Consider the following 55,029-nt stretch of genomic DNA (forward strand, 5'->3'; position numbering starts at 1 on the left):
GCCGAAGGCCTGCTGCATGAGGGCATCGAGCTTGCCTTTTCCGGCCGTCGTCATCGCATCGACATGAAGGCCTCGACCGGCAAGGCGGTCATGATCTACGGCCAGACCGAGGTCACGCTCGACCTGATGAACGCGCGCAAGGCGGCGGGCCTGCCCACGGTCTATGAGGCCAAGGATGTACAGCCGCATGATTTCGACGGCAGTCACCCGCGCGTAACTTACTTCAAAGATGGCGTCACCCACACGCTCGATTGCGACTTCATCGCCGGCTGCGACGGTTTTCATGGCGTCAGCCGCGCCAGCGTCCCGGCGTCGGCGATCGAGGAGTTCGAGCGGGTCTATCCGTTCGGCTGGCTCGGCATTCTGTCCGATACGCCCCCGGTCAGCCACGAGCTGATCTACTCCAACCACGCCCGCGGATTTGCACTCTGCACCATGCGCTCGGCGAAGCGCAGCCGCCACTACGTGCAATGCGCGCTCGACGACCATGTGGACCAGTGGCCGGATGATCGCTTCTGGGACGAATTGAAGCGCCGGCTCGACCAGGAGGCGGCCGACAGCCTCGTCACCGGGCCGTCGATCGAGAAGAGCATCGCACCCTTGCGCAGTTTCGTCGCCGAGCCGATGCGCTTCGGCAAGATGTTCCTGTGCGGCGATGCCGCCCACATCGTACCGCCGACCGGCGCCAAGGGGCTGAACCTGGCCGCAAGCGATGCGCATTATCTCGCAAGCGCTTTTCGCGAATTCTACGACGAGAAATCGAACGCCGGCATCGAAGCCTATTCGGCGAAGGCGCTGGCGCGGGTCTGGAAGGCGGTGCGCTTCTCCTGGTGGATGACCTCGATGCTGCACAAATTCCCCGACACCGGCACCATCGGCGCGCGCATCCAGCTCGCCGAGCTCGACTACGTCACGCAGTCCCAGGCCGCGATGACGTCGCTGTCGGAGAATTATGTCGGGTTGCCGTTTTAGGACCGTGCCGTAGGATGGGCAAAGCGAAGCGTGCCCACCACTTTTGGCTTCGCAGCGAATTGGTGGGCACGGCGCGATGCGCCTTTGCCCACCCTACGGATTCTGCGCTCGCAGCGCCGAGCATCATTTCAAACACCCGCGCAAATTCCGTTTTAAACTTTGTAGGCGGTGAAACTGTCATCCACATCGCGTTCAATGATCTCAGCCAACGACGCGAGACAGCCATGACTAGCACGGACATCCCCGCCGGCTTCGAGCCGCATTTCCGGAAATCACCGCTCACAGATCCCTGGGAGCCGCTCTATTCCAGGAAGACCGAAAAGGGCGTCACTGTGGGATTGCGGCTGGCGACGCCCCACACCAACTCGCGCGGCCTGATCCATGGTGGATTAATCGCGGCGCTGGCCGATGCCGCCATGGGCTATAGCTGCGCGCAGGCGACGGGGTGGACGACGTCGTTCGTCACGATCTCGCTGTCGGTCGACTATATCGGCGCGGGCGAAATCGGCCAATGGCTTGCGGTCGAAGGTGAGGCGATCAAGACCGGCAGCACGATTTGTTTCGCGCAGAGCCTGATCAAGGCCGACGGCACCGTGATTGCGCGCGCCAGCGGTACGTTTCGCGTCGTGCCGAAGAAGGGGTGACGCTCGTCACCCAAACTTCCACTCCGCAGTCTCCACCACGAGATCGATGAACGCACGCACCTTGGCCGAGAGCAGGCGCGAGGTCGGGTAGACGATGTGGATCGGCAGCACCGGCTGCTCGTATTTTGCCAGCACGATTTTCAGCCGCCCGCGCTTCAAGCCCTCGGCGGCCTGATAGGCCAGCACGCGCGTCACACCGCCGCCAGCTTCGGCATATTGCAGGGCGGCGTCGGCGCTGTTGCTGATGAAGCGGGGAGACGGCGTCACCTCGAAGTCGTGGCCGTCGCGCAGGAAGCGCCACGCGATCGAGGGGCCGAACAGGATGGTCTGGTGCTCCAGCAATGCCTACGGAGTCTTCGGCTCGCCATGGCGCTTCAGGTAGCCGGGCGCGGCGACGACGATCCGCCGCATCTCGCCGACCTGGCGCGCGACCAGCGAGGAATCGGCGAGATGGCCGATCCGCACCGCGGCGTCGACGGCATCTTCCACGAGATTGACGAGGTTGTCCGAGAGCCGCAATTCGCAGGCGACCTCGGGATAACGCTTGAGATAGGCCGTCATCAACGGTCCGACATGCAATCGGCCGAAGCCGACCGGGGCCGACACCACCAGGCGCCCGCTCGGCCGGTTGCGCTCCTCCCGCGCGGAGCCGTCGGCCTCTTCGACATCGGCGAGGATCTGCCGGGCGCGCTCGAGATAGCGCGTACCGACGTCGGTCAGCGTCACCTGCCGCGTGGTCCGCTGCAACAGCCGTGCGCCGAGATGTTCTTCCAGCGCCGCGATCAGCCGGGTCACCGCCGAGGGCGACAGCCGCAGCTTGCGCGCCGCCGGCGCAAAGCCGCGTAGGTCGGCGACGGTGACGAAGACATGCATGGCTTCGAGGCGGTCCATAGCATTATTGCATATATTGCAATGATGAAGTGTCAAGCGGGCTGATTGTTTTAGCGGTCGAAAGGTCCATTTTAGCCAGCGAAAGACGCAGAGATGCGCCGGAATTTTCAGGAGATGTCCGATGACAGCAGCAGCGCGTATTTATGCCAGCGATGTGGCCTTTACGCCGGCCGTAAAGTCGATCCAGACCCGCAAAGGCTCGCGCGAGGCCTATGCCCGTGCCGAGCAGCACGGCTGGCGCACCGAGGTCGACGAGAAACTGGCTGGGTTCCTGGCAGATGCGAACAGCTTCTATTTCGCTACCGCCTCGGCGGACGGGCAGCCCTACATCCAGCATCGCGGCGGCCCGAAGGGCTTTCTCAAGGTGCTGGACAAGCAGACGCTCGCCTTTGCCGACTACGCCGGCAACCAGCAATTTCTCTCCCAAGGGAATCTCACGGAGAATCCCAAGGCCTACATTTTCATCATGGACTACGCCCATCGCCGCCGGGTGAAGATCTGGGGCGAGGCGCGCGTGATCGAGGACGACGACGCTCTGACGGAGTCCCTGATGCCGAAAGGTTACCGGGCGCGGCCCGAGCAGGTGATCGTGTTCAAGATCGCCGCCTGGGACACCAACTGCCCACAGCACATTCCGCAAAAGTTCGACGCCGCGGATGTCGCGGCCGCGCTGGCGGCACGGGATCAGCGCATCGCGGAGCTGGAAGCGCAGGTTGCGGCGCTGAAGGGGCAGGCGACGGGAGAAGAGAGCTAGTCGTCGACATCGTCCTGCGTGCGACCAAACAGGTGCACGATGCCTGGCGTTGCGATCGTCACGAACACGAAGCGCGAGAGGTGGTGGGCGCCGACGAAGATCGGGTCGATGTGCAGCGTCAGTGCCAGCGCCAGCATGGCGTCCATCGCGCCCGGCGCAAAGGCAACGACGACGTCGGAGAATTTCACCTGTGTGGTGAGCGCCACGATGCCGACGAAGACGGCGGAGACGGCGATGGCCACGACGAATGAGCCCAGCGCCGCGTTGATGTGGCCGGCGAGCGTCTTGATCCGCATCCGGGCGAAGCGGCTGCCGATCAAGGCGCCGATACCGACCAGCGCCACGCCGCGCACCCAGTTCGGCAGGCCGCCCTCGACCCAGCCCGCGCCGTGCAGCACGCTGGAGCCGATCATCGCGCCGAACATCCAGCTCGCCGGAAATTTGATCAGCCGCAAGAGCAGCGATGCCGCCAGCGAGGCGGCGACCAGCTCCAGAAGATCGAGCGGCGAGGCGATCGCCGTCGTCAGCGACGGCGCGACGGACGGCGCCACCCCCGCGACCGCCAGCACCATCGGCAGCGCCGCGGTGAGGATGATCACACGCATGGTCTGCACCACCGCGATGCCCGGCAGGTCGGCGCCGCGCTCGACCGCCAGAATCGTGATCTGCGACAGCGCGCCGGGGCTGCCGGCGAGGAAGGCCGAAGTGCGGTCCCAGCCATGGACGCGCTGGAGGTAGTAGCTTGAGCCGAAGGTCGAGCAGAATGTCGCCAGAGCCAATAGGCCGATGGTCAGCGGATAGGCGCTGACCTGCTGGATCAGATGGCGCGAAACGACGGAGCCCAGCGAAATGCCGAGCAGCACCAGCACGGTCTGGGTCAGGAGCGGCGGCACCGAGAGTTGGCGCCCGGCGATCGCAGCTATGCCGACCGCGATCATCGATCCCGAGATCAAGCCGCCCGGGAGGCCGGCGGCCAGAAACGCCAGGCCGCCGGCTGCGCCGATGACAAGCGTCTCCGCCGTGCTCAAGAGCTTGGCGCGGCTTGGCCATTCGAACGACAAGGAGGCGGTGATTTGCTTCACACCACCTTATTGCAAATCGGCGAGAGGCGCACAATTGCGGCTGCGTCATGCCGCAATGCGCACGCCTCCCGCCGAAAGGCCGGGGAGATTTGTGACGGATTTACTTCTTGTCGGCAGCCGCGGGCGCAGCCGTGCCGGCCTTGGCGGTCTTGATGCAGTCGGAGCGGAATTTCTTGCGCTCCTTGCCGTGCAAGCCCTTGGCGTCGGCCTGCTTGGAGCATTCGAGCGATTCGGCCGAGTGCTCCTTCGGCGCCTTCTTGTCGGTGGTCGCGGCAGCATCGGTCTTGGCGGCCGGCGCGGCGGTCTGCGCGAAGGCGGTGCCGGTGGCGAACAGGGAGGCAATCGCGACGACGGCGAGGCGGGAGGCGAGGGTCATGATGTTGCTCTTCTTGCGAGAATTGCGGAGGGGCGAGAACCTCGGCCCGCGTTGCTGAACGCGACATGAATAAAGCTGAACGGCACGATCACTATATTTTTGGCCCGAACGCCATCACTTCCTTGTCGGAAGCCCCCGGCACGCTAGGATAGCAGTCCTCGTTTTGCTTCCCTGAGGGAGACCAAGGATGACGATACAAACGAAATTATTGTGTGCGGTTGCGGCGTCGGGCTTTGCGGCGCTGGTGGTGGCCGCGCCGGCGCAAGCCCTGACCTCGCAGGAGTGCAGCGCGAAATATCAAGCGGCCAAGAAGGACGGCTCGCTCGGCACCACGAAGTGGAATGACTTCCGCAAGGCTCAGTGCGGTGCCGACGCAACGCCGGCCGCGGCACCGACGGCGGCGGCCCCGGCTGCACCCCCGCCTCCTGCCGAGCCGAAGACGGCTGCGAAGAAGGAAGCGGCTCCCGCAGCCGCCCCGGCGCCGACGATGCCGATGGGCAACGCGGTCTTCCCGAACGCGGTTGATGCGAAATACGCCAAGGAGAGCGCTGGCAAGGCTCGCCTGCACACCTGTGTCGACCAGTACAATGCCAACAAGACCACCAACGGCAATGCCGGCCTGAAGTGGATCGAAAAGGGCGGCGGCTACTACAGCGAATGCAACAAGAAGCTGAAGGGCGCCGCCTGAGGCTTCGACGTGTTGCGGTGGCCGGAGCAAGGCTCCGGCCATTTCGCCCAGAGCATGATCCGGAAAAGTGCGCAGCGGTTTTCCGAAAAGATCATGCTCAAACAATGATCTAAAGCGCGTTGGCGATTAATTCTAATCGCATAGCGCTTTAGTCTAATAACTTCTCGGCCGATTTCGCCACGAGCTGTGACCGCTTGCGCGGGCCGCGCTCGACGAACAAGAGGCTCTGGCCGAAGATGAAGCAGTAGAACAGGAAGGCCTGCGCCTCGGCCTCCTCCGCTGCCAGCCCGGTCGCCCGATAAAGTTCGGCGACGTGCTTGAGCCGCGCCGCATCCACACTCGTCACGGCTGCCGCGGCCCTCTCGTCGGAACGCGCCCATTGCCGGATCGCGAGCTCGATCGCCATGCCCTCCGGATTGAGCCGCTCCGAATAGAGCTGGATCATGGCCTTTAGCCGCTCGCGAGGCTCCTGCCCGTCGAGGCTGGTCTGCTGCGCGATGGCCGCCGTGCGACCCTCGCTCCAGCGCGCCAGCATGACGTCAAGCAGCGCAGAGCGGTCGGCGAAACGGCGGTAGAAACCACCCTTGGTGACGCCCAGGTTCTTGGCGAGCACCTCGACCCGCACCCCCTCGACGCCTGCGCGAGCCAGTTCGGTAAACCCGGCCTCGACCCAGACATCGCCCTTGCCGTCGCTCATGAAGGAAGCCTCACCAGTTCTTGATACGGTGCCGTATTGCTAACGCGCCCCGGCGTTGATACGCTACCGTATCAAAATATAAAGGGGGAATTGCGATGGCTGCGTTCGAGCCGAAAAACCCTGGCTACCGCGCGGCGGCCGTCGCGATGTTCGACGGTCAGCCGGCGATGCGCACGCTCGGCATCGTGATCGTCCGCCTTGGACCGGGCGAGGTCGAGCTGGCAATGCTGCATTCGCAGGCTTTCACGCAACAGAACGGTTTTGTCCATGCCGGCATCATCACCGCAGGGCTCGACAATGCCTGCGGCGTTGCTGCCTTCACCCTGATGCCGCACGAGGCCGACATCCTCACCGTCGAGTTCAAGACCACGCTATTGGCGCCCGCCCGCGGCGAGCGTTTTGTGTTCAAGGCCGACGTGATCAAGCCTGGCCGCACGCTGACCTTCTGCGAGGCCAAGGCGTTTGCCGAGCACGACGGCAAGACCACGCTGATCGCCACCATGACCGGCACGCTGATGGCGATGTTGCCTCGCGTTGCGGCTCCAACGGCCGCGACGGCAGTCCACGCATAGCGCGGCAATTGACAAGCCTGCCGGTGCATCCCTTGATGCGTCATGCTTGCGAGTCTCGGTCTCATCCTGCTCTGCCAATTGATCGGCGAGGCCGTGGTTCGCGGCCTCGGCCTGCCGTTGCCGGGACCCGTGCTCGGCTTGCTCCTGCTTATGATCCTGCTGCTCGCCCGCGACCGTTTTGTGCTGCTCGCGCGCGGGCCGCTGCGAAACGACGGCGTGGAGAGCACGAGCAAGGGGCTGCTGGCCCATCTGTCGCTGCTGTTCGTGCCGGCCGGTGTCGGTGTGGTGCAGAAGCTCGATCTGCTCGCATCCCACGGCGTCGCGATCATCCTGGTGCTCGCGCTCTCGGTGGTCGTCACGCTGCTTGCAACCGTCCTGACTTTTCGTCTGGTCAGCCGTCTGCTGCGGCAGCAGGACGTGCGATGACGGACAATCCGTTCTCGCTCTGGGTCTATCTCTCGCAATCGCCGCTGCTGTGGCTGACGGTGACGCTGTTGGTCTATGCGACCACGGACGCGGTGTCGCTGGCGACGCGGCGCCACCCGCTCGCCAACCCGGTGCTGCATGCGATGTGGATCATCGGCGCGTTCCTGCTCGCGACCGGCACGTCCTACACCACCTATTTCGCCGGCGCGCAGTTCGTTCATTTCCTGCTCGGGCCTGCCACCGTCGCGCTCGCCGTGCCGCTCTATGAGAACCGCAAGCGCGTCGTCGCCTCCATCGTGCCGATGCTGGTGGCGCTGGTCGCGGGCTCGGTTACTGCGGTGGTGTCAGTCGTGCTGCTGGCCGAGTTCGCCGGTCTGCCGCGCGACGTGGTGCTGTCGCTGGCGCCGAAATCGGTCACGGCCGGCGTCGCCATGGGCATCGCCGAATCCCTGCATGCCGATCCCTCGCTGGCCGCGGTCGCGGTCATTCTTACCGGCATCATGGGCGCGATCATCGTGACGCCGCTGATGAACCGCACCGGCGTTACCGATTTCCGGGCTCGCGGTTTTGCCGCCGGCCTTGCCGCCCACGGCATCGGTACGGCCCGCGCTTTCCAGGTCGACGAAATCGCCGGCGTATTCTCCGGCATCGCCATGAGCCTGAACGCCTTGGTCACCTCGTTCCTGGTGCCGATTGCGGTGACGCTGCTGGTGCGATGACATCGCGGCCACGACCCTCTATATGATCGGTAACAATTCCCGGTCCCGAGCCGTATTTGTGGCGATGGGACCGAAACGGGACGAGATATGACTGGATTCAGGAACAAGGGTTTGGGGCCGACCCGGCGTGCGGCACTGACGCTGATCGGGGCCGGCGCGTTGGCTGCCGGTGGAGCCACTTTCGCGCGCGCTGCTGCCGACGATGACGAGGTGCTGACCGAAGCCAAGGTGCTGCGCGATCCCGACGTGCCCGTCGCCGGCAATCCCGACGGCAACATCAGCATTATCGAATGGTCCGATTACAACTGCCCCTATTGCCGCAAGCTCGAGCCCGAGCTGCGCCAGGTCATTCAGGATGACGGCAAGGTGCGGTTGGTGATGAAGGACTGGCCGATCCTCGGTCCGGTCTCGGTCACGGCCGCACGGATCGCGCTCGCGGCCAAATATCAAGACAAGTACCATCAGGCCCACGACGCCATGATGGGCGTCAGCTCGCGCCTGACCGAGCCGCGCATCAACGAGCTGCTCGCGGCCGCCGGTGTCGATATGGATCGTCTGAAGCATGATCTCACTGACCGCGCCAAGGACATCGATGCCGTCCTCAAGCGCAACAACGACCAGGCCGAGGCCTTCGGCTTCCGCGGCACCCCATCCTTCATCGTCGGCAAATATCGCGTGCCCGGCGTGCTCACCATGGCCGAATTCGAGCAGGTCATCGCCGACGCCCGCAAGGCCAAGATGAACTGACGCAGGCGAAGCGCTGATCGCAGCCAGCACAAAGGCGCCGCCGCGGATCGCGACGGCGCCTTGTTCATTGCCGGGCAGATTACTTCGACGAAATCCGGACCCAGTCCTTGTGCGCGCGATCTTGCAGCGCGTTCCAGTCGGCCTTGGCGACATCCCAGTTCACGATGGTGCGATTGGCGGTCGCGACCTCGCCATTGGCGACCGACGACGTTTGCATGGAGTCATAGACATACACGCCGCAGCCGAGCAGCAGCGCGCCTAAAATCATTCCGAAAAAAGTCTGCATGGCGAACCTCCGGTGACGGGCGGATAACGTCGGCCCGGAGTGATGGTTCCGCGACAGTGCGGCGCGGTTAAGGACGGGTTGTTCACGCTCTATTCAGCCATTGCACCAGCTCCGCGTTGATCTCGCGCGGATAGGTGTGGCTGAGGTCGTCGATCTCGCGATAGGTAACGTCGGCGCCGGCGGCCGAAAGCGCTGCTTGCGTCTGGCGCGCCGTCTGCACCGGAAACATCCAGTCGAGCTTGCCGTGGGTCATGAAGATCGGCAGGCCCTGTAACCGCGCAGCATCTGCCATTTCCGCCATCAGCGGATGGAAGGTCGCCGACACCGGCGCAAGATGGGTGAAGGGCGAAGCGCCGTCGAGCCCGCTGACGTAGCTGAAGGTTCCGCCGTCGCTCATGCCGGTCAGCAGCATGCGCGAAGCATCGATGGTCCAGCGGCTGCGCACGGCTTCGAGGATGCGCATGAGATTGGGCGTGTCGGTGTCGTCGCCCATCAGTGCCCAGGTCTGGCCGGTCGCGGTCGGTGCCACCAGGATCGCGCCAGAACTGCGGGCGTCGCGCAGCCAGCTCCACAGAAAGCCGCGGCCGTTGCCGCTGCCACCATGTAGTGCCATCACCAGCGGCATGGCGCGATCGGGCGTATAATATTCGGGCACATAGACCGAGAAGCCGCCACGGCTGCCGGGTTCGTTGTGATCGTGGAAGATGCCGGTGTGCTCGTTCGCGCCCTTCGCCAGCTGCGCCAGCAAGATCGCATCGTCGCGCGTCGCGGTGTTGAGAAAGAAGTTGCTCACCGGCGGAAACTGGGTCGACAGCGGATACAGTGCTTCCTGCGCGCGGGGCACATGGCGTAGCGCACGGAAGACCGCGACCAGATCGCCGTTGCCGCGTTCGACCTCGCGCAGGCCGGCGAAGGCGGCGAGTGTTTCGTTGCAGGCGCTATCGAGCCGGTTGCGCAAACCGGCAAATTGCTCCGGCCACTCGCCGATCGCGCCGCGCGCCGCTTGCAGCGCCTCGTCCGGCGCGGCGATCGCGTTCATCACGGAAGCGAAGGCCGGTGGATGCAGATGCCGTCCAAAGAAGCCGAGCGCTTCCAGCGCGTTGAGCAACGGCGGCAACACGGCCACGATGTCGTCGACGACAGCCTCGGTCATCGCCGCTTCCTCTGCTTGGAGTCAGTGCAGCTTCGGCGCCTTCAACAGCTTGAAGCGATCGGTCGACGTCACCGTGACATCGAAGGTGACGCCCTCGTGATGCACGGTGAGCGGCACATCGACGCCGGCGGCGCCGAGCCCCCACATTTTCTGGTAGAAGGCCGTCTGGCTCGTGATCTTCTCGCCGTCCACAGCGAGAATGACGTCGCCGGTCTTCAGCTCGGCGCGGGCGGCGGGGCCGTTGGCGGAGATTCCGATCACCACGACGCGGTTGTCGATTTCGGTCGAATAGAGCCCGAGCCAGGGCCGTGCCGGCTTGTTGACGCGACCGAACTTGCGCATATCGTCGAGGATCGGCTTCAACAGGTCGATCGGCACGATCATGTTGACGTGCTCGGCCTTGCCATCGCGCTCACGCTCGAGCTGGAGCGAGCCGATGCCGATCAGCTCGCCGCGCGCATTGATCAGTCCGGTGCCGCCCCAATTCGGATGGGCGGGATGGGTGAACAAGGCCTCGTCGAGCAGATACTCCCAGTAGCCGGCGAACTCCTGCTTGGCCACGATCTGGCTCGCGACCGATCGCGTCCGCCCGCCCGCGCCGCCGACCACGACGCGGTCGCCGAGCCGGGTCTCCGCCGACGAGCCAAGCGGCAAGGGCTCGATGTCGAGCCGGCCGAGCGCCTGCACCAGGCCGAAGCCGGTGACGGCGTCGAAGCCGAGCACATGTCCTTCCACCACGCGCCCGTCGCCGAGATGCAGCCATACCGACTCTGCTTCGGTGATGAGATAGCCGATGGTCAGCACCAGCCCGTCGTCGATCACGACGCCGTTGCCGGCGCGCTCGGTGCCCAGCGTCTCGGCGCTGAAGGCGTCCGGTGGAATGATGGCATGCAGGCCGACGACGGAAGCAAGCGCACGGTCGAGGTCGAAGCCGTAGTCGCTCGCGCGCGGCTGATTGGCCGGCGGCACTCTCCATTCGGTCAGAGCGGGCATGGAGGTCTCCTGGTCTGCGAACGCGGTCCCTTCGCCGCGAAAAGTGGACGCGCGAAGCACGGGTAATTTAGGCCGAGGGCCGCCGTCTTGAAAGACTTGACCTCCAACTATTCCAGACGCTGTCGGCCCAATTCACCGATAGTGACAGGAACTGCCGATGCTCGGCGGCCGCTCGCTGGTCCGGGCTTGGTCGCGCCGGCCGCATGGCTGATGTCCGGCGAGCCGCTGGTCGTTCGCGGGTGAAGCTGCTAACCATTGCCGCTTCGTTTGACCAAGGGATCACGGATCGAAGCATGGACAATCGCAGCGACATCTGGCGTGGCATCGACACCATCAAGGGACGTTTCATCGACCTCAGCGACAAGGTCTGGGGCATGCCCGAAGTGTGCTACACCGAGGCGCGGTCCGCCGCCGAGCATCTCACTGAGCTGCGCCACCAGGGTTTCCGCATCACCGAGAACGTCGCCGGCATTCCGACCGCGGTGATGGGCGAGTGGGGCGAGGGCGGACCGGTCATCGCCTTCATGGGCGAATATGACGCGCTGCCGGGCCTCAGCCAGGAGGCCGGCGTCGCCGAGCACCGTCCGGTCGAGACCGGCGGCCACGGCCATGGCTGCGGTCACAATCTGCTCGGCTCCGCGGCGCTGCTTGCCGCGACCGCGGTGAAGGACTGGCTCGCCGAGAACAAGGTGCCGGGCCGCGTGCGCTATTACGGCTGTCCCGCGGAAGAGGGTGGCGCGGCCAAGGCGTTCATGGTGCGCTCCGGTGCGTTCGAGGACGCTGACATCGCCATCACCTGGCATCCGCACAGTTTTTGGGAAGTTGCGGTGACGCCGTCGCTCGCCAACACTCGTGCTGACTTCATCTTCACCGGCCGTACCTCGCATGCGGCGGCTTCGCCCCATCTCGGCCGCTCCGCGCTCGACGCGGTGGAGCTGATGAATGTCGGCGTGAACTATATGCGCGAGCACATGCCGAGCGACGCGCGCGTGCATTACGCGGTGCTCGATACCGGCGGCATCGCCCCCAACGTGGTGCAGGCCCATGCGCGGGTGCGCTACTCCATCCGCGCCCGTGATCTGCCCGGCATGAACGAGCTGGTGGGGCGCGTGAACAAGATTGCGCAGGGCGCCGCCCTGATGACCGAGACCAAGATGGAGATGAAGATCATCTCCGCGGTCTCGAACATCCTGCCGAATACGCCGCTCGAGCAGGCGCTGCATCGGGTCATGGAAGAGCTCGGACCGCCGCATTTCGACGACGCCGACAAGAGCTTCGCGAGCCAGATCCGCGCGACGCTGACCGACAAGGACATTGCGTCCATCTATTACGCCATCGGCATGGAGCCGACCGATCGGCCGCTGGCCGACTTCCTGGTGCCGTTGGATGCCAAGCGCAACCCGCTGGTCGGCTCCACGGATGTGGGCGATGTGAGCTGGGTGGTGCCGACCGTTCAGGTCCATGCACCGACGGTTGCAATCGGCACGCCTTTCCATACCTGGCAGGTAGTGGCGCAGGGCAAGAGCCCGCATGCTCACAAGGCCATGGTGCAGGCGGCCAAGGCCATGGCCGGCCTCGGCATCAAGGCGTTGACGGAACCGAAGCTGATCGAGGCCGCGAAAGCGGACCTGACGAAGCGGACGACCAAGACGCCCTATGTCTGCCCGCTGCCGGACCATGTCGCGCCGCCGCTCGATATGTCCGTGGTGTAGAATTCCGTCTCGATACTTCGTCTGATCTGGCGAACAAATTTTGCGCAGTGCAACGCGGATTCCGGCGCGTTTTGACGCCGGAATGCCGAACGCTTGGGCTGCGGTACGCAATTTTGCCCAACGGACAGCCAGAAGACCGTTTGCATACACACGGTCGCAGTTGACGTCTGCCCTATTCAGTGTGCCATCTACCGCCAGCCAAAACCCGGCGGCCGCCGCGCGGCCGCCTGCATCCATACGAAACCAGGACGGGGACAACCATGCTGGATAAAGAACTGCGTTCGATGATCGGCGACGTGAAGGACGGGCGGATGGATCGCCGAGCCTTCATCCAGCGCCTGGCTGCCGTCGGCCTCACCGCTCCCCTTGCGAACCAGATCCTCGCCATCGGCGGGGTGGCGATGGCGCAAAGCCCCAACGTCTACAAACCGACCAAGCGTGGCGGCGGCGGCCCGCTGAAGCTGTTGTGGTGGCAGGGCCCCACGTTGCTCAATCCGCATTTCGCCACCGGCACCAAGGACCAGGACGGCTCGCGCATCTTCTACGAACCCCTCGCGAGCTGGGACGAGGAAGGCCATCTCAACCCGATCCTCGCCGCCGAAATCCCCTCGCTCAAGAACGGCGGCCTCGCCGCCGACGCGAAATCGGTCGTATGGAAGCTCAAGCCCGGCGTCAAATGGCATGACGGCAAGCCGGTGACTGCCGACGACCTCGTCTTCAACTGGGAATATGCCACCGATCCCGCGACCGCGGCTGTGAGCGTCGGCTCTTACGCCGACATCACGGTGGAAAAGGTCGATGACCTCACCATCCGTATCCTGTTCAAGAATCCGACTCCGTTCTGGGCCAATGCATTCGTCGGCGCCTATGGCTGCATCATCCCGAAACATCTGTTTGCGGAGTACAAGGGCGGCAAGTCGCGCGAGGCGCCGAACAATCTCAAGCCGGTCGGCACCGGTCCCTACAAATTCGTCGAGTTCAAGCCGGGCGACCTGATCCGCGGCGAGATCAACCCCGATTATCACATGGCCAACCGGCCCTATTTCGATTCGATCGAGCTCAAGGGCGGCGGTGATGCCGTCTCGGCGGCCCGCGCCATCATCCAGACCGGCGAATATGACTATGCCTGGAATATGCAGGTCGAGGACGAAGTGCTGCTGCGTCTCGAGAAGGGCGGCAAGGGCAAGACCATCTATGCGATCGGTGGCGATATCGAGTTCATTGCCGTCAACTTCACCGATCCCAACACCGAGGTCGACGGCGAGCGCTCGTCGCTGAAGACCAAGCATCCGATCCTGTCGGAGCCGAAGGTGCGCCAGGCGCTCGCGATGCTGGTTGACCGTGATTCCGTCAAGAAGGCGATCTACGGTCGCGCGGGCCGCACCACCGCGAACTACCTCAACGGCCCCGAGGAGTTCGTGTCCAAGAACACCAAATGGGAGTTCAGCGTCGAGAAGGCGGGCGCGCTGCTGGACGAGGTGGGCTGGAAAGTCGGCGCTGACGGCATCCGCGAGAAGGATGGCAAGAAGCTGAAGCTCTTGTTCCAGACCTCGATCAACGGGCCGCGGCAGAAGACCCAGGCGATCGTCAAGCAGGCCTGCCAGAAGGCCGGCATCGACATGGAGCTGAAATCGGTCGTCGCCTCCGTGTTCTTCTCCTCCGATGTCGCCAACCCCGACACTTACGCCCACTTTTATGCCGACATCGAGATGTTCCAGATCCCGATGGCGCAGCCCGATCCGGCCTTGGCCATGCGCCGCTATCACTCGCGCTATGTCGCCACCAAGGAGAACAAGTGGCAGGGCCAGAATTTTCCGCGCTGGATGAACAAGGATTATGATGCCGCGATCGATGCCGCCGAGAACGAGATCGATCCGCTCAAGCGCGCCGACCTCTACATCAAATGCAACGATTGGATGTGGCAGGACAACGTGATGATTCCAGTGATGCATCGCATCAAGGTGGGCGCCGCGTCCAACACGCTGCATCCGGTGGTCAGCGGCTGGGCCAACGACCTGGATAATCTCCAGGACTGGTACCGGGAGGCCTGAGGACGGTCGTTCAAGCGGATTGTTCTCATGAGTCAATACATCCTGCGCCGTCTGATGATCGCGATTCCGAGCCTGCTCGGGATTTCGCTCGTCCTGTTCGTCGTCCTGGCGCTCGCGCCTGGCGACCCGTTCAGCGAGCTCGCGACCAATCCGAACGTGCCGCCCGAAGTGCAACAGGCGCTTCGGGCCAAGTTCGGTCTCGACGATCCGATCTACCTTCGCTACCTGAGCTGGCTCTCCGCCATGGCGCGTGGCGATTGGGGCTTTTCCTTCGTCAGCCGGATGAACGTCGACACGCTGATCCTCCAGCGCCTGCCGGCCACGCTCTATGTGGTTGGCTCGTCGCAGTTGCTGGCCCTGTTGATCGCCATCCCGGTCGGTGTCTATGCAGCCACGAGGCCCTATTCGATCTTCGACCAGGTCGCCAACACCTTCGCCTTCATCGGCTTCTCGCTGCCGACCTTCTTCACCGGCATCCTGTTCATCCTGATCTTCTCGGTGAAGCTGGACTGGCTGCCCTTCGTCTACACCACCGACATCAAGGCGACCGGCATTCATTGGGTAATCGAGCAGGTGCGCCAGGCCATCATGCCGGTGATGGTGCTCGGCCTGTTCCAGGCGGCCTCGATGACCCGCTTCGTGCGCTCGGCGATGCTCGACGTGATCCGCCTCGACTATGTCACCACGGCGCGCGCCAAGGGGCTTGGCCAGCGTATCGTCATCATCAAGCACGTGATGCGCAATGCCATGATCCCGGTGGTGACGCTCGTCGCGCTGCAGATGCCGGCGGTGTTCGGCGGCGCCATCGTCACCGAGCAGATCTTCCGCATTCCCGGCATCGGATCGCTGCTGATTTCCTCAATCCTCGCCAACGACACGCCGGTCATCATGTCCGTGACCTTCGTGTTCGCGTGTCTCGTGGTGTTGTTCAACCTGATCGCAGATGTCCTTTATGGCTGGCTTGACCCTCGCATCTCCTTCCGCTGAGCGGCGGACCTACTCGCCTTGGCGGGAGACCTGGCGGCGCTACCGCCGGCATCGGCCGGCCGTGGTCAGCGCGTTCCTGCTGCTGATCCTTATTGCTGCCGTGTTGCTCGGTCCCTTCGTCTGGCGTGTTTCCATCAACGACATTGACGTCGTGGCGGGCATGCAGGGTCCCTCGCTCGCCCACCCGTTCGGCACCGACGATCTCGGTCAGGATATCCTTGCCCGCATGATCTATGGCGGCCGCATCTCGCTCGCCGTCGGCTTGGCGGCGATGCTGGTCTCGGTGCTGGTCGGCACGCTGATCGGCGCGGTCGCGGGCATGTCGCGTGGCGCACTTGGCCACGTCCTGATGTGGGTGACCGACCTGTTCCTGTCGCTGCCGCAGCTGCCGCTGCTGTTGCTGCTGATCTATCTCTTCCGTGACGGTCTCAAGGCCGCGTTCGGTCCCGAAGGCGGCATCTTCATCCTGATCGTGCTCGTGATCGGCGGGTTGCGCTGGATGCCGGTGGCGCGGCTGGTGCGCGCGCAGTTCCTGTCGATCCGCGAAAAGGAGTTCGTCGAAGCCGCGCGTGCGCTCGGCGCGAGCCAGGTGCGGCAGGTGGTGCGGCATATCCTGCCGAATGCGGTCGGTCCCGTGATCATCGCGGGCACCATCGACGTCGCCGCCGCCATCATTGCGGAGTCGACGCTGTCGTTTCTCGGCCTCGGCTTTCCGCCGGATACCCCGACCTGGGGGCGCATCCTTTATGACGCCAAGGATTTCCTCGACATCGGCCCGCACTGGGCGCTGTTCCCCGGCGCCGCCATCTTCATCGCGGTGGTCGCGATCAATTTCATCGGCGACGGCCTGCGCGACGCGCTCGATGCGCGAAAGGTGATCTGATGGTGCCCTTGCTCCAGATCAAGGGCCTGAAAACCCACTTCTCCACCGACGACGGCATTTTGCAGGCCGTCGACGGCGTCGACATCTCCATTAACCGGGGTGAGACGCTCTGCGTGGTCGGCGAATCCGGCTGCGGCAAGACCGTCACCGCGATGTCGATCCTGAAGCTGATCGCGATGCCGCCGGGCCGCATCGCGGCCGGCGAGATCATCTTCGAGGGCCGCGACCTGGTGCCACTGACGAGCAACCAGCTCGACGAGATCAGGGCCAAGGAAATCGGCTTCATCTTCCAGGAGCCGATGACCTCGCTCAATCCGGTGCTCACGATCGGCGAGCAGATCGCCGAGAGCCTGCGCCGCCATGAGAACGTCACCAGAAAGCAGGCGCTCGATCGCACCATCGAGATGCTGAAGCTGGTGCAGATCCCCAATGCCGAAGGTCGCGTGCACAACTATCCGCACCAATTCTCCGGCGGCATGCGCCAGCGCGTGATGATCGCGATGGCGCTCGCCTGCAAACCTAAGCTGATCATCGCCGACGAGCCCACCACCGCGCTCGACGTCACCATCCAGGCCCAGATCCTCGACCTGCTCCAGGACATGAAGGAGCGTTTCGGCATGGCGGTGATGCTGATCACCCATGCCATGGGTGTCGTGGCCGAAACCGCGCAGCGCGTCGTCGTCATGTATGCCGGCAAGGTGGTGGAGGAGGCTGATGTCGACGATCTCTTCGCCTCGCCCGGTCATCCCTATACTCAGGGCCTGATCCGCTCGATCCCGCGCATCGATCTCGACAGCGAGCACAAGACGCGGCTCGAGACGATCGGCGGTTCGGTGCCGATCCTGATCAATCCGCCGGTCGGTTGCCGCTTTGCGGCGCGCTGCCGCCACGCCATGAACATCTGCATCGAGAAGGAGCCGCTGTTGCGCGAGATCGCGCCCGGTCACCGCATGGCCTGTCATCTCGGAGACGTGCATGTGGGAGCCGCGTCATGAGCGAACCCTTGCTGCGCGTCTCCAACCTGAAGAAACATTTCCCGGTGCTCGGCGGATTGCTGTCGCGCCAGGTCGGCACCGTCTATGCGGTCGATGGCGTGTCGTTCTCGGTCAATCGCGGCGAGACGCTTGGCCTTGTCGGCGAATCCGGCTGCGGCAAGTCGACGACGGGACGTTGTGTGCTCCGTCTGATCGAGCCGACCGACGGCGAAGTCGAATTCGACGGCCAGGATGTGCGCCAGCTCAGCGGCAACGATCTGCGCGCGATGCGGCGGAACATGCAGCTCGTGTTCCAGGACCCCTTCGCCTCGCTCAATCCGCGCATGACGGTCGGGGCGATCCTCGGGGAAGCGCTCGTCATCCACAAGCTTGGCGCGTCGGCCAAAGAGCGTGAGGAACGGGTCGCGAGCTTGCTGGTCAAGGTCGGCCTCAAGGCCGAGCACATGCGCCGCTATCCGCATGAATTCTCCGGCGGCCAGCGCCAGCGCATCGTGATCGCGCGCGCTCTCGCGGTCGAGCCGAAACTGATCGTCTGCGACGAGCCGGTGTCCGCGCTCGACGTCTCGATCCAGGCGCAGGTCATCAACCTGCTGGAAGATCTCCAGGCCGAGCTGAATCTCACCTATCTCTTCGTCGCGCACGACCTCTCGGTGGTCGAGCATATCTCCGACCGCGTCGCGGTGATGTATCTGGGCCGGATCGTCGAGCTTGCGAAGGCGAACGATCTCTATCGCAATCCGCAGCATCCCTACACCAAGGCGCTGCTCTCCGCTGTGCCGGTGCCAGATCCCAAACTCAAGCGCAACCGCGTTCGTCTCAAAGGCGACGTGCCGAGCCCGATGAAGCCGCCATCAGGCTGCCACTTCCACACCCGCTGCCCGATCGCTCAGCCGCGCTGCGCGGAAGTCGCACCGGAGCTGAGGGAGGGGGCGGGCGGACACTTTGTCGCGTGTCATCTGGCCTGAGGCCGAACGCACTTTTATCCGTCGGAGAGCAGGCCGTGCTCCGAAAGAGCCTGTCTGAAAGCCTGCACTGACGTGTGGTGATGCGCGAACAGGCCCGCCTGCCGCGCGCCGGCGACATTTTCCGGAAGGTCGTCGACGAACAGGACCGTCTGCGGCGCAGTCCGTAGTTCCGACAGGCAAAGGCGATAGCAGCGCGGGTCCGGTTTCGCCGCCTTGAACTGCGCCGACGTATAAATTCGGGAGCCGAACAACGGACGCAATTCCGGCAGCAGCGCGTCGATATGATCGGCGACCAGCGTGGTGTTGTTGGTCAGGACGGCAACATCGACGGTTTCGCGCAGATGCCCGGCAATCTCCAGCATGGCGCGATCGGCCTTCATTGAACGGCGCCGCGCCTCCACCCATTCATCGAGCGACAGCGGATAGCTGATGCGTTCGCCAAAGCCCCGCAAATAGTCCGAGGCATCGAGCGCGCCGGAATCACCGAGAAACTCGAACCCGGCCTCCCAGATCGCCTTGTGGACGGCATCGCTGGTGGTCCCTGCAAGCTCCGCCAGGCATGCGACACGCTTTTCCCTGTCGTAGTCGCAGAGGACGTTGTCCATGTCGAAAAGCACAAGCTTGATCTGGTCGGTCACGGCAACACCTTGGCCCGGCCGAGACATCCGGCCACAACCCGGTTTCATATCCTGCCGCAACGCGGGCGACAAACCTGGGCAGGGCCGGTGGCTGCCATGCCTGGGTGATCGGCCTCACCCTTCCAGCGTGAAGCCGACGCGGAGCGTCACCTGGTAGTGGCGCACGGTGCCGTTGTCGATGTGGCCGCGCGTCTGCACCACCTCGAACCATTTCATCTCGCGAACGGACTTGGCGGCGCGGCTGACCGCATTCTTGATCGCATCCTCGATCGAATTCTCGGACGATCCGACCAGTTCCAGGATCTTGTAGACATGATCCTTCTCGGCTGTGGGCATGGTGGGCTCCATCGGTTGCGCTGCGGCGCACGCCGCCGCGTGGCCTCCCAACTGAACGAGCGCCAGCCTTTCCGGTTCCGTCATCTGCCGTGGCCCGCCTGCGCCAGCCACGTAATCACTCCAGCGCAGGTGCCGGACGCGCGCGAACTTACGCGGGCTCGCCGTGCAGGCGGACCGCCGCAGGCTTGGCGTCGCGCAGCAGGAGCCATAACAGCATCGCGAGCACGGCCATGAGCGCAAATCCGCCGACGGCCGGCATCGCATAGCGCTCCAGGCCGCTGGCGTCGGCGTTCTCCGCAGCCAGCCGCGCCGATTGCAGCAGCCCGTAGGCGTTGGCCAGCAGGATGAGCCCATAGATCGCGCCGCGTTCGCGCGGGCTCGCCAGGGTGGCAAGGTCGGGAAGCAGCAGCGCGAGGCCGATCCCCACGATCGGCAGGTCATAGTCATAGGCGTAGGGGCTGATCATCACGGAGGCGACCGCGACGACGCCGAGCGCGAAGCGGGGCGACGGTCCGCGCGCGACGGCGAGTGCGACAGCGACCAACGCGAGACCTGCCATTGCCATCTGCCCCCAGAACGCCCCGGCCGCGGGGACGCCGGCGTTGTACAGTGCTGCATATGCCGAGATCATCCGAAACAGCTGATACCGGCCCTCTTCCAGATAGCCTGCGGCTTCCCGGATGCTGCCGAGCCACGCGATCCAGATCTGCGGGCCAAAGACGAGCGTGCAGACAAGCGAGCTCCCGACCACCACTGCCGCGGCCGTCAGGACCGCCGGCCAGCGACGCGTCAACAGCATGTAGATGCCCGCCGCAATGGCCAAATGAGGTTTGATGACCATCATACCGAGCGCGATGCCGGCAAGCGCTGGACGCCGTTCCGCGTTGATGCAGACCAGCCCAATCAGCGCGCCCGTCAGCAAGCCGTTCTGGCCGCCGGCTATCGTGATCGCGATGGCCGGGAAGAAGACGACGAGCACTTGCGCAAAATTGTTTCCCGCAATAGTGCGAAGCGTCGCCAGATAGGCCGCGAGCGTGACCGTCGTGAAGAGAAAATAGGCGGCCCAGCCGGGTAGGAATGCGAAGGGCGCGAGAAGCAGGCCGAATTGCGGTGGGTAGGTCCAGGGCATGACACCGGTCGGGCCGCCGGCCGCCGCGATCTGCATCTTCAGGAACAACGAGAACTGGTAGGTCAGGTCGAGATCGCCAAGCCAGATCCGTTGCGCGACAATATGGAAGGCAGCAAAATCGGCGGTCTGGCTGCCGTACCAAAGTCCCCCTTCGAAGAACCGGAAGGCCTTGAAGACGAGCATGGCCACCAGCAGGGTGAGAATGACGCAGACATAGATCGTTCGCTTCCGCGGCGAGGTTTGAATCTGCTCCAGCGTTGCGGTGAGCATGAGAATGAAACGACCTGGCCTAACTTGACAGAGGATCGAAGAACGGAAAGCGCCGTCGCGCCTGGGGCCGAGCTTGCCCGCCTGAGGCTTAACGGACGGTAACGGGGCCTTCATGCATCCTGGAAACGTGGTGCCCCGGACCAGTGAGCCTAAGTGTTCATCTTAGGGCTTATCGTCGTTAACGAAATGCTGACGCAAATGATCGGGTATGCCTTGGCGGAAATCCGCGATTAAACTCTTGATTGTATCGGGTGAGGTGGACGAGGGCCGGCAGTCATGGGTTCGGCTCTGAGTCCCGGGAGAGTTCCGTGACGGTTGCCGTGAATCATTGCGATCGCCTGAACCAGACAGGCGGGTTGTCGTCCGCGGGCTCCGGCGTTCGCGTGTGGACCCGTCCCTCGACGGTAGCCGTGCTGCTCTGGTTGGTGCTGTTTGCGGCGGCGTTCGTCGCGATCCTGGCGCAGTGCGACTTCAGGCTGATCTTCACGCTGGACGATGCGTATATCCATCTCGCGGTTGCCGACCAAATTCTCGCCGGCGGATATGGTGTCAACGCTGGCGAATATTCATCGCCAAGCTCCTCGATCATCTGGCCGTATTTTCTCGCGCTGACCGAAGCGCTGCATCTTGGCGCATTCGGCCCGTTGCTGATCAACGGCACTGCTGCATGTGCGACGGTATTTGCTCTCCTGCGGGCCCTGGAAGAGACCGGGCTGTTCGATGACGCAAGCGACCGTCCGTTCGGCTATCTGATCGCACTGATCCTCATATTCAACGTCAGCGCCGTGGCGCTGCCCATGACCGGCATGGAACACAGCGTTCACGTGTGGGCGTCCATCGTAACCTTTGTCGGCCTCGTCGCGGCAGCTCGCGGACGCACGCCAACGCCGGTGCACTTTATCGCTCTGGTGCTGCTTCCCCTGATCCGGTTCGAAGGGGCCGCATTTGCCTGTGCGGCGATTGCGGGCTTCGCGCTGCTCGGCCAGCGGCGGTTTGCCGCCAGCGCCGCGCTCGTCATCATCATTGGCCTGTCTCGCTATTTTGCGCTGATGGCGTCGCGCGGCCTTCCGCTGCTGCCGAGTTCTGTGCTGCTGAAAGGCTATCTCGCGAATCTCGATGAGTCCGCGAGCAATTTGCCCGCAATTGTCCAAAACATGATGCGGAGCATAACGAGTTCCTATGGCCTGCGGCTCATTCTGCTCGGCCTTGCGCTTGCCGGCTGCGCCTCGTGGTTGCGCGCCGACCGCAAGGCGCTGGTCGTCTGTCTGACCGTTCTCGCAGCCATCGGCGCGCATCTGGTGTTCGGTCAATATGGCTGGTTCAACCGGTACGAGGTCTACATCATGGCGCTCGCGGCGGCCGCGTTGCTTTGGGGCGTCGCGCAGGTCAGACCGCGCCTGTCTGCGTTGCAATGGTCCCTCACGAAAGTCGCACTGGTCCTTGGGCTCGGCGTTGCTGCAATGCCTTACGCGACGACCGCGCTGGTCACGCCGATCGGTGCGAGCGATATCTACGAGCAGCAATACCAGATGGCTCGTTTCGCCCAATCGTTCTACAGGCGCGCGGTCGCGGTCAACGATCTCGGGCTGGTCGCCTATGGCAATAACAATTACGCACTGGATCTCTGGGGTCTTGGTTCGGAGCAGGTGCGGAAGGCAAGGACCGCGGGGCGGTATGGACCGGCGGAAATGGCAGCTCTTGCCAGCGATCACGGCGTCGGCCTGGCGATGATCTACGACGTCTGGTTTCCGAAAGGTGTGCCGTCAAGCTGGACCAAGGTCGCCGTGCTGCGAACGACGACCGTGACCCTGTCGCAACGAGACGTAGCCTTCTATCGCACGCCATTGGCCGACGCGGCGGAGGTGACTTCAGCGCTCGAGGCATTCAAGGCGACTATTCCGCCGCGGGACAGGCTGGACATCATCGTGCCGTAACCGCGTCGCATCGCTCTTGCCCGGTCGAAGAGGGGCGAGTTATCCTCGCCTCGTTTCCTGGCATGTACGATGTGCGGCGATGATCGACCGTTGGACGAGGAGCGCTTTGGTCGCGATCGGGTTGCTCGTAGCGACGGCGCCGGGCGTCGCGCAGGACGATCTCCAAGACAATCTCGATGCCGCGCCTGCCAGTATTTCCCTGCAAGTGACCACCGATCCGTCCACGATCGAATGCCGCAGGCTCGAGACGGTCAATCCCGCCTCGCTGATCTTCCTGCCGCTGCGCCGGACTTTTAACGAGGATTTCGACGAGCATCCGCTGGCGAGCGGACGCTGGGTGCCGCATTACGCGGGCGGTGCCGCATGGCCGGAAGCGCGCTATTGGGGCGGTGATGGCTCGGACTTCAAGCGCAAGACCGGTTCCAATGGTGAGCAGCAGATCTATGTCGATCCGCGTTATGCCGGCCGCGCCACGACGCCGCTCGGGCTCGATCCGTTCAGGGTAAAGGACGGCGTGCTGTCGATCGTCGCGAGCCGCACGCCGCCGGACCTGAAGCCCGTGCTGTTCAACAACGAATACATCTCGGGCATCCTGACCACGCAGGGCACTTTTTCGCAAAAGCACGGTTATTTCGAGATCCGCGCCAAGATCCCGGTCGGCCATGCGGTGTGGCCTGCGTTCTGGATGCTGGCGGATGACGGTGGCTGGCCGCCGGAGGTCGACGTGCTGGAAGGCCGCGGCGAGCGGCCGGGTGACATGGTGATGACGACGCATTGGCGGATTCCATCGACCCAGAAGATCCAGTCGTGCGGCTTCGATTTTGCGGTCAACGATGCGTCGGGCACATTCCACAATTACGGTGTGCTGTGGGAGGCGGATCGCCTGGTCTATTTCATCGACCGCAGGCCGGTCTCCGACATCAAGGTGCCGATCGGCTTCGACGATCCCATGTACATGATCGTCAATCTTGCGATCGGCTCGAAATTCTTTCTTGGCGTCGGTCCCGTCGATGCGGAGTCGCCGCCGACCGTCGCGTTCGAGATCGACCGGATTTCCGCCTATCAGATCGATATGGAACAAGCGCAGAGGTGACGATGTTGGCTTCCTTCTCGCGCCGCTCCCTTGCGAAGCTCGCAGGCCTTGCGGCGCTCGGCCTGACGACGCGCGTCGGCGCCGCCGGGACCGAGACGCCTGCGGCCGCGCCCTTCCCGAAGGATTTTCTGTGGGGCACGGCGACGTCGTCCTACCAGATCGAGGGTGCCGTCGATGAGGACGGTCGCGGCAAGTCGATCTGGGACACTTTCAGCCACACGCCAGGCAAGATCGAGGACGGCACCAATGGCGACCGCGCCAACGAGCATTACCATCGCTACAAGGACGACGTCCGGCTCATCAAGGATCTCGGCGTCAAGGCCTACCGCTTCTCGATCGCATGGCCGCGGGTGTTTCCGGAAGGCACAGGGCAGCCCAATCCGAAGGGGCTCGATTTCTACAACCGTCTCGTCGACGAGTTGCTCGCGAACGGAATCGAGCCTTATGCCACGCTCTATCATTGGGACCTGCCGCAGGTACTCCAGGATCGCGTCGGCGGCTGGCAATCGAGCGACACCTCAAAAGCCTTTGCCGATTACGCCGGCTATGTTGCCCAACGCCTGACCGATCGCGTCAAAAATGTCTTCACCGTGAACGAGGTCGGGCGGTTCCTGAATTTCGGCTATGGCTGGGGCATCGACGCGCCCGGCCTCAAGCTGCCGACGGCGCAGCTGAACCAGGCCCGTCATCACGTTGCGCTCGCGCACGGCCTCGCCGTGCAGGCGATCCGCGCCTCCGGCCGCGCCGGCACGCGGGTCGGCGCGGCCGAGAACATCGCGGCCTGCGTGCCGGCGATTGCGACGCCGGAGAACATCCGCGCCGCCGAGATCGCGACGCGCGAGCTCAATGCCGGCTTCCTCGGCGTCGTGCTGGAGGGCAAATACACCGACGGCTTCCTCGCTTATGCCGGCGCGGACGCCCCGAAGTTCACCGCGGAGGAGCTGAAGATCATCGGCGCGCCAAACGACTTCGTCGGGCTGAACATCTACGCGCCGCAATTCTACGTCACCGCCTCCGATCGAGCGCCGGGCTTCAACGTGCTGCCGTTCCCGACCTCGTTCCCGCACATGAATTCGGAATGGCTGCGGGTCGGCCCCGAGGTGATCTACTGGGCGCCGCGCATCGCCGCAAAAATCTGGAACATCGAGAACATCTATATCAGCGAGAACGGCACCTCGTCGGAAGACAAGCTCGCCGCCGACGGCCAGGTCTACGACCTCGACCGCATCATGTTCCTGCGCAACTACCTGACCCAGATGCAGCGCGCGATCGCCGATGGCGTGCCGATCCGCGGCTATTTCCTGTGGAGCCTGATGGATAATTTCGAATGGATTTTTGGTTATGGGAAACGTTTCGGGCTTTACCGGGTCGACTTCGAGACGCAGGCGAGGGTGCCGAAACTCAGCGCGGCGTTCTATCGTGACGTGATCGCGAGGAATGCGATTGGGGTGTGAGCGAGCGCTAAGTCCGGATCCTACGGATCCAGCTCCGTATCCCAATAGAGATAGTCCAGCCAGCTGTCGTGCAGATAGTTCGGCGGGAACAGGCGGCCGTTGCGGTGGAGCTGGTGCACGGTCGGCGCGAAGGCGTGCTGGCGCGGAAACATCTTGGCCTGCACCGGCGTCAGATTGCCTTTGCGCAAGTTACAGGGCGAGCACGCCGCGACCACGTTCTCCCAGGTGGTCTGGCCGCCTTTGCTGCGCGGGATGATGTGATCGAAGGTGAGGTCTTCGGGCGAGCCGCAATATTGGCAATTGAAACGATCGCGCAGGAAGACGTTGAATCGGGTGAAGGCGGGATGGGTGGTCGGCTTGACGAAGGATTTGAGCGAGACCACGCTCGGCAGCTGCATCTCCAGCGTGGGACTTCGCACCGCCTGATCGTAATGCGCGACGATGTTGACGCGATCGAGGAACACCGCCTTGATCGCGTCCTGCCACGACCAGAGAGACAGCGGGTAGTAACTCAGCGGCCGGAAGTCCGCATTCAGCACCAACACCGGCCAACTGCCTTGCGAGACATGTGCGTTCAAGTAACGCTCCCGGCCTCCATGTACGCTGCGAAGCAGCATGTATTGACATACTACATGCAGCGTGACGGGATTGTGAAGCCCGTTGAGCGACTTATTCAGGCGCAGGCAATGCGGCGGCGGGGTGGCAGAGCGCTCAAAAACGCCGCGATCTGGGGGATCCATGCGAGGTTGGCTCGCCGTGCTGCTCGTGGCCGTGCTCGCGGCGGCGTTTGTTGGCCCTGCTGCCGCCGACGATTATCCCACCCGCCCGATCACCATGATCGTGCCGTTCCCGGCGGGTGGCGCGACCGACACGCTGGCGCGGTTCCTCGGCGAACGCCTGAATGCGGCGCTGAAGCAGCCCGTCGTGATCGAGAATGTGGGCGGTGCCGCTGGCTCGCTCGGCGTCGGCCGCGCGGTGCGCGCGGCAGCCGATGGCTACACGCTGTCGATCGGAACATCGACCACGCACATGCTGACCGGTGGACTCTATGCGTTGCCGTTCGATCTGTTGCACGATCTTGACCCGGTGATCCTGATCGGCAGCGAGCCGCTTTTGATTGTCGGTCGCAAGGATCTGCCGGCCGATGATCTCAGACAATTGATCGCGTGGTTGAAGGCCAATCCGGACAAGGCATCAGTCGGCATCGCCGGCGTCGGCGCCACCGGCCATCTCGCCGGCGTCGCGCTTCAGAAGGAGACCGGCACGCAATTCCAGTTCGTGCCCTATCGCGGCAATGGGCCGGCGATGCAGGACCTCGTGGCCGGCCAGATCGACGCGATGATCGAGCCCGCCTCGAACTTCAGGGCGTTGGTCGGGGCCGGGAGCATCAAGACTTTCGCGGTGACGAGCAAGGCACGGTCGCCATCCTGGCCGAACGTTCCGACGGCCGACGAGGCAGGGCTGCCGGGCTACTCGGCATCGCTGTGGTACGGCCTCTGGGTGCCAAAGGGGACCTCGAAGGACATCATCGCACAGCTCAATGCCGCGATGGTGCAGATCCTGGCCAGCCCGCAGGTGAAGCAGCGTTTTGCCGAGCTCGGCATCCAGGTCTCGCCGCTTCATCAGCAATCGCCGGAAGCGCTGCGCGCGTACCAGAAGGAGGAAACGGAGCGCTGGTGGCCGATCATCAAGGCATCGGGGATCAAGGTCGAGTGACAGAAGCGACTACTCCCGCACCCGCTCCAGCTTCTGCAAGCACCGCGTGGCGCGCACCACGGCCGGCATCTCCTCGTCCCCGAAGCTGGCCTTCCAGTTGGTGACGCCGACCTCGCCGACATAGATGTCGCCCTTCGAATCCAGTGCGACGCCGTGCGGCGCCAGGAATTTGCCGCTCGCAACGCCCGGTCCGTCTTCGCCGCCGAGCCGCGCGATGCGCTTGCCTTGCGCATCAACGATCGACAGCCGCGGGCCGAGATTGGGCACCTTGCGGTTGATGTCGAGGCCGGGACCAAGCTCGCCGATGACGAAGGTCGGGCTCTTGCCGCCGCCACAGCAGCACAGCGCGCAGGGGCGGTGCAGGTTGTTCCACTGCGTCTCGTATTTGCCGTTACCGTCAAACACCTGCACGCGATGGTTCTCGCGGTCGGCGACGTAGACGAAGCCGTCGGCATCGGTGGCGATATTGTGCACGATGTTGAACTGGCCTGGATCGGTGCCGGGCTCGCCCCAGCTCTGCATCAGCTTGCCGCCCGGCGTGAACTTGTGCACGCGCGCATTGCCATAGCCGTCGGAGACGTAGATCTCGCCCTTCGGCGACAGCGCGGTATGGGTGCAGCGATGAAAGGGATCGCCGCTCATGAAAGGTGTGGGCTTCTCGGGGATGCCGATCGTCAGCAGCACCTTGCCGTCGATGGTGCATTTGCGCACGGTGTGGTCGCCGTCATCGGTGCAATAGAGATTGTCATCGGCATCGATGTGCAGCCCGTGCGCGCGGCTGAAGAGACCCTCGCCCCAGCTGCGCAAAAAATTGCCCTCGCGGTCCAGCACCACCATCGGATGGGCGCCGCGGTTGAAGACGTAGACACGGTCCTTGCTGTCGACGGCGACGGAGGCAACGTCGGTGAGCTGCCAGCCGTCTGGCAGCTTTGCGAAGTTTTCGACGACGCGATAGCGGTGCTCGCCGGTGCCGAGAATGGCTGGCATTGGTTCTTTCCTCTCGTTATTTCGGGGCGCGCTCCAAAATCCCTTCCTCGATCGCCTTGATCTGGAGCGCAAGATATTTCGAGTTGATCCGGCACTGCGCGAGGCTGCCGGCGATGAACCAGAGGCCCGGCTGCCCGGTACGCGCATACATGTTGCGCAGCTCAAGGCCGTCGCCAAAGCCCCAGACCGGACCGACGCGGTCGGCGATGCCGTCGCCAAACAGCTTTCGCACCAGATATTCCTGCGGCTTGTAGCCGGTCGAGAGCACGATGAGGTCGGCGGCGATGGTCGCGCCGTCCTTCATCCGCGCGCCGTCGGCGACGAAGCTTTCGATGTCGGAAAATTGCTTCAGCTTGATTGCGCCCTCGACGATGAGGTTGGAGCAGCCGACGTTGAAATAATAGCCGCCGCCGCGGGTGAGGTATTTGAACTGCCAGCCGGTGCCGGCCTCGCCGAAGTCGAGCTTGAAGCCGACGCGGCGCAGACCTTCGAGTAGCTCCTTGTCGAGCTCCTTCGACTGCTCGGTCAGCATCACATGCGTCTTCTTCGCGAGCGGCGTCGGCATCGAGGTCGCAATCAGATCGTTGTCCTCGAGCGTGCCTTCATTATAGGTCGCATAGGCCAGTTGCGCCGACGGCTCGATATTGGTGACCAGCGTCGGTGAGCGCTGCACCAGCGTCACCTCGGCGCCGCTGGAACAGAGATCCTGCGCGATGTCGTGGCCGCTATTGCCGGTGCCGATGACGATGGCGCGCTTGCCTTGCCAATTCTCGCCGTCCTCGTAGCGGCTCGAATGCAGCAGCGTGCCCTTGAACTTGTCGAGGGTCGGAATATCAGGCACGTTCGCGATGCCGCTGACGCCGGTCGCCATCACCACATGGCGCGGATGCATGGTGCGCTTGCTGCCGTCGGCGCGTCGCAGCGTGACAGTCCAGCGGCCCTTCGCGTCGTCGTAGACGCCGTCCTCGAACTCGGTGCCGGTCCAGAAATTCAGCTCCATCGCATCGACATAGGCCTCGAACCAGTTGGCGAGCTTGTCCTTGGGAATATAGGTCGGCCAGTTCGGCGGGAACGGCATGTAGGGCAAATGATTGACCTGCACCTGGTTATGTAGGGTCAGCGCATGATAGCGCTTGCGCCAATTGTCGCCGATCCGCGTCTCGCGATCGACGATCAGCGTATCGACCTTCAACTGCTTCAGCCGCGCCGCGATGGCGAGGCCCGCCTGACCGCCGCCGACCACCAGCACCGTGGGGTCGTGATCGGAATAGTCGCGCGATGCGTTGCGCAGGTCGAGCCAGTTCGGCCCGCGAAAGTCGCGCGAATAAGCCTGGCCGCGTGGTCGCGACGTGCCGAGCTGCTCCTCAAAGCCCTTCAACTCGTCGAGCGCGGTGAGCAGCGTCCACGCCTTCAGCCGATCGCCATCGGCGGTATCGGGTACGAGCCGCAGGATGCCGCTGCCGCGGCCGAGTGCGGTCTCGAAAGTGAAGATCGCCTCGATATTGTTGGTGCCGGCGCGGGTCACCCAGCGCGGCGGTGCGCGGTTCGGTGCGATCTTGAAATTAGCCGGCGCAGCCTTGGGTACGAGCGCGATGAGATCCCGCGCGACTGCATCGCGGCCGGCGATCGTTTGCAGGTTCCAGCTTAGTGCCAGCACATCGCGCCAGAAGCTATCGGCGAGGAACAACCCATTCAGCGCATCGCGATCGGGCCCGCCCAGAGCGCGCTCGAACGCGTCGAGCCAGTTTTGCGCGGATAGGGAAATATCCGTGGTCTTGTCGAGCATGCGCGACCTCATGGCCGTCTTCGCGGCGTTTCCTCTGAGGTCAAACGCTATACCGGTTCGTCGCGCGCCAAAAGCGCTTTACCCGAGCAGCGAGAGCATGTGGCCCTGCTCAGGCGGAATGCGCCCCTTCAGTGTGTCGAGATAGACCTGCCGCACCGCCTCCGGTCCGCGGCTCTCGACCACGGTGAGGCATCGCTCCAGCCGCGGTGCAAAGCCCGACCATGCCGCGCCAAAGCGCTGCTCGATGCCGCCCGGGCCCCATTCCTTGGCGCGCTTGCGGATCTGGTCCGGGGCGAAGAACCAGCGCGGTTTGGCGCCGGGCAATTCGCCTTCGTCGGCATCGGTGGCGCGATGTGTCAATCCGACGCGCACCGAGCATTTCATCTGGTCGCCAAAATGCCGGTGCAGATCGGCGCGCAGTGCGCTGTTGCCGGCCATATCGACAAACGCAACCGCCGCATCTGGCGGCAGCGACCGCGCGCGGTCATACGTGACGACCTCGTCATAGCAGCCAAGCGAGGTGACGAAGCCGGTATTACCTGCCGATGTCAGCCCGATCACCTTGCGCCCGCGCGCATGCAGGAGATGGGCGAGCCCGAACGCGGTCTTGCTCGACGCGCTCGATAGCAGCACGGTGCGCGCGCCAAAATCGTCGTTCTCGGCCAGGAAATCATCGACCAGGAACGACAGCATGAACAGCGGCCGCAGCAGCGCCTGATAGTCGCCCTGCCGTCCGGCATAGGCCGGATCGCCGCTGACACGTGCATAGGCGTTGTAGACCGGCGCCACGCCTTGCCGATGCGCAGCACCGTCGCGCAAGCCGCGCTTGCTGACGTCGGTCGCCTCGATCACGAGATGCGTCGCCATTGGGAAATAGCCGAACAGCCGTTCGCCCACGGCCACGTTCGGATGTTTTGAGGCGATCACCTCGCCAAAGCCCCATACCGGAATATTGCCAAACCCGTGTGGCGCTGGAAACAGCTGCCAGTATTTCAGCTCGTCGCCGAGCACGGCATAGGTGATGTTATTGGCGGTCAGCGCGAAGCGGTCGACCTTCACCAGCAGCGCATCCTGCGGCAGCGCGTCGCTATCAGGAAGCGTGGTCGCGATCGTCTTGCAGGTTTCGAAATCGTCTCGCGCGACGATGAAGTCGGTGGCTGTCATGGTTCGATCCCGGCTCCTGCCCGCGCCGGCATCTCATCCGTCACGCGCGCGTCGTTTGCAACAGCAACATAGTTTTAAACGTTGTTCGCCAGCTCTCACGTCGTGAGAACACCCTCGCGCTTCTTCACCGCGCGGTAATAGCTCCACCACAGATGCGCGGCCGCACCGCGCAGCGGCCGCCACGGCTCGGCGAGCGGCGCCATCTGCTTTTCCGTCGGTCGCGCCTGAAGGCCCAGGCCAATCTTGATGCCCTCCTGCACGGCGAGGTCGCCGGCCGGCCATGCGTCGCCATGACCGAGGCAGAACAGCAAATAGACGTCGGCCGTCCACGGCCCGATGCCGGGCAGCGCGATCAACGTGTGGTGGGCGGCATCGGCATCTTCCTCCGCCAGCACGTCGAGGTTTACGCGCTCCGCGATGATTTCGCGCGCGAGATGTTTCAACGTCTTGATCTTGGCCGCGGAAAGCCCGAGCCGCCCCAGCCGGTCGGTGCGGGCGCGCCGCACCGCCTCATGATCGAACGGATCGAAGGCGGTGGACAGCCGTCCCCAGATCGCGGCGGCGCTCGCGGTCGAAAGCTGTTGCCCGCAGACGATATGGGCGAGCCCCGTAAAGCCCGGCTCGCGCCGTCGCAACGCCGGCATGCCCGCGGTCTCGAGCACGGGTTTGAGCCGCGGATCGCGCTTGATCAGCGTGTGGACGGCCTCTTCGAGGTCGGACTGGGTCTCGAGGTGGATGGTCATTGCAATTCGGCAAACTCGTTCGGGCGTTATGGCCGAGCTTGTCCCGGCCATCCAACTGCGCGGGATGTTTAGCATGGGTGACAGTGTTCGTATCTGTCCACGGCCTTGACACGGTCGGCGTGTGACACTGAAGAACGTGGATGGCCGGGACATAGGCGAGCGGAAGCGACGCCGTCCCTTCGGACGGCTATGCCCGGCCATAACGAGATCTTGTCATATGCCGCCACCCGTTTTCCGATTTGCCCCGAGCCCGAACGGCTACTTGCATCTCGGCCACGCCTATTCCGCGCTGCTCAACTTTGACCGCGCGCGCGAAACCGGCGGCCGGCTATTGCTGCGCATTGAGGACATCGACGCCACGCGCTGCCGGCCGGAGTTCGAGGCCGCGATCTATGAGGATCTCGGCTGGCTCGGGATTGCCTGGGAGACGCCGGTGCGGCGGCAGTCGGAGCATCTCGCCGACTATCGCGCTGCGCTCGAAAAACTCTCCGCGCTGGGTCTCGTCTATCCCGCTTTCGAGAGCCGCGCCGAGATTGCAAAGCTTGTGGCTGTGCGCGAGGCCGATGGCCTTTGGCCGCGCGATCCCGATGGTGCGCCGCTCTATCCCGGGATTGCGAAATCGCTGTCCGCTGACGAGCGCGCGCGGCTGATCGAGTCCGGCGTGCCTTACGCGCTCCGGTTCGACATGGCGGCCGCCTGCCAGCGTGTTTCTCGCCTGACCTGGAACGAGCTCGGCGAGGGTCCCGAGGGCGAGCGCGGCCTTGTTCAGGCGCGGCCTGAGGCATGGGGCGACGTGATCCTGGCCCGGAAGGAGACGCCAACGAGCTACCATCTCTCCGTGGTGGTCGACGACGCGCTCCAGGAGGTCAGCGAGGTGGTGCGGGGTCAGGACCTGTTTCATGCCACTTCGGTCCACCGCCTGCTGCAAGTCCTGCTCGGTCTGCCCGCGCCTGCCTATCGCCACCACGCCCTGATTCGCGACGGCGAGGGGCGGAAGCTGTCGAAATCAACCGGCTCGACAGGCCTGCGGGAGTTGCGCGCGGCCGGCGCCTCGCCCGCCGGTATCCGTGGGTTGGTGGGATTAGGTTAAGTTTCTCTGGGGGTTAGCCAAACACCGCCGTGACTCCAGGTGTTCCTCCGTGCCATGCTTGCCTGACGGCCCGGGGTTCGAAGGGAAGACTTCGAAGGGGATTTATGGCGGCGAAAGCGCGCACTACGCGGACGTCCAGGCGACCGCCTCGGAAGCGGTCCGGGGCGGCCGGCAAGGTGCGCAAGCGCAGCACCAAGGCGGTCGCGCCGGACGTGGTCCAGGCGGCGCTCGCCGCCTTTGCCCATGAGGTTCGCACCCCCCTGACTGGAATTCTCGCGATCAGCGACCTGCTCTCGACCTCCGATCTCGGTGAGCGGGAACGGCGCTGGGCTGACACCATCAAAGCTGGCGCCGAACATCTGGCGAACCTTGCCACCCTGTTCGTCGACGCCGCCAAAACCGGCAGGGGTGCCGGGAAGGGCGGAAGCTCGCTGCGGCAAGATCTGTTCGACTTGCGGGCGCTCGCCCGCAGCACCGGCGATTCCCTCGCCGGGCGCGCCGCGGCCAAGGGCCTCCAGGCCGAGGTCGAGATCTCCGAAAAGCTCGCCGGCCTCGTGGTCGGCGATCCCGTCCGCCTGCGCGCTGCGCTCGAGAACCTGATCGACAATGCCGTGAAATTCACCGACCAGGGCGGCGTGGCGATCTCGGCCGCGCCCTGGCACCCCGCCAAAGGCAAGGGAAGCGGCAAGGCCAAGGCCACAGTAAAGGACAAGGCGAAGGACAAGCGCAAAGTCGGCGTTGCCTTCGCGATATCCGACAGCGGCATCGGCCTGACCATGGCCGAGATCAAGCGGCTGTTCCGTCCCTTCACCCAGGCCAATGTCACCATTGCCTCGCGTTTCGGCGGCGCCGGCTTGGGGCTGTCCTCGGTGAAGCAACTCGCGCGCGCGATGGGTGGCGACATCTCGGTCGCGCCGCGGCGGGGCGGCGGCGCCACGTTCACGCTGACGGTCTCTCTCGATGCCGCGGGACCGGCGAAGTCCCGCAAATCGGGCGGCAGCGAGACGGATGCGCTGGCGGCGCTACGCGTGCTCAGCGTCGAGGACAATCCGTTCGGTCGCGTCGTGCTCAACACCATTTTGACCGAGCTCGGCCATCATGCCGAATTCATCGGGCGCGGCGAGGACGCGGTGAACCGGCTCGCGAAAGGCGCGTTCGACGCGGTGCTGATGGACATGGTCTTGCCGGGCATCGACGGCGTCGAGGCGATCAGGCAAATCCGCAATATGCAGACGCCGCTCGCTCAAATCCCCATCATCGGGGTGTCTGGCCGCGGAGAGGACGAAGCGGCGTCGCGCGAAGCCGGTGCCGACGCCTTCCTGGTCAAGCCTGTGTCTCCGCGGGCTTTAGCGACTGCGCTGCTTGAAGCGAGACGCCGTGAGGAAGCCGCGACTTGATGATCGCGGCGTTGAGCTCGCCCCCGTAAACGAAGATCGCGGCGATGAAATACAAAAATACCAGCGCGATGATCACCGAGGCCAGTCCCGCATACATCGTCACGTAATTGTTGGCGAAGCGCGCCAGGTACTGGCCAAATACGATGCCGGAGATCAGCGACGCTACGATGGTGAAGACGATGCCGGGCAGGATCTGGAGGAAACCGCGGCGTCCCGCCGGCAGCCAAGTGTGCAGGATGATCAGCGCCACCACCAGCGCGCCGATGGTGATGCCGTAGCGCAGCCAGGTGAGGATGCTTTCGTTGGACTCGACGACCAGCGGAATATGACGGCGTGTCGCCGCGATGATCAGAGGTCCTAGCACGATCAGGAACGCCATGGCGAGCGCGGTGAAGGCGGCGACCAGGGTGTAGCCGATCGATTCCAGCCGCAGCCAGTACCAGCGCCGCATCTCCACCACCGCATAGGCGCGGTTGAGCGCCACCCGCAGCGCCTCGACGCCATTGGAGGCGAAGTAGACTGACAGCACCGCGCCGATGGTCAGCACGCCGGTGCGGGTGGTGGTGAGCACGTCGTGGATTTCGCCGGAGAGCGAATCGGCGACCTGTCTCGGCCAAACCTCGAGCATGAGGCTTGCCGCCTGATCGGCGAGCTCCTTGGAACCGAAGAAGCCGGCGAGCGAGGTCAGCACGATCAGGAACGGGAACAGCGCCATCAGCGTCGACAATGCGATATGGCTCGCGATCGCCCAGCCGTCGTCGGCCAGGAACGTGTAGAAGGCGTCCATCACGACGATGTAGATGGTGCGGATTACTTTCACAGCGCGACCTAGACCGCTGCTCATGCTCCCTCTCCCCGCCTGCGGGGAGAGGCGAAGAAGGCCGGCAACTGATGCAAATCAGAAATCATCAAGCTAGCTTCTGATATTATTGGCCTGAAAGCCAGATCGCGAACGCGATGGCGGACCGGCGCACACGGTGTTATCTACCGCCCATGGCATCCCTTTTGAGTACCTTCATCCTGCCGGTGGCAGCCGGCGCCGTGGCGATCGTGCTGGTGCTCGGTCTCGTCAACATGATGCGCGGCGGTTCGCCCAACACATCGCAGAAGCTGATGCGCTGGCGTGTGCTGCTTCAGTTCGTGGCGATCGTGATCGCGATGCTCGCGGTCTGGGCGATGGGGCGTTAGGGCATGATCCGGAAAAGTGCGAAGCGGTTTTCCGATAAGATCATGCCCAAAGATTAACGAGGCGAATATGGTCGTGCTCAACCGCATCTATACGAAAACCGGTGACGATGGCACGACGGCGCTCGGCTCCGGCGAACGCCGTCCGAAATATGATCTGCGCATCGAGGCCTATGGCACGGTCGACGAGACCAATGCCGCGATCGGCGTGGTGCGCCTCCACACCAAGGAGGCGCCAGAGCTCGATGCGATGCTCGGCCGCATCCAGAACGATTTGTTCGATCTCGGCGCCGATCTCGCGGTGCCCGAGCGTGAGGGCAAAGCGGAACGGCTGCGGGTGGTCGCAAGCCAGGTCGAGCGGCTCGAGCGCGACATCGACGCGCTCAACGACGAGCTCGCGCCGCTAACCTCCTTCGTGCTGCCGGGCGGTACGTCGGCGGCGGCCCACCTCCATGTCGCGCGTACAATTTGCCGCAGGGCGGAACGGGTGATGGTGGAACTGGCGGCCCAGCCCGGCGAGCCCGTCGGCGCGGCTGGTATCCAGTATATGAACCGCCTGTCAGACTTCCTGTTCGTGGCAAGCCGCGCGGCTAACCATAATGGCGCGGGCGACGTGCTCTGGGTTCCGGGCCAGAATCGCTGACCCATTGAGATCAGCATTTCAGGGGGCTAAAATTAGGCCCCTTCTCGCGTTGACCGGGCCGGATCAGGCCTTTAGGTTCCGCGCCAGTTGATAACCCCCCTCCTAAATTGAGTGAAAGAGGATCGATGAAGGTCTTGGTACCGGTAAAGCGGGTGGTCGATTACAACGTCAAGGTCCGCGTCAAGAGCGATGGATCGGGGGTTGAACTCGCCAACGTCAAAATGTCCATGAACCCGTTCGACGAAATCGCGGTCGAGGAAGCGCTGCGCCTGAAGGAAGCCGGCAAGGCCACCGAGGTCGTGGTGGTCTCCATCGGACCGGCGCAGGCGTCGGAGACGATCCGCACCGGTCTCGCCATGGGCGCCGACCGCGGCATCCTGGTGAAGGCCGACGGCATCGTCGAGCCGCTCGCTGTCGCCAAGATCCTGAAGAAGATCGCTGAAGAAGAGCAGCCCGGCCTGATCATTCTCGGCAAGCAGGCGATCGACGACGACAGCAATCAGACCGGCCAGATGCTGGCTGCGTTGCTCGGCTGGTCGCAGGCGACGTTTGCTTCCAAGCTCGAGGTCGATGGGTCTGACTTCAAGGTCACCCGCGAAGTCGACGGCGGCTTGCAGACCGTGAAGCTGAAGGGACCGGCGATCGTCACCACCGATCTGCGTCTCAACGAGCCGCGCTATGCGTCGCTGCCCAACATCATGAAGGCCAAGAAGAAGCCGATCGCGGACAAGACCGTCGCCGACTATGGCGTCGACGTCACCGCGCGCCTCGAAGTTCTGAAGACGACGGAGCCCGCGGGCCGCAAGGCTGGCGTCAAGGTCAAGGACGTCGCCGAGCTGGTGTCGAAGCTCAAGAACGAAGCCGGAGTGCTCTGATGACGACGCTTTTGATTGCAGAACACGAGCACGAAGTCCTCAAGGACTCCACCAACAAGGCGCTCACCGCAGCGTCCCAGCTCGGCGGCGACGTTCACGTGCTGGTCGCCGGTGGCGGGCAGGGCACCAAGGCTGCGGCCGATGCGGCCTCAAAGCTTGCTGGCGTCGCCAAGGTGCTGGTCGCCGAGGGCGAGGCTTACGCGCACGATCTCGCCGAGCCGCTGGCCGCGCTGATCGTTTCGCTGGCCCCGTCCTACGATGCGATCGTCGCGCCCGCGACCTCCCGCTTCAAGAACGTGATGCCGCGCGTCGCAGCTCTGCTCGACGTCATGCAGGTCTCGGAGATCATCAAGGTCGTCGCCCCCGACACCTATGAGCGTCCGATCTATGCCGGCAACGCCATCCAGACGGTGAAGTCGAAGGACGCCAAGAAGGTCATCACGGTCCGCACCTCGACCTTCGCGGCGGCCGCCGACGGCGGCAGCGCGCCGGTCGAGAGCGTGGCGGCTGCGGCCGATCCGGGCCTGTCGTCCTTCGTCGGCGAGGAAGTCGCCAAGAGCGACCGTCCCGAGCTGACCTCGGCGAAGATCATCGTCTCCGGTGGCCGCGCCATGCAGAGCCGCGAGAACTTTGCCAAATACATCGAGCCGCTCGCCGACAAGCTCGGCGCCGGTGTCGGTGCCTCGCGTGCGGCGGTCGACGCCGGCTATGCGCCAAACGACTGGCAGGTCGGCCAGACCGGCAAGGTGGTGGCCCCCGAGCTCTATGTCGCGATCGGCATTTCCGGCGCGATCCAGCATCTGGCCGGCATGAAGGACTCCAAGGTGATCGTCGCGATCAACAAGGACGAGGACGCGCCGATCTTCCAGGTCGCCGATTACGGCCTGGTCGCCGACCTCTACCAGGCGGTTCCTGAGCTGACCGACGCACTCGCCAAGCTTGGCAAGTAAAAACGCGTAAAAACACCGGCCGGAGTGCTACACTCCGGCCGGTGTTTCTTTTTCGAGGCGTTTTCTTTGGCGTGGGGCACGCCGGGGAAGCGATCCAATCTAGGTTTCGAGCCAGGATTCTGATTAAATCAGACTTCTGATTAAATCAGACCTCCCGGCTCAGGGGATTAGGCAGGCGCGAGATGCGCGCCGTTCCGGTGGATGACATTATGGCGGCAGTGATCAAGAAGGTCGGCGTGATCGGCGCGGGGCAGATGGGCAGTGGCATCGCGCATGTCGCGGCGCTGGCCGGCTTCGACGTGGTGCTCAACGATATCTCGGGCGATCGCCTCAAGTCGGGCATGGCCACCATCAACGGCAATCTGGCGCGCCAGGTCTCGAAGAAGGCCGTCGGCGAGGATGAAAAGGCCAAGGCGATCGGGCGCATCAAGCTCGCCGAAAAGCTCGACGACCTCGCGGACTGCGATCTCGTGATCGAGACCGCGGTCGAGAAGGAAGAAGTCAAGCGCAAGATCTTTCACGAGCTCTGCGCGGTGTTGAAGCCGGAGGCGATCGTCGCCTCCGATACGTCCTCGATCTCGATCACGCGGCTTGCCGCGGCGACCGACCGGCCCGAGCGCTTCATCGGCATTCATTTCATGAATCCGGTGCCGCTAATGGAGCTGGTCGAGCTGATCCGCGGCATCGCCACCGACGATTCGACCTTCGAGGCGTCCAAGGAATTCGTCGCCAAGCTCGGCAAGCAGGTCGCGGTCTCCGAGGATTTCCCGGCCTTCATCGTCAACCGCATCCTGCTGCCGATGATCAACGAGGCGATCTACACGCTGTATGAAGGCGTCGGCAACGTCGAGGCGATCGACGCGGCGATGAAGCTCGGCGCGCACCACCCGATGGGCCCGCTGGAGCTCGCCGATTTCATCGGCCTCGATACCTGCCTGTCGATCATGCAGGTGCTGCATGAGGGTTTGGCCGACTCCAAATATCGCCCGTGCCCGCTGTTGGTGAAATATGTCGAAGCCGGCTGGCTCGGCCGCAAGACCCAGCGCGGCTTCTACGACTACCGCGGCGCCAAGCCGGTTCCGACAAGGTAAGGCGATCTCGGTGCCGTAGGGTGGGCAAAGGCGCAAAGCGCCGTGCCCACCACCTCTCCATTCATGCGAGGGAATTGGTGGGCACGCTTCGCTTTGCCCACCCTACGGCACTGTGACAATTCATGTCGCGTTAACCCACTCCGCCTAGGCTGCCTCCGGTACGAGGGTTTGCGTAATGGACACGATGGCGATGGTCAGCTCCATGCTGGCCTCTCAGCAAGGCGCGCTACAGTCGAATGTCGCGGCGATGCTGATGAAGCAGAACGCGGACGCGGAGAAATCCGCCGTCCTGACGCTGCTGGGCGCCGGTCAGCCCTCGCTCGCCAATGTCGGCGCGGGCGTCGGCGGCAATCTCAATATCGCCGCCTAACTTAAAATGACGCCGCAGCCGGGCCCAGCGTCGCCCGGATCAGCTTGAGCGCATCGTCGCTCGCCCACTCTGCCGGTCCCGCGATCGTCGCGATCTCACAGCCTTGCGGATCGACCAGCACCGAGGTCGGCATCCCCAGTGCTCGGCCTATCGCCTTAAGATCCTGAAAAACCTTGGCTTTCTGGTCATTGAAATAGCCGAGCCGGGTCAGGCTCGCCTCTTTCAGGAAGTTTTTCGGCTTCTCGGGGTCGCGGGTGTCGATATTGATCGCCACCACCTCGAAATTCGGGCCCGAAAGCTTCCCCTGAAGCTCGTCCAGCGCCGGCATCTCTTTTCGACAGGGCACGCACCAGGTGGCCCAGAGGTTCACCAGCAGCGTCTTGCCGCGGAAATCGGACAGCTTCTTCGGCTTGCCGTCGGCGTCCTCGAAGGCGAGGTCGGGTAGCTTCAAGGGGGCGCTCGCCATGGTCAGCGCCGCCACCTCGCCACGGGCGAGGGGGGCGATCCTCGAGGCGGTCGCAACCGCCGCGCGGCAGGCCGGATCGCCGGCAGGGGCCCGGCTCAGGCCCAGCCCGTACAGCGCGGCGAAGCCGGCCAGCCCTCCGATCGCCACGGTGGCGATGACGAGGGGGATCCGGCGCGTGGCGGAGGGCTTGGGGTCGAGCATATCGTTTGTCATCCGGTCGCAGATATGGCTATCAGGGGCCTCTTAATACGGCTGGCTGCGGCCAGCAAACGTGCGGCAAGGCAAGGCGCGAGCAGGGGATCATGAGCAACAAGATGTGGGGCGGCCGGTTCTCGGAACGTCCCGATGAGATCATGGAAGAGATCAACGTCTCCATCGACGTCGATCGTCACCTCTTTGCCCAGGACATTGCCGCATCCAAGGCCCACGCCGCGATGCTGGCCACGCAGGGCATCATCACGGCCTCTGATGCGAAAAATATCGGCAAGGGTCTAGACACGATTTTGTCAGAGATCGGCAACGGCAGCTTCACGTTCAAGCGCGCGCTCGAAGATATCCATATGAACGTCGAGAGCCGCCTGTCGGAGCTGATCGGCCCCGCCGCCGGCCGCCTGCACACCGCGCGCTCGCGCAACGACCAGGTCGCGACCGATTTCCGTCTCTATGTCCGCGACGTTCTCGATGAGACCGACGCCGCGCTCGCCGCGTTCCAGGCGGCGCTGGTCAATCGCGCGCTCGAACATGCAGCGACCGTGATGCCCGGCTTCACGCATCTCCAGACCGCGCAGCCCGTGACCTTCGGCCATCATCTGCTCGCCTATGTCGAGATGGCCGCGCGCGACCGTGGCCGTTTCCAGGACGCGCGCAAGCGGCTGAACGAATCTCCGCTCGGCGCCGCCGCGCTCGCCGGCACCTCGTTCCCGATCGATCGTCACGCCACAGCAAAAGCGTTGGGCTTTGATCGTCCGATGGCGAATTCGCTCGATGCCGTCTCCGACCGCGATTTCGTGCTGGAGACGTTGTCGGCGGCCTCGATCTGCGCCGTGCACATGTCGCGCTTTGCCGAGGAGATCGTGATCTGGACCTCGCCGCTGGTCGGCATGATCCGGCTGAGCGACAAGTTCACCACGGGCTCCTCGATCATGCCGCAGAAGCGCAACCCGGATGCCGCCGAGCTGGTGCGCGCCAAGACCGGCCGCGTCATCGGCGCGCTCAACGGTCTCCTGATCGTGATGAAGGGCCTGCCGCTCGCCTATCAAAAGGACATGCAGGAGGACAAGCAGGGCGCGATGGAGGGCTTTGCCGCGCTGTCGCTGGCGATCCGCGCCATGACCGGCATGGTCCGCGACCTCGAACCGGATGAGGCCAAGATGAAGGCCGCCGCGGGTGAGGGCTACGCCACCGCGACCGATCTTGCCGACTGGCTGGTGCGGACGCTGAAGATGCCGTTCCGCGACGCCCATCACGTCACCGGCCGCATCGTCGCCAAGGCCGCCGAGGGCGGCGTGGCGCTGCACGAGTTGCCGCTCAAGGAGATGCAGGCAATCGAGCCGAAGATCACCAAGGACGTGCTCGGCGTGCTCTCGGTCGAATCGTCGGTGAAGAGCCGCACCAGCTTTGGCGGCACCGCGCCGAAGAACGTGGCGAGCCAGGCCAAGGCCTGGGCGAAGCGGCTGGAAAAAGAGCGAAAATTGGGCTGAGGGCAAAATTTCACTTATGTTTCATGGTCATCCGGCTCTCGCCAGAGTGCGCCAATCTCTGTATGGTGCGGCCGCGTAGTGGGGATTTCGTCGTGACGTCAAAGTTTCGCCCGGCCGGCTCGGGGTGGGCCATCATTGTCTTGAGCCTGAGCGCGCTTGCGCTCGCCGGCTGTGGCCGCAAGGGCCCGCTCGATCTGCCGCCAACCGCCTCCAACGCGTCCACGGCCAATATCGCGGCGCCGACCGACACCGAGTCCGAAGCCCAGAAGACGCCGAGCGTGTTCAATCCCACCTATGGCGCGGATGCCCCGCCGGCGGCGACCAAGGGCAAGAAGAAACCGTTTATCCTCGACCCGCTCCTGGACGACAAACCCAGCAAGTGAGCTGGGGCAACTGAGCCAACGCCATGAACCATTTTGACTACCGCAACGGCGTGCTGCACGCCGAGGCGGTGAACCTGTCCGAGCTGGCCGCAACCGTCGGCACGCCGTTCTATTGCTATTCGACCGCGACGCTGGAGCGGCACTATCGCGTCTTCACCGATGCCTTTGCCAGTGAGAAGGTGCTGGTCTGCTACGCCATGAAGGCGAACTCCAACCAGTCGGTGCTGCGCACGCTGGCCAAGCTGGGCGCCGGCGCCGATGTGGTCTCCGGCGGCGAATTGAAGCGCGCGCTGGCCGCCGGCTTTCCGGCAAGCAAAATCCTGTTCTCCGGTGTCGGCAAGACGGAGGACGAGCTGCGCGCCGCACTTGCGGCCGACATCCTCTGCCTCAACGTCGAATCCGAGCCTGAGCTTGAGCTGCTGTCGCGGCTTGCGACCGAGATGGGCAAGACCGCGCGCATCTCGATCCGCGTCAATCCGGACGTCGATGCCGGCACGCACGCAAAGATCTCCACCGGCAAGTCGGAGAACAAGTTCGGCATTCCGATCGTGCATGCCCGCGAGGTCTATGCGCGCGCCGCGAAGCTGCCCGGCATCGAGGTGACCGGTACCGACGTGCATATCGGCAGCCAGATCACTGATCTCTCCAAGATGGAGACCGCGTTCCGCATCCTCTCCGAATTCGTGCAGACGCTGCGCGCCGACGGCCACAACATCTCGCATGTCGATTTCGGCGGCGGCTTGGGCATTCCCTACTACATGGATCGCGAGGCGCCGCCGGCGCCCGATGCCTATGCCGCGATGGTCAAGCGCGTCAGCCACAATCTCGGCTGCACGCTGATGTTCGAGCCGGGCCGCATGATCGTCGGCAATGCCGGCATCCTGGTCGCCAAGGTGATCTATGTGAAGCACGGCGATGGCAAGAATTTCGTGATCATCGACGCCGCGATGAACGATTTGATCCGCCCGACGCTGTACGAGGCCCATCACGACATCCTGCCGGTGACGCAGCCGGCCAAGGGCGCGGCCACGATCACGGCTGACGTCGTTGGCCCGGTCTGCGAGACCGGCGACTACATCGCGCTCGACCGCACTTTGCCGACCCCAAAGGTGGGCGATCTCATCGCCATCATGACCGCAGGTGCGTACGGCGCCGTGCAGGCCGGCACCTACAACACGCGGCCGCTGGTGCCCGAGGTGCTGGTGAAGGGCGACCAGTACGCGGTCGTGCGCCCGCGCATCGAGGTCGAGCAGCTCATTGCGATGGATACGCCGGCACCGTGGCTTTGACGGCGTCGGCGAGCCTAAGCTCGCCGACGTGCGTGCCTGTCACGGCCCGTATTTCGGAGCGGGCTTCTGATTAAAATCGTTCTCGTCGGTGACGCAGGTGAAGTTCGTCGCAATGCTGGTGCTGCCGCCGCCGTTGTACTTTGCGACCTTGGGGAAGACGCAGAGCGGCCGGGTCATCTGAACCGCAGGCGGCGTATCGGCCACGAACTTCGTGGCGAGGATCGTGTCCGGCGCGACCCCGGCCTCGACCCATTTGACGAGCGGTGTGAGCGCATCGAACGTGTTGGGACCGGGCCCGCCCGAGCAGTGATACATTCCGGGCACCATGAACAGCCGAGCATAGCTCTGGGTCCGTCGCAGCGCCGGGCTGCCGTTGCCATGATCGAAGAAGCCGACCGGTTGGAACCCTTGCTGGAATCCTGGGCCTTCATTCCCTGCCAGCGCAAGGAAGTAGTTGATGCTGCTCTGTGACGGGATCAGCGGGTCGGCCCAGCCGTGGTACATCAGCAGCTTGCCGCCGTGTCCCCTGAACTCGCTGAGATCGGTGCTGGTCGCGTTGAGCACCGCCGCAAGCTGATCATCCACCTTGTCAACGTCGCGGTGGAAATCGAAATTGGCAAAATTGGTTGCGCTTGCGGGGTAGCCGAAACTCGGGCCGAACACCCAGTAGAACAGGCCGTCGAAGGCCGGTTCGGGAAATCGCTCCTGGAGGGCGAGGCCGAGCGCGAGGATATCGTCGGTCTCATTGCCGCGTTCGGAGCCCGGATTGATGAGCTGTCCGTTCACCGGGTCGATCGTGCCGGCGTAGTACCTCTGCATGGTCGTGACCTGATCGGCTGTCAGGCAGGCGGGCGGCGCGTTACTGCCTTTGCAGAGCAGGACCTTCGGATCGAAATGACAATCGCGCGGATCGGTCAGGAACTGATCGGTGCTGGCGCCGCCGTCCTGGCCGACGCATTGCTTGAGCACGGCCTGGTTGATCAGCGTCATCTGGCCGGCCTGGATGAACCGGCCCGGACTCGCATGCGTGTTCTGCCAGCCGTAGAGCCCTGCCATGTGCAGGTGAGTCCGGTTGAAGGCGGCTGCGCCCGCAAGGATGCCGTCATAGTCGTTGGGGAAGCGCTGCGCCTCCATCAGGGCGTTCTGGCCGCCGGTGGAGCAGCCGGCGAAATAGGCCCGTTGCGATCGATGCCCGTAATACGCGTTGACGATCTCCTTGCCCCGCTCGGTCATCAGATGGATCGCCCGATAGCCGAAATCCTTGATCCGCTCGGGATGCCCGAACAGGCCCGTCGACGGCGCCGTTGGATCGCCGAACTCGATGGCGAGCGGATTGCCCATGTTGCCGGCCGAGCCGCAGAACAACGGGTTGCATCCCGATGACCCCGTGCCGAGATCGCTGTTGGTCGCGGCGAAGCCGGCCTGGATGCCGCTGGCGAGCTCATTGTAGGTGATCGTGCCCTGGAAGCCGCCGCCGCCGGTGCCAAGGAACCTGCCGTTCCACGTGCTCTCCGGCAGCCAGACTTCGATCTTGATGCTGGAATCCGAGCTGGGGATCAGGGTTGCGGTGACGCGGCAGAAGGCGGGAAGGCCGATGATCGGGCTCGCGCCAGGTGGGACAAAGGTGCCGGTGGTGTTGTCGTCCGCCGAATTGATCACCGTGTGCTGGAGTTGCAAGGATCGAAGATTGGTGCACGCCGTCGCCATGGCGGGCGAGCTGCTGATCGCGACACAGGCAAACAGGGCCATGGTCGCACCGACAAGTAAGTGTCGATGACGCTTCATTCTGTCCTCCCTGATTTTTTTGCAGGCTTGTAGAGCGGACAGGATAGCCGAGTGCGATCACAACTCAAGGATGTTGCGTTGCGATCCGGCGCTTTTGCGAGCGATCGACGAAATTCACGCCGCGGTTGTGAGGGGAGGCTGAGCGCTGATGCTACTTCCCGGCAAGTCCACCTGGCGTGCCGCCGACAATGACTCCCGCCTTCTTCTCGATCGGCTTGATCGCAGCAGTGAAATCGGACTCGGCGCCTTCCGCACTGATCACGGTCTCCCACAGCCGCCCGACTGCATCGGCGACCTCCATCGACAGGCCGAGCTGCTTCATCTCCTCCAGCGCCAGCCGCACATCCTTCACCATCAGTCCCGTCGCGAAGCCGAAGTCGAACGTCCGCGGCAGCACCGAGCGCGGAAACTTGTCGCGGCTCGCGGTGTTCATGCCGGAGCCGGAATTGATGACATCGATCATCACGGCGGGATCGAGCCCGGCCTTGACGCCCATCACCACGGCTTCCGACGTTGCCACCATCGCGGTGGCCGACAGGAAATTGTTGGCGAGCTTCATGGTCTGCGCCGCGCCCGGCTTTTCGCCGATGAAGAACACTTTTCCGATCACGTCGAGCGCAGGCTTCAGCAGCTCGAACTCCGCCTTCGGCCCCGACACCATCACCGCCAGCGTGCCCTTCTCGGCGCCGCCGACGCCGCCGGAGACGGGGCAGTCGATCTGCACGATGTTGCGCCTGGCCAGCAGGCCGTGAATCTTCGCCGCCATCGCCGAGCCGACGGTGGAGAGATCGATGAAGCGTTTTGCCCGGCTCCCTTCGATCACGCCGTTCGGCCCCGTCGCGACCGCGAGCGAGGCCTGAAGCGACGGCAGGCTCGCCATCACGGTCTCGACCTGATCGGCAACGTGCTTCGGTGACGTCGCCGCACTAGCGCCGCGCGCGACAAGCTTGTCGACGACCTCCTTGCGCGTATCGAACACGACAAGCTTATGCCCCGCCTCGACCAGCCGCCGCGCCATCGGGAAACCCATGTTTCCGAGGCCGATGAATCCGATGTCCATGGTGTTTCCTTGTTTTGTTTATTCGTTGTTTGGAGTTGAGCTACGCACCACCCCCACTGTCGTCCCGGCGAAGGCCGGGACCCATAACCCCAGGGGGGGAGTCGTTGTGTGAGGGCGGTAACTCCGAGTCCCCATAGCCACATCCGACGGTGGTTATGGGTCCCGGCCTTCGCCGGGACGACGTGGAGAGGGCTTGCGCTCTCACGCCTTCCCATCGAGCTCCGCAAAAACCTCGCGCGCTATCCGAAAACTGTCGACTGCCGCCGGCATGCCGCCATAGATCGCGACCTGCATCAGGATCTCGCGGATTTCGTCGCGGGTGACGCCATTGGTCAGCGCGCCCTTCAGATGCGCGCGAAACTCGTGCTGCCGGTTGAGAATCGCGATCATCGCGATGTTGAGCATGCTGCGGGTCTTGCGCGGCAGTTCCTCGCGGCCCCACACCGTGCCCCAGCAATATTCGTTGAGCATCTCCTGGAACGGACGGTTGAAATCGTCGACGTTCTTCAGCGCGTTGTTGACATAGGCTTCGCCCAGCACCGCTTTGCGGACTTCCAGGCCCTTGTCGTGCATCTTCTTGTCCATGGCGTTTCCTCTACTTCCCTTGCATTTCCCTTGGGAATGACGCCGCGGAAACTACGGGGTTGAGCCGGAGCAGTCACGTCCTCGTGTTATGCGGGAAAAGGGGGATGTCCCGTACAGGAACGGATGCCTCAGTGCTGCCGTTGTGATACGGTTTGCTCGCCCGGGTAACCTGGAGAGTTGATTGAACGGCGGCACCCCCGACCCGTCAGACCCGATCCGCGATGGCGACGCTCTGTCGCGGCTGAAGCTGGCGCAGGCCCTAGACCGGGCCATCTATGCCATCGCATGGGAGCGTGCCTGGCCGAATCTGGCGCGTGTTCTGACCGTCGTCGGCCTGTTTCTGGTGGTGTCCTGGGCCGGTCTCTGGCTGGCACTCCCCTCAATCGTCCGCGCCATCGGTCTCGTCGTTTTCGCTGGCATCGCTGCGGCCGCCCTTTTCCCGCTGATTCGCTTTCGCTGGCCTGCCCGCGAGGAGGCGCTCGCCCGGCTCGACCGCGGCTCGGGCATCCGTCATCGTCCGGCCACCACGCTCACGGATACGCTGACCTCACAGGACCCGGTGGCGAAAGCGCTGTGGCAGGCCCAGCGCGAACGCACGCTGGCCTCGCTCAAGCGCATCCGCGCCGGACTGCCGCAGCCGCGGCTCGCCTTGCATGACCCCTGGGCGTTGCGCGCGCTGGTCATGGTGATGCTGGTCGCGACCTTCTTCGCCGCCGGCGACGAGCGCGCGATGCGGCTGGGCGCCGCCTTCGACTGGAACGGCGTGCTGGCGCCCACGAACGTTCGCGTCGATGCCTGGGTCACGCCGCCGCTCTACACCGGAAAGCCGCCGGTCATCCTGTCTGCCGCCAACAAGGAAGCCACAGCGTTGCCGGCCGCCGGCCCGCTCGCCGTTCCCGCCGGCTCGACCCTGATCGTGCGATCCTCCGGTGGCAGCCTCGATGTCGCCGTCTCCGGCGGCCTCAAGGAAGTCGCGCCCGCGGAAGCCACGCCCAAGGGTACCAACGAGAAGCATTTCACCATCACCGGCGACGGCACCGCCCATGTCCGCGCGCCCTCAGGCCAGCCGCAATGGGCGTTCGCGGCGACGCCGGACCGTCCGCCGACGATTGCGCTCGCCAAGGATCCGGAGCGCCAGGCGCGCGGCGCGCTCCAGCTCGTCTACAAGATCGAGGACGATTACGGCGTCACCGGCGCCGAGGCGCAAATTGCTCCGCGTTCCGGCGACGCAAAAGACGCCAGCAAGGACGGCGACACCAAGACCTCCGACACCAAGACCTCCGACGTGAAGACCGCCGCGCGACCGCTGTTCCAGCCGCCGCAGTTTCCACTGGTGCTGCCGAACGCGCGCACCCGCAACGGCGTCGGCCAGACGGTGAAGGATCTCAGCGAGGATCCCTATGCCGGCGCCGATATTACACTGACGCTCACCGCCAAGGACGAGGCCGGTAACGAGGCCAAGAGCGAGCCGTTCAACATGCGGCTGCCCGAGCGGCTCTTCACCAAGCCGTTGGCGCGCGCCCTGATCGAGCAGCGCCGCATCCTCGCGCTCGACGCCAACAAGAATTCCGACGTCTACACCGCGCTCGACGCACTGATGATCGCGCCTGAGCTGTTCACACAGGAGACCGGCCAGTATCTCGGCCTCTACAACGTCGCGCGGCAGCTCGAGGCGGCGCGCACCGACGACGCCATGCGCGAGGTCGTGGCGAGCCTGTGGGCGCTTGCGGTGACGATCGAGGACGGCAACATCTCCGACGTCGAGAAGGCGCTGCGGGCGGCCCAGGACGCGCTGAAGCAGGCGCTGGAGCGCGGCGCCAGCGACGAGGAGATCAAGAAGCTCACGCAGGATCTGCGGGCGGCGCTGGACAATTTCATGCGCCAGCTCGCCGAGCAGTTCCGCAACAACAAGGATGGCCAGCAGCTCGCCCGTCCGCTTGATCCCAACACCAAGATCCTGCGCCAGCAGGACCTCCAGAACATGATCGATCGCATGGAGCGCCTGTCACGCTCCGGCGACAAGGATGCGGCCAAGCAGCTGCTCGACCAGCTCCAGCAGATGCTGGAGGGCCTTCAGATGGCGCAGCCGGGCCAGTCCGGCGAGAGCGACATGGAGCAGGCGCTCAACGAGCTCGGCGACATGATCCGCAAGCAGCAGCAATTGCGCGACAAGACCTACAAGCAGGGCCAGGACTCCCGGCGCGACCGCCAACGCGGCAAGCAGCAGGGCGACCAGTCGATGTCCGATCTCCAGCAGGATCAGCAGTCGTTGCGCGACCGCTTGAAGAAGCTCCAGGATGAGATGGCCAAGCGCGGTCTCGCGCAGAAGGGCCAGAAAGGTCAGCAAGGACAGAAGGGCCAGCAGGGTCAGCAAGGCGACCAGGGACAGCCCGGCCAGAACGGCGATCAGGACGCCGACCAGGGCGACGATGATGGCGGGCTCGACGCCGCCGACGGCGCCATGGGCGATGCCGGCGGCAAGCTCGGCGAAGGCAATGCCGATGGCGCCGTGGACTCCCAGGGCAAGGCGCTGGATGCGATGCGCAAGGGCGCGCAGAAGATGGCCGAGGCGATGCAGCAGGGCGACGGCGACGGCCAGGGCGATGGTCCCGGCAACCGCGCTGGCCGCCAGCAGAGCGGCGGCAACCAGACCGACCCGCTCGGCCGTCCGCTGCACGGTCGCGAATTCGGCGACGATTACACGGTCAAGATCCCCGGCGAGATCGACGTCCAGCGCGTTCGCCGCATCCTCGAAGAGCTCCGCCGCCGCCTCGGCGACCCCTCGCGCCCGCAGATCGAGCTCGACTATATCGAGCGGCTGCTGAAGGATTTTTGAGAGGCCAGGCTGTCTCCCCAACGTCGTCCCGGCGCAGGCCGGGACCCATAACCCCAGGGAGATGTTTGGCGAAGACTCGTCATCCGGTACTGCTACCGATCGCTAATAGATAGATCACGCGGTATGGGTCCCGGCCTTCGCCGGGACGACACCGTTTTTGTGGGGCCGGCTCGTACTGCTCCAGCAGACTGCTGAGAGAGCTCTCTCCGCCGCTACCCCTTCTTCGCCGCCAGCGCATCCGCAACCGCCGTGCGGATATCCGCCACCGAGAACGGCTTTGTCACGACGTCATGCACCAGCGCGTTTAAATTCGACGCGCGCTCGCGCTGGTCGGCATAACCGGTCATCAGCAAAATGGTCAGGTCGGGAAAATCGCGCGCGACGGAGAGCGCCAGCGCGATGCCGTCCATCACCGGCATCTGGATGTCGGTGAGCAACAGATCGAACGCGCCGTCCTCGCGGGTCAGGATCTCCAGCGCCTCGGCGCCGTCCTGCGCGGTGACGGTCTCGTGGCCGTCCATGGCGATGGCGCGCGCCACCAATTGGCGCATCGAATCCTCGTCATCGGCGATCAAGATTTTTGGCATGAGACGAACCTTGGGACCAATCTCCCGCGCGGGACCCGGCGGGGTCGATTATACGCTGCCGCCGGCAATGTCGCGTCGGTTGAAGAAGCGAACGTCGATATTGCGGCCTTCCGGCGGCGGCGACGCCAGGCGCGACCTGAAGAAGGCGCGCTCACCGGGTTGCAGCACGGTCTGCTCCAGCACCGAATTCCAGGCGTAGATCTCCGCGCCTTGCGCGTCGCGCACCGCAAAACGCAGCCGCGGGATATCGAGCGGCTTCTTGCCCTGGCCGACGATCACACCCTCGATCACCAGCACCTGCTTACCGTCCACGGTCTCGCTCGAGAGTTTGACGTCCTTGAAGGCCAGGCCGCGCAGGTTCACATCAAACCCGACCATCTTGTAGAAGGCTGCCGTCTGCGGCAGCAGTCGCACCATGTCGCTGCGCCAGATCACCAGAGCCAGCACCAGCGCACCCATGGCGGCGCAGGCGGTCGGCAGGCCGACATGGGATTTTCGCCGCGCCGTGGTGGCCGCCGGACGGCTGACCCGTGCGCCGCGACGGGGGAATAGGCCACGGAACCAGGATTGGTGCGGCACGCCTATGCTGTCGTCCTCGGCAGAACGGGCCGCCGCCGACCAATCATCCTCGGTCGCGTCTTCGGTCTGCTGGGCATCCTCGGTGGGCCAGTCGCTGGCGATCGAGGGGCTCTCGACCTCGGGGGTCTCCGCCGTGCTGTCGTCCTTGGCGTAGGAGTTCCACTGCTCGGCGAGATCGGCCTGGTCGTCGGCCTGGCTGGCCGAGGCCATGGCCGGCACGGCCGCCTCCTCGATGGCATCCTCGGGATGCGCCATCCAGGTCTCCTTGCAGCGGGAGCAGCGGACGGTCCGCCCGTTAGCCCCAAGGCTCGCAAGCTTGATGGCGTAGGATGTCGTACAATGGGGGCAGACGATATGCATGGACGAGCCTTGATGCATGGAGAATCTTGGCGATGACCCAATCGCGCAGAACCGGGCGGCCTGGATGCTACAAGGCGACCGTTAACGAACCGGAAACCATAACGGTCGCACAACCCCTTGATCGCATGCGGCGAAACCCTCGCTGGCCGCGCGCCGCGTCCCCCCTCGAACGGAGCTGAGCTTGGTTCGGTTCGAAAATGTTGGATTGCGTTACGGCCTGGGGCCGGAGATCCTGCGCGACCTCAGTTTCCAGATCCCGCCGCATTCCTTCCAGTTCCTCACCGGCCCCTCCGGCGCCGGCAAGACGTCATTGCTGCGCCTGTTGTTCCTGTCGCACCGGCCGACGCGCGGCCTCGTCAATCTGTTCGGTCACGACATCTCGCAGCTCGGCAAGGATGAGATCGCGGACTTGCGCAAGCGCATCGGCATCGTGCTCCAGGATTTCCGCCTGCTCGACCACATGACGACCTATGAGAACGTGGCGCTGCCGTTCCGGGTCATGGGCCGCAGCGAGTCGAGCTATCGCAAGGAGGTCATCGACCTCCTGCGCTGGGTCGGCCTCGGCGAGCGCATGGATGCGCTGCCGCCGATCCTGTCCGGCGGCGAGAAGCAGCGCGCGGCGATCGCGCGCGCGGTGATCTCGCGGCCGCAACTGCTGCTCGCGGACGAGCCGACCGGCAGCGTCGATCCCACGCTCGGGCGAAGATTGCTGCGGCTCTTCATCGAGCTCAACAAGTCCGGCACTGCCGTCATCATCGCGACCCACGACATCGCGCTGATGGACCAGTACGAGGCGCGCCGCTTCGTGCTGCACCAGGGACGATTGCACGTCTATGAGTAGGCCCGACGAGCGCGGCGTGCTGGTCGATCTCGGACAGGAGCGTCCGCAGCTTCCGGCCAGGGCGCGCAACATGTCGCCGATCGTGCCGCGCGCCTCGATCCACGGCCGCGCGCTGGTCGCCGTCGTCGCCATCATGACCTTCCTCGCCTCGATGACGACGGGCACGGTGCTGCTGGTCAGCGCCTCCGCCGCGGAATGGCAGTCGGACGTCGCGAGCGAAATCACCATCCAGGTCCGCCCGCAATCCGGGCGCGACATCGAGCGCGACACCGTCGCCGTCACCGAAGCGATGCGCGCGCAAGCGGGCATCGTCGAGGTCAAGCCCTTCACCAAGGACGAGAGCGGCAAGCTGCTCGAGCCCTGGCTCGGCACCGGGCTCTCGATGGACGATTTGCCGGTGCCGCGCATGATCATCGCCCGCGTGCAGCCTGGCACGGCGCTCGATCTCGGCGCCTTGCGCGCCCGTGTGACGCAGGTTGCGCCAAGCGCCAGCGTCGACGATCACCGTGCCTGGATCGAACGCATGCGCTCGATGACCAATGCCACCGTGCTCGCCGGCATCGGCATCCTCGCGCTCGTCATTGTCGCGACCATCATCTCGGTCTCGTTCGCAACCCGCGGCGCCATGGCGGCGAACCGGCCGATCGTCGAGGTCCTGCATTTCGTCGGCGCCGGCGACCGCTACATCGCCAACCGCTTCCTGCGGCATTTCCTCAGGCTCGGCCTCGAAGGCGGCGTGATTGGCGGCGGCGTCGCCATGCTGCTGTTCGGCTTCTCCGAGTCGATCGCCGGCTGGTTTTCGGGCACCCCGGTCGGCGACCAGTTCGCGGCCCTGCTCGGCACCTTCTCGCTGCGGCCGTCGGGATACGTCGTGCTCGCGGTGCAGGCCGTGCTGATCGGCGCGATCACCGCAGTCGCCTCGCGCCAGACGTTGTTCGCGACGCTGAATGATGTTGATTGAGATGGTTTCTTCCTTCTCCCCTTGTGGGAGAAGGTGGCGCGAAGCGCCGGATGAGGGGTTTTCTCCGCGCATACGAACGTCGAGGCGAATTCGCGGAGACATACCCCTCGCCCGTCTCGCTGCTGTCGCAGCGAGCCACCCTCTCCCACAAGGGGAGAGGGGAAGAAGCCCGATAAACCGGACTCCACTTCGCCTCAAAACGTCTTAAAATCACCCGGGGAAGGGATCACCGACATCGCATGACCTCGCCGACCGACGATCAATCGCCGAACCTGCCGCGCGGCTGGCTGCGCGCGACTGTCGTGTCGACGGTCGCGTTCGTTTTCGTCGGCGCGGCGGCGGGCTTCGTCGCGTTCCTGGCGCAATTGCGCGGCGCCGAGATCGCGCCGGAGCGCAAGGCGGACGGCATCGTGGTCCTGACCGGCGGCTCCTCGCGGGTGTCGGACGCGATGGAGCTGTTGGCGGCCGGCTACGGCAAGCGGCTGCTGATCTCGGGCGTGCATCCGACCTCGACGGCAAGCGACATCTCCCGGACCTTGCCGGAGAACCAGTCCTTCATGACCTGCTGCGTCGATCTCGACCGCACCGCGCTCTCGACCCGCGGCAACGCGGCTGAGGCGCGGCGCTGGGCCGAGGGGCGCGGCTTCAAATCGCTGATCGTGGTGACCTCGAACTATCACATGCCGCGCGCGCTGGTGGAGTTCTCGCACGCGATGCCGGAGACGGTGCTGGTCCCGTTCGCGGTGGTCGGCGACAAATGGCGCGATGAGCCGTGGTGGACCTCGGCCTCCACGCTGCGGCTGTTGCTGTCGGAATATGTCAAGTACATCGCCGCCGAGCTCAGGGTGCGGCTGGAGGATTTCGGGATTGACCTTTCGCCCGAAGTATCGGAGCAGCCTGCGGGCCTGCAATCGAAGCGGCCCACCACCGCACAGGCCAATTGATCGGCAAATTGATCGGATCGTCGATGTTTCTGATTTTCCTGCGCTCGCTGGTCTTCAACGTGCTGTTCTACGCCGTGCTGGTGTGCCTCGCGATCGTGGCGCTGCCGACTTTCGCCATGCCGCCGCGCGCCTTGCTGGCGGTCGCGGGATGGTGGGCGAAGGCCAGCGTGTTCCTGATGCGCGTGATCTGCAACATCAAGGTGGAATTCCGCGGCGTCGAGAAGATTCCGTCGGGTCCTCTGGTGGTGGTCGCGAAGCACCAGTCGTTCTGGGAAACCTTCGCGCTGATGCCGTTTTTCGATCACCCGATCTTCATCCTCAAGCGCCAGCTCATGCACATTCCCGTCTTCGGCCAGTTCCTGGTCAAGATCGGCATGATCTCGATCGACCGCGGCGCCGGCGTGAAGGCGTTGCTGGACATGACACGGCGGGCGCGCGCGGCAGTGCGCAGCGGCCGCCAGCTCGTGATCTTCCCGGAAGGCACGCGCCGCCCGGCCGGTGCGGCGCCGGACTACAAGACAGGCTTTGCCCAGATCTATTCGGCTTGCGGCGTACAATGCCTGCCGGTCGCGCTCAACTCCGGTCTGTTCTGGCCGCGCCGCACCTTCATGCGCTATCCGGGAACGCTGGTGGTGGAATTCCTCGATCCGCTGCCGCCGGGCCTTCCGAAGGACGCCTACATCACGCGCGTGCGCGCTGAGATCGAGGGCGCGACCGGCCGCATCGTCGAAGCAGGGCGGAAGGAGCAGGAGCGTTTGATCGGCTCCGCGCCGAGCTACGCACGCTCTGGCGGCTAGCGATTCTCGTCAGTCGGCGCCGGCGCGCGCAGGGAATGCGCATCGCCATGCAGCATCGTCGCGAGCTGATGCAATTGCGCGTCGCGAAAACCTTCGGCCTCGATCGCCTTCACGGTCGCCGTCACATAGTCGCGGTTGGCACCGGATTGGCCGTGGCCCTGGAGCACGTGGCGGTGCTGCTCGGTGAGCGACAGCCGCCCGGCATATTGCACATGGCCGCGGTCGACGACATAGGCGAGCGCGGAGACGCGCTCACGCGCATCGTTCTCCAGCCACACCGAGCGCATCACCTCGCGATAGACCGAGGTGACCTGCTCGCGCGCCCGCAAATAGGCGACGACGTCGGCGCGGTTCTTCTCGGCGACGCGGAAGGCAATGCCGCGGCAGGCGCCGCCGCGGTCGAGCCCGAGCA

The 55,029-nt window shown here is 64.5% G+C and carries 56 protein-coding genes and 1 pseudogene (2 of these 57 running past the window's edge); 34 read left to right on the plus strand and 23 right to left on the minus strand.

The window, feature by feature from the left end:
* On the plus strand, positions 1-972 hold the 3' portion of the coding sequence (gene pobA, locus UB31_RS13735) for a 4-hydroxybenzoate 3-monooxygenase (protein ID WP_045011213.1). Its footprint begins 198 nt before the window's first position; the window shows 972 of its 1,170 coding nt (coding positions 199-1,170); the start codon falls outside the window, past its left edge; it ends in the stop codon at positions 970-972.
* Between the two features lie 224 nt (positions 973-1,196).
* On the plus strand, positions 1,197-1,616 hold the full coding sequence (locus UB31_RS13740) for a PaaI family thioesterase (protein WP_045011214.1): 420 nt from the start codon (positions 1,197-1,199) through the stop codon (positions 1,614-1,616).
* Positions 1,617-1,622: 6 nt separating this feature from the next.
* Here UB31_RS13740 and UB31_RS13745 read toward each other — a convergent pair.
* A pseudogene (locus UB31_RS13745) lies at positions 1,623-2,507 on the minus strand (LysR family transcriptional regulator).
* 121 nt (positions 2,508-2,628) lie between these two features.
* On the opposite strand from UB31_RS13745, the gene UB31_RS13750 reads away from it, so the two are divergent.
* On the plus strand, positions 2,629-3,261 hold the full coding sequence (locus UB31_RS13750) for a pyridoxamine 5'-phosphate oxidase family protein (RefSeq protein ID WP_045011215.1): 633 nt from the start codon (positions 2,629-2,631) through the stop codon (positions 3,259-3,261).
* Here UB31_RS13750 and UB31_RS13755 read toward each other — a convergent pair.
* A complete protein-coding gene (locus tag UB31_RS13755; protein ID WP_045005437.1) occupies positions 3,258-4,343 on the minus strand; it encodes an AbrB family transcriptional regulator in 1,086 nt (361 codons plus the stop codon). The genes UB31_RS13750 and UB31_RS13755 overlap by 4 nt on opposite strands.
* Positions 4,344-4,443: 100 nt before the next feature.
* Positions 4,444-4,719 (minus strand): PsiF family protein, encoded by a 276-nt coding sequence (locus UB31_RS13760; RefSeq protein ID WP_045005435.1) that lies wholly within the window; start codon positions 4,717-4,719, stop codon positions 4,444-4,446.
* 187 nt (positions 4,720-4,906) lie between these two features.
* On the opposite strand from UB31_RS13760, the gene UB31_RS13765 reads away from it, so the two are divergent.
* Positions 4,907-5,407 (plus strand): hypothetical protein, encoded by a 501-nt coding sequence (locus tag UB31_RS13765; RefSeq protein ID WP_045011216.1) that lies wholly within the window; start codon positions 4,907-4,909, stop codon positions 5,405-5,407.
* 148 nt (positions 5,408-5,555) lie between these two features.
* Here UB31_RS13765 and UB31_RS13770 read toward each other — a convergent pair whose 3' ends face one another.
* The gene (locus UB31_RS13770; protein WP_045005432.1) at positions 5,556-6,104 is read right to left on the minus strand and encodes a TetR/AcrR family transcriptional regulator; all 549 of its coding nucleotides are present in this window, start codon (positions 6,102-6,104) and stop codon (positions 5,556-5,558) included.
* 95 nt (positions 6,105-6,199) lie between these two features.
* On the opposite strand from UB31_RS13770, the gene UB31_RS13775 reads away from it, so the two are divergent.
* From UB31_RS13775 to UB31_RS13790, 4 genes are all read left to right on the plus strand, one after another.
* The gene (locus UB31_RS13775) at positions 6,200-6,676 is read left to right on the plus strand and encodes a PaaI family thioesterase (protein WP_045011217.1); all 477 of its coding nucleotides are present in this window, start codon (positions 6,200-6,202) and stop codon (positions 6,674-6,676) included.
* Between the two features lie 42 nt (positions 6,677-6,718).
* A complete protein-coding gene (locus tag UB31_RS13780) occupies positions 6,719-7,102 on the plus strand; it encodes a CidA/LrgA family protein (RefSeq protein WP_045011218.1) in 384 nt (127 codons plus the stop codon).
* A complete protein-coding gene (locus tag UB31_RS13785) occupies positions 7,099-7,821 on the plus strand; it encodes an LrgB family protein (RefSeq protein WP_045005426.1) in 723 nt (240 codons plus the stop codon). Before UB31_RS13780 ends, UB31_RS13785 begins: the two co-directional genes overlap by 4 nt.
* Before the next feature lie 87 nt (positions 7,822-7,908).
* Positions 7,909-8,568, plus strand: a complete 660-nt coding sequence (locus UB31_RS13790) for a DsbA family protein (protein WP_045005424.1) — start codon at positions 7,909-7,911, stop codon at positions 8,566-8,568.
* A gap of 79 nt (positions 8,569-8,647) precedes the next feature.
* Here the strand turns inward: UB31_RS13790 and UB31_RS13795 are convergent, their stop codons facing one another.
* The 3 genes from UB31_RS13795 to UB31_RS13805 all read right to left on the minus strand — a co-directional run bounded on the left by UB31_RS13795 (position 8,648) and on the right by UB31_RS13805 (position 11,000).
* Positions 8,648-8,854 (minus strand): hypothetical protein, encoded by a 207-nt coding sequence (locus UB31_RS13795; RefSeq protein WP_045005422.1) that lies wholly within the window; start codon positions 8,852-8,854, stop codon positions 8,648-8,650.
* Positions 8,855-8,936: 82 nt separating this feature from the next.
* Positions 8,937-10,007 (minus strand): carboxylesterase family protein, encoded by a 1,071-nt coding sequence (locus tag UB31_RS13800; RefSeq protein WP_045011219.1) that lies wholly within the window; start codon positions 10,005-10,007, stop codon positions 8,937-8,939.
* A gap of 21 nt (positions 10,008-10,028) precedes the next feature.
* Positions 10,029-11,000 (minus strand): S1C family serine protease, encoded by a 972-nt coding sequence (locus UB31_RS13805; protein WP_045005418.1) that lies wholly within the window; start codon positions 10,998-11,000, stop codon positions 10,029-10,031.
* Positions 11,001-11,293: 293 nt separating this feature from the next.
* On the opposite strand from UB31_RS13805, the gene UB31_RS13810 reads away from it, so the two are divergent.
* The 6 genes from UB31_RS13810 to UB31_RS13835 all read left to right on the plus strand — a co-directional run bounded on the left by UB31_RS13810 (position 11,294) and on the right by UB31_RS13835 (position 18,593).
* Positions 11,294-12,712, plus strand: coding sequence for a M20 family metallopeptidase (locus tag UB31_RS13810; protein ID WP_045011220.1), 1,419 nt, complete (start codon positions 11,294-11,296; stop codon positions 12,710-12,712).
* Positions 12,713-12,972: 260 nt separating this feature from the next.
* On the plus strand, positions 12,973-14,763 hold the full coding sequence (locus UB31_RS13815) for a peptide ABC transporter substrate-binding protein (protein WP_045005412.1): 1,791 nt from the start codon (positions 12,973-12,975) through the stop codon (positions 14,761-14,763).
* Positions 14,764-14,790: 27 nt separating this feature from the next.
* The gene (locus UB31_RS13820) at positions 14,791-15,750 is read left to right on the plus strand and encodes an ABC transporter permease (protein ID WP_045005410.1); all 960 of its coding nucleotides are present in this window, start codon (positions 14,791-14,793) and stop codon (positions 15,748-15,750) included.
* Positions 15,716-16,633: an ABC transporter permease gene (locus UB31_RS13825; RefSeq protein ID WP_045005408.1), complete on the plus strand. Its 918-nt coding sequence runs from the start codon at positions 15,716-15,718 to the stop codon at positions 16,631-16,633. The genes UB31_RS13820 and UB31_RS13825 overlap by 35 nt, the downstream gene beginning before the upstream one ends.
* Positions 16,633-17,628 (plus strand): ABC transporter ATP-binding protein, encoded by a 996-nt coding sequence (locus UB31_RS13830; protein ID WP_045005406.1) that lies wholly within the window; start codon positions 16,633-16,635, stop codon positions 17,626-17,628. The genes UB31_RS13825 and UB31_RS13830 overlap by 1 nt, the downstream gene beginning before the upstream one ends.
* Positions 17,625-18,593: an ABC transporter ATP-binding protein gene (locus tag UB31_RS13835; RefSeq protein WP_045005404.1), complete on the plus strand. Its 969-nt coding sequence runs from the start codon at positions 17,625-17,627 to the stop codon at positions 18,591-18,593. The genes UB31_RS13830 and UB31_RS13835 overlap by 4 nt, the downstream gene beginning before the upstream one ends.
* A gap of 14 nt (positions 18,594-18,607) precedes the next feature.
* Here UB31_RS13835 and UB31_RS13840 read toward each other — a convergent pair whose 3' ends face one another.
* From UB31_RS13840 to UB31_RS13850, 3 genes are all read right to left on the minus strand, one after another.
* The gene (locus UB31_RS13840) at positions 18,608-19,258 is read right to left on the minus strand and encodes an HAD family hydrolase (RefSeq protein ID WP_050044777.1); all 651 of its coding nucleotides are present in this window, start codon (positions 19,256-19,258) and stop codon (positions 18,608-18,610) included.
* 87 nt (positions 19,259-19,345) lie between these two features.
* Positions 19,346-19,567 carry a dodecin gene (locus tag UB31_RS13845; protein WP_045005777.1) on the minus strand — a complete coding sequence of 74 codons (222 nt, stop codon included), beginning with the start codon at positions 19,565-19,567 and terminating at the stop codon, positions 19,346-19,348.
* A 148-nt stretch (positions 19,568-19,715) separates the two neighbouring features.
* Positions 19,716-20,966: a glycosyltransferase family 87 protein gene (locus tag UB31_RS13850; RefSeq protein WP_045011221.1), complete on the minus strand. Its 1,251-nt coding sequence runs from the start codon at positions 20,964-20,966 to the stop codon at positions 19,716-19,718.
* A 308-nt stretch (positions 20,967-21,274) separates the two neighbouring features.
* On the opposite strand from UB31_RS13850, the gene UB31_RS13855 reads away from it, so the two are divergent.
* The 3 genes from UB31_RS13855 (at position 21,275) to UB31_RS13865 (ending at position 25,447) form a co-directional block, all read left to right on the plus strand.
* A complete protein-coding gene (locus UB31_RS13855) occupies positions 21,275-22,900 on the plus strand; it encodes a DUF8728 domain-containing protein (RefSeq protein WP_245305989.1) in 1,626 nt (541 codons plus the stop codon).
* Positions 22,901-22,979: 79 nt separating this feature from the next.
* The gene (locus UB31_RS13860) at positions 22,980-23,993 is read left to right on the plus strand and encodes a glycoside hydrolase family 16 protein (RefSeq protein WP_045011223.1); all 1,014 of its coding nucleotides are present in this window, start codon (positions 22,980-22,982) and stop codon (positions 23,991-23,993) included.
* Between the two features lie 2 nt (positions 23,994-23,995).
* The gene (locus UB31_RS13865; RefSeq protein WP_045011224.1) at positions 23,996-25,447 is read left to right on the plus strand and encodes a GH1 family beta-glucosidase; all 1,452 of its coding nucleotides are present in this window, start codon (positions 23,996-23,998) and stop codon (positions 25,445-25,447) included.
* Between the two features lie 20 nt (positions 25,448-25,467).
* Here UB31_RS13865 and UB31_RS13870 read toward each other — a convergent pair whose 3' ends face one another.
* On the minus strand, positions 25,468-26,025 hold the full coding sequence (locus tag UB31_RS13870; RefSeq protein ID WP_045005774.1) for an HNH endonuclease: 558 nt from the start codon (positions 26,023-26,025) through the stop codon (positions 25,468-25,470).
* Between the two features lie 160 nt (positions 26,026-26,185).
* Here UB31_RS13870 and UB31_RS13875 point away from each other — a divergent pair, with 160 nt between their 5' ends.
* Positions 26,186-27,163: a Bug family tripartite tricarboxylate transporter substrate binding protein gene (locus UB31_RS13875; RefSeq protein WP_045011225.1), complete on the plus strand. Its 978-nt coding sequence runs from the start codon at positions 26,186-26,188 to the stop codon at positions 27,161-27,163.
* 9 nt (positions 27,164-27,172) lie between these two features.
* Here the strand turns inward: UB31_RS13875 and UB31_RS13880 are convergent, their stop codons facing one another.
* The 4 genes from UB31_RS13880 to UB31_RS13895 all read right to left on the minus strand — a co-directional run bounded on the left by UB31_RS13880 (position 27,173) and on the right by UB31_RS13895 (position 31,843).
* Entirely contained in the window at positions 27,173-28,150 is a 978-nt protein-coding gene (locus UB31_RS13880) for a peptidyl-alpha-hydroxyglycine alpha-amidating lyase family protein (RefSeq protein ID WP_045011226.1), read from the minus strand.
* 16 nt (positions 28,151-28,166) lie between these two features.
* On the minus strand, positions 28,167-29,936 hold the full coding sequence (locus UB31_RS13885; RefSeq protein WP_045011227.1) for a flavin-containing monooxygenase: 1,770 nt from the start codon (positions 29,934-29,936) through the stop codon (positions 28,167-28,169).
* A gap of 78 nt (positions 29,937-30,014) precedes the next feature.
* Positions 30,015-31,100 (minus strand): DUF2855 family protein, encoded by a 1,086-nt coding sequence (locus tag UB31_RS13890; RefSeq protein WP_045011228.1) that lies wholly within the window; start codon positions 31,098-31,100, stop codon positions 30,015-30,017.
* Positions 31,101-31,195: 95 nt separating this feature from the next.
* Complete coding sequence (locus UB31_RS13895; RefSeq protein ID WP_045011229.1) at positions 31,196-31,843, minus strand: DNA-3-methyladenine glycosylase family protein; 648 nt, start codon at positions 31,841-31,843, stop codon at positions 31,196-31,198.
* A gap of 217 nt (positions 31,844-32,060) precedes the next feature.
* Between UB31_RS13895 and gluQRS the strand changes: the two genes are divergently transcribed.
* Entirely contained in the window at positions 32,061-32,933 is an 873-nt protein-coding gene (gene gluQRS, locus UB31_RS13900) for a tRNA glutamyl-Q(34) synthetase GluQRS (protein WP_045011230.1), read from the plus strand.
* A gap of 104 nt (positions 32,934-33,037) precedes the next feature.
* Complete coding sequence (locus tag UB31_RS13905; RefSeq protein WP_045011231.1) at positions 33,038-34,330, plus strand: ATP-binding protein; 1,293 nt, start codon at positions 33,038-33,040, stop codon at positions 34,328-34,330.
* Here the strand turns inward: UB31_RS13905 and UB31_RS13910 are convergent.
* Entirely contained in the window at positions 34,257-35,174 is a 918-nt protein-coding gene (locus UB31_RS13910; protein WP_502691255.1) for a YihY/virulence factor BrkB family protein, read from the minus strand. The genes UB31_RS13905 and UB31_RS13910 overlap by 74 nt on opposite strands.
* Positions 35,175-35,323: 149 nt before the next feature.
* Between UB31_RS13910 and UB31_RS13915 the strand changes: the two genes are divergently transcribed.
* The 6 genes from UB31_RS13915 (at position 35,324) to UB31_RS13940 (ending at position 39,444) form a co-directional block, all read left to right on the plus strand.
* Positions 35,324-35,518: a twin transmembrane helix small protein gene (locus UB31_RS13915; protein ID WP_045005383.1), complete on the plus strand. Its 195-nt coding sequence runs from the start codon at positions 35,324-35,326 to the stop codon at positions 35,516-35,518.
* A gap of 67 nt (positions 35,519-35,585) precedes the next feature.
* Positions 35,586-36,158, plus strand: coding sequence for a cob(I)yrinic acid a,c-diamide adenosyltransferase (locus UB31_RS13920; protein WP_045011232.1), 573 nt, complete (start codon positions 35,586-35,588; stop codon positions 36,156-36,158).
* Positions 36,159-36,283: 125 nt separating this feature from the next.
* Entirely contained in the window at positions 36,284-37,033 is a 750-nt protein-coding gene (locus UB31_RS13925) for an electron transfer flavoprotein subunit beta/FixA family protein (protein ID WP_045011233.1), read from the plus strand.
* On the plus strand, positions 37,033-37,983 hold the full coding sequence (locus UB31_RS13930) for an electron transfer flavoprotein subunit alpha/FixB family protein (protein ID WP_045011234.1): 951 nt from the start codon (positions 37,033-37,035) through the stop codon (positions 37,981-37,983). Before UB31_RS13925 ends, UB31_RS13930 begins: the two co-directional genes overlap by 1 nt.
* Positions 37,984-38,192: 209 nt before the next feature.
* On the plus strand, positions 38,193-39,074 hold the full coding sequence (locus UB31_RS13935) for a 3-hydroxybutyryl-CoA dehydrogenase (protein ID WP_045005771.1): 882 nt from the start codon (positions 38,193-38,195) through the stop codon (positions 39,072-39,074).
* Between the two features lie 175 nt (positions 39,075-39,249).
* The gene (locus tag UB31_RS13940; protein WP_045011235.1) at positions 39,250-39,444 is read left to right on the plus strand and encodes a hypothetical protein; all 195 of its coding nucleotides are present in this window, start codon (positions 39,250-39,252) and stop codon (positions 39,442-39,444) included.
* A gap of 1 nt (position 39,445) precedes the next feature.
* On the opposite strand, the gene tlpA is transcribed toward UB31_RS13940, so the two are convergent.
* Entirely contained in the window at positions 39,446-40,111 is a 666-nt protein-coding gene (gene tlpA, locus UB31_RS13945) for a thiol:disulfide interchange protein TlpA (RefSeq protein ID WP_045005375.1), read from the minus strand.
* A 101-nt stretch (positions 40,112-40,212) separates the two neighbouring features.
* On the opposite strand from tlpA, the gene argH reads away from it, so the two are divergent.
* The 3 genes from argH to lysA all read left to right on the plus strand — a co-directional run bounded on the left by argH (position 40,213) and on the right by lysA (position 43,282).
* Complete coding sequence (gene argH, locus UB31_RS13950; protein ID WP_045005373.1) at positions 40,213-41,610, plus strand: argininosuccinate lyase; 1,398 nt, start codon at positions 40,213-40,215, stop codon at positions 41,608-41,610.
* A gap of 92 nt (positions 41,611-41,702) precedes the next feature.
* Positions 41,703-41,993 (plus strand): LPS translocon maturation chaperone LptM, encoded by a 291-nt coding sequence (gene lptM, locus UB31_RS13955; protein ID WP_045005770.1) that lies wholly within the window; start codon positions 41,703-41,705, stop codon positions 41,991-41,993.
* Positions 41,994-42,016: 23 nt separating this feature from the next.
* Entirely contained in the window at positions 42,017-43,282 is a 1,266-nt protein-coding gene (gene lysA, locus UB31_RS13960; protein WP_045011236.1) for a diaminopimelate decarboxylase, read from the plus strand.
* A 39-nt stretch (positions 43,283-43,321) separates the two neighbouring features.
* Here the strand turns inward: lysA and UB31_RS13965 are convergent, their stop codons facing one another.
* The 3 genes from UB31_RS13965 to UB31_RS13975 all read right to left on the minus strand — a co-directional run bounded on the left by UB31_RS13965 (position 43,322) and on the right by UB31_RS13975 (position 46,712).
* A complete protein-coding gene (locus UB31_RS13965; RefSeq protein WP_045005370.1) occupies positions 43,322-45,067 on the minus strand; it encodes a tannase/feruloyl esterase family alpha/beta hydrolase in 1,746 nt (581 codons plus the stop codon).
* 151 nt (positions 45,068-45,218) lie between these two features.
* Positions 45,219-46,127: an NAD(P)-dependent oxidoreductase gene (locus UB31_RS13970; RefSeq protein ID WP_045005369.1), complete on the minus strand. Its 909-nt coding sequence runs from the start codon at positions 46,125-46,127 to the stop codon at positions 45,219-45,221.
* A 201-nt stretch (positions 46,128-46,328) separates the two neighbouring features.
* Entirely contained in the window at positions 46,329-46,712 is a 384-nt protein-coding gene (locus UB31_RS13975; RefSeq protein WP_045005367.1) for a carboxymuconolactone decarboxylase family protein, read from the minus strand.
* Between the two features lie 181 nt (positions 46,713-46,893).
* Between UB31_RS13975 and UB31_RS13980 the strand changes: the two genes are divergently transcribed.
* Complete coding sequence (locus tag UB31_RS13980; RefSeq protein ID WP_045011237.1) at positions 46,894-49,548, plus strand: TIGR02302 family protein; 2,655 nt, start codon at positions 46,894-46,896, stop codon at positions 49,546-49,548.
* Positions 49,549-49,760: 212 nt separating this feature from the next.
* Here UB31_RS13980 and UB31_RS13985 read toward each other — a convergent pair whose 3' ends face one another.
* Positions 49,761-50,135 carry a response regulator gene (locus UB31_RS13985; RefSeq protein ID WP_045011238.1) on the minus strand — a complete coding sequence of 125 codons (375 nt, stop codon included), beginning with the start codon at positions 50,133-50,135 and terminating at the stop codon, positions 49,761-49,763.
* 48 nt (positions 50,136-50,183) lie between these two features.
* Positions 50,184-51,074 (minus strand): MJ0042-type zinc finger domain-containing protein, encoded by an 891-nt coding sequence (locus UB31_RS13990; RefSeq protein ID WP_045005768.1) that lies wholly within the window; start codon positions 51,072-51,074, stop codon positions 50,184-50,186.
* Between the two features lie 181 nt (positions 51,075-51,255).
* Here UB31_RS13990 and ftsE point away from each other — a divergent pair, with 181 nt between their 5' ends.
* The 4 genes from ftsE (at position 51,256) to UB31_RS14010 (ending at position 54,617) form a co-directional block, all read left to right on the plus strand.
* Entirely contained in the window at positions 51,256-51,915 is a 660-nt protein-coding gene (gene ftsE, locus UB31_RS13995; RefSeq protein ID WP_045005362.1) for a cell division ATP-binding protein FtsE, read from the plus strand.
* Complete coding sequence (locus UB31_RS14000) at positions 51,908-52,876, plus strand: cell division protein FtsX (protein ID WP_045005360.1); 969 nt, start codon at positions 51,908-51,910, stop codon at positions 52,874-52,876. The genes ftsE and UB31_RS14000 overlap by 8 nt, the downstream gene beginning before the upstream one ends.
* Positions 52,877-53,115: 239 nt before the next feature.
* On the plus strand, positions 53,116-53,820 hold the full coding sequence (locus tag UB31_RS14005; protein WP_045005359.1) for a YdcF family protein: 705 nt from the start codon (positions 53,116-53,118) through the stop codon (positions 53,818-53,820).
* A 23-nt stretch (positions 53,821-53,843) separates the two neighbouring features.
* Positions 53,844-54,617 (plus strand): lysophospholipid acyltransferase family protein, encoded by a 774-nt coding sequence (locus tag UB31_RS14010; RefSeq protein ID WP_045005767.1) that lies wholly within the window; start codon positions 53,844-53,846, stop codon positions 54,615-54,617.
* Here UB31_RS14010 and UB31_RS14015 read toward each other — a convergent pair.
* Positions 54,614-55,029, minus strand: the 3' portion of a protein-coding gene (locus UB31_RS14015; RefSeq protein ID WP_045005766.1) for a gamma-glutamylcyclotransferase. The gene runs 190 nt beyond the window's last position; the window shows 416 of its 606 coding nt (coding positions 191-606); its start codon lies beyond the right edge, outside the window; it ends in the stop codon at positions 54,614-54,616. The genes UB31_RS14010 and UB31_RS14015 overlap by 4 nt on opposite strands.

Source organism: Bradyrhizobium sp. LTSP849, assembly GCF_000938255.1.
Classification (GTDB): Bacteria; Pseudomonadota; Alphaproteobacteria; order Rhizobiales; family Xanthobacteraceae; genus Bradyrhizobium.

Bases quoted from the DNA above. Each gene is read 5' to 3' on its own strand.
- UB31_RS13740 (WP_045011214.1), top strand. From the start codon at position 1,197: ATGACTAGCACGGACATCCCCGCCGGCTTCGAGCCGCATTTCCGGAAA.
- UB31_RS13750 (WP_045011215.1), top strand. From the start codon at position 2,629: ATGACAGCAGCAGCGCGTATTTATGCCAGCGATGTGGCCTTTACGCCG.
- UB31_RS13760 (WP_045005435.1), bottom strand. From the start codon at position 4,719: ATGACCCTCGCCTCCCGCCTCGCCGTCGTCGCGATTGCCTCCCTGTTC.
- UB31_RS13765 (WP_045011216.1), top strand. From the start codon at position 4,907: ATGACGATACAAACGAAATTATTGTGTGCGGTTGCGGCGTCGGGCTTT.
- UB31_RS13770 (WP_045005432.1), bottom strand. From the start codon at position 6,104: ATGAGCGACGGCAAGGGCGATGTCTGGGTCGAGGCCGGGTTTACCGAA.
- UB31_RS13775 (WP_045011217.1), top strand. From the start codon at position 6,200: ATGGCTGCGTTCGAGCCGAAAAACCCTGGCTACCGCGCGGCGGCCGTC.
- UB31_RS13780 (WP_045011218.1), top strand. From the start codon at position 6,719: ATGCTTGCGAGTCTCGGTCTCATCCTGCTCTGCCAATTGATCGGCGAG.
- UB31_RS13785 (WP_045005426.1), top strand. From the start codon at position 7,099: ATGACGGACAATCCGTTCTCGCTCTGGGTCTATCTCTCGCAATCGCCG.
- UB31_RS13790 (WP_045005424.1), top strand. From the start codon at position 7,909: ATGACTGGATTCAGGAACAAGGGTTTGGGGCCGACCCGGCGTGCGGCA.
- UB31_RS13795 (WP_045005422.1), bottom strand. From the start codon at position 8,854: ATGCAGACTTTTTTCGGAATGATTTTAGGCGCGCTGCTGCTCGGCTGC.
- UB31_RS13800 (WP_045011219.1), bottom strand. From the start codon at position 10,007: ATGACCGAGGCTGTCGTCGACGACATCGTGGCCGTGTTGCCGCCGTTG.
- UB31_RS13805 (WP_045005418.1), bottom strand. From the start codon at position 11,000: ATGCCCGCTCTGACCGAATGGAGAGTGCCGCCGGCCAATCAGCCGCGC.
- UB31_RS13810 (WP_045011220.1), top strand. From the start codon at position 11,294: ATGGACAATCGCAGCGACATCTGGCGTGGCATCGACACCATCAAGGGA.
- UB31_RS13815 (WP_045005412.1), top strand. From the start codon at position 12,973: ATGCTGGATAAAGAACTGCGTTCGATGATCGGCGACGTGAAGGACGGG.
- UB31_RS13820 (WP_045005410.1), top strand. From the start codon at position 14,791: ATGAGTCAATACATCCTGCGCCGTCTGATGATCGCGATTCCGAGCCTG.
- UB31_RS13825 (WP_045005408.1), top strand. From the start codon at position 15,716: ATGGCTGGCTTGACCCTCGCATCTCCTTCCGCTGAGCGGCGGACCTAC.
- UB31_RS13830 (WP_045005406.1), top strand. From the start codon at position 16,633: ATGGTGCCCTTGCTCCAGATCAAGGGCCTGAAAACCCACTTCTCCACC.
- UB31_RS13835 (WP_045005404.1), top strand. From the start codon at position 17,625: ATGAGCGAACCCTTGCTGCGCGTCTCCAACCTGAAGAAACATTTCCCG.
- UB31_RS13840 (WP_050044777.1), bottom strand. From the start codon at position 19,258: ATGTCTCGGCCGGGCCAAGGTGTTGCCGTGACCGACCAGATCAAGCTT.
- UB31_RS13845 (WP_045005777.1), bottom strand. From the start codon at position 19,567: ATGCCCACAGCCGAGAAGGATCATGTCTACAAGATCCTGGAACTGGTC.
- UB31_RS13850 (WP_045011221.1), bottom strand. From the start codon at position 20,966: ATGCTCACCGCAACGCTGGAGCAGATTCAAACCTCGCCGCGGAAGCGA.
- UB31_RS13860 (WP_045011223.1), top strand. From the start codon at position 22,980: ATGATCGACCGTTGGACGAGGAGCGCTTTGGTCGCGATCGGGTTGCTC.
- UB31_RS13865 (WP_045011224.1), top strand. From the start codon at position 23,996: ATGTTGGCTTCCTTCTCGCGCCGCTCCCTTGCGAAGCTCGCAGGCCTT.
- UB31_RS13875 (WP_045011225.1), top strand. From the start codon at position 26,186: ATGCGAGGTTGGCTCGCCGTGCTGCTCGTGGCCGTGCTCGCGGCGGCG.
- UB31_RS13880 (WP_045011226.1), bottom strand. From the start codon at position 28,150: ATGCCAGCCATTCTCGGCACCGGCGAGCACCGCTATCGCGTCGTCGAA.
- UB31_RS13885 (WP_045011227.1), bottom strand. From the start codon at position 29,936: ATGCTCGACAAGACCACGGATATTTCCCTATCCGCGCAAAACTGGCTC.
- UB31_RS13890 (WP_045011228.1), bottom strand. From the start codon at position 31,100: ATGACAGCCACCGACTTCATCGTCGCGCGAGACGATTTCGAAACCTGC.
- UB31_RS13895 (WP_045011229.1), bottom strand. From the start codon at position 31,843: ATGACCATCCACCTCGAGACCCAGTCCGACCTCGAAGAGGCCGTCCAC.
- gluQRS (WP_045011230.1), top strand. From the start codon at position 32,061: ATGCCGCCACCCGTTTTCCGATTTGCCCCGAGCCCGAACGGCTACTTG.
- UB31_RS13905 (WP_045011231.1), top strand. From the start codon at position 33,038: ATGGCGGCGAAAGCGCGCACTACGCGGACGTCCAGGCGACCGCCTCGG.
- UB31_RS13910 (WP_502691255.1), bottom strand. From the start codon at position 35,174: ATGAGCAGCGGTCTAGGTCGCGCTGTGAAAGTAATCCGCACCATCTAC.
- UB31_RS13915 (WP_045005383.1), top strand. From the start codon at position 35,324: ATGGCATCCCTTTTGAGTACCTTCATCCTGCCGGTGGCAGCCGGCGCC.
- UB31_RS13920 (WP_045011232.1), top strand. From the start codon at position 35,586: ATGGTCGTGCTCAACCGCATCTATACGAAAACCGGTGACGATGGCACG.
- UB31_RS13925 (WP_045011233.1), top strand. From the start codon at position 36,284: ATGAAGGTCTTGGTACCGGTAAAGCGGGTGGTCGATTACAACGTCAAG.
- UB31_RS13930 (WP_045011234.1), top strand. From the start codon at position 37,033: ATGACGACGCTTTTGATTGCAGAACACGAGCACGAAGTCCTCAAGGAC.
- UB31_RS13935 (WP_045005771.1), top strand. From the start codon at position 38,193: ATGGCGGCAGTGATCAAGAAGGTCGGCGTGATCGGCGCGGGGCAGATG.
- UB31_RS13940 (WP_045011235.1), top strand. From the start codon at position 39,250: ATGGACACGATGGCGATGGTCAGCTCCATGCTGGCCTCTCAGCAAGGC.
- tlpA (WP_045005375.1), bottom strand. From the start codon at position 40,111: ATGCTCGACCCCAAGCCCTCCGCCACGCGCCGGATCCCCCTCGTCATC.
- argH (WP_045005373.1), top strand. From the start codon at position 40,213: ATGAGCAACAAGATGTGGGGCGGCCGGTTCTCGGAACGTCCCGATGAG.
- lysA (WP_045011236.1), top strand. From the start codon at position 42,017: ATGAACCATTTTGACTACCGCAACGGCGTGCTGCACGCCGAGGCGGTG.
- UB31_RS13965 (WP_045005370.1), bottom strand. From the start codon at position 45,067: ATGAAGCGTCATCGACACTTACTTGTCGGTGCGACCATGGCCCTGTTT.
- UB31_RS13970 (WP_045005369.1), bottom strand. From the start codon at position 46,127: ATGGACATCGGATTCATCGGCCTCGGAAACATGGGTTTCCCGATGGCG.
- UB31_RS13975 (WP_045005367.1), bottom strand. From the start codon at position 46,712: ATGGACAAGAAGATGCACGACAAGGGCCTGGAAGTCCGCAAAGCGGTG.
- UB31_RS13985 (WP_045011238.1), bottom strand. From the start codon at position 50,135: ATGCCAAAAATCTTGATCGCCGATGACGAGGATTCGATGCGCCAATTG.
- UB31_RS13990 (WP_045005768.1), bottom strand. From the start codon at position 51,074: ATGCATATCGTCTGCCCCCATTGTACGACATCCTACGCCATCAAGCTT.
- UB31_RS14000 (WP_045005360.1), top strand. From the start codon at position 51,908: ATGAGTAGGCCCGACGAGCGCGGCGTGCTGGTCGATCTCGGACAGGAG.
- UB31_RS14005 (WP_045005359.1), top strand. From the start codon at position 53,116: ATGACCTCGCCGACCGACGATCAATCGCCGAACCTGCCGCGCGGCTGG.
- UB31_RS14010 (WP_045005767.1), top strand. From the start codon at position 53,844: ATGTTTCTGATTTTCCTGCGCTCGCTGGTCTTCAACGTGCTGTTCTAC.